The following is a 41,732-nucleotide window of genomic DNA, read 5'->3' as shown; positions in this document are numbered from 1 at the left end:
CCGGGACGGCATGACAGCTGAGATGGAGTCATGACGGACTGCACCGAGCGAAGCGAGGGCCGGGACGGCATGACAGCTGAGATGGAGTCATGACGGACTGCACCGAGCGAAGCGAGGGCCGGGACGGCATGACAGCAGAGTTGGAGTCACCCCGACGACCCTAGCGGAGAGGAAATCACTTTCGCCCGGGTAGCCGCGACCGTACCGTCGGTGCAGACGCGTCGACCAGATCCCGCGAAGGAGGTGGGGAGCGTGCTGTTCGTCCTGGCGTCCCTTCACCCGGAGGCCTTGGGCTGACCCACGGTCAGGCCGCCTCCCGTCCCGAAACGGGTTCATCCATGTCGCACGATCTGTCCCAGCTCGGCTGGGACGAGTTCCTCGTATCCGCATACCGTCCCTACGACCGCTCCGACGCCACCGCGGGCCGTGTGCTGCGCGCCGACCGGGGCGTCTGCACCGTCCTCGGCCAGGACGGCGTCGCCCGGGCCAGCCTCGGCGGCAGTGTGCTGCTCACAGCGGCGAAAGACCCGGCGCTGCTGCCCTGCGCCGGCGATTGGGTGGTGCTGCGGCACTGGCCCGACCGGCGGACCACGATCGAGGCTGTCCTGCCCCGGCGCACCTGCCTGGTGCGCCGCACCTCCGACAAGGACAGCACCGGTCAGGTTCTCGCCGCGAACATGGACACCGTGGCCGTGGTCGAGCCGATCCACCCGGAACCGGACGACGCGCGCATCGAGCGCCTGCTCGCCCTGGCCTGGGAATCCGGCGCCCGGCCGCTACTGGTGCTCACCAAGGCCGACATGTCGGCCGACCCCGAGGCGATCAGCCGGCAGATCGCCGGGATCGCGCCGGGTGTGCCGGTGCTCGCGGTCAGCGCGCGGCTCTCGCTCGGGGTCGAGCAACTTCGCGCGTACGCCGGGAAGGGGCGCACCCTGGCGTTGCTGGGGCGCTCCGGCGCGGGCAAGTCGACGCTGGTCAACGCGCTGGCGGGCACGCCCGTCATGCCCGTGCAGCAGATCCGTGACGCCGACGGCAAGGGGCGGCACACCACCGCGTACCGCAACCTGGTTCTGCTGCCGGGCGGCGGGGCCGTGCTGGACACGCCGGGCATCCGGGGGGTCGGCCTGCTCGACACCGCCGAGGGCCTGGCCCGGGCGTTCGCCGACATCACCGGGGTGGCCGCGCAGTGCCGCTTCGACGACTGCCGGCACGAGACCGAGCCCGCCTGCGCGGTGGCCCGGGCGGTCGCCGACGGCACGCTGGCCCCGCGGCGGCTGGCCAGCTGGCGCAAGCTGCGGCACGAGATCGAGGTCGAGTCGGCGCGGCAGTCGGCCCGTCTGGCCGGGGCGGCCGGACACCGCCGCAGGCGTTCCTGACGTATCCCTCTGTCACAATGCACCGGTGCGTGCGGTGGAGGAAGTCGTCGAGGGCAAGGCCGGACCCCGGCCCGAGCCGCCGGCGCCGCGGCGGTCCTGGGCCGACCTCCGGGCCGGGCTGAGCTATCTGTCGCTCGCCGTGCTGGTGATGATCCAGCTCTGGCGCGACCCGAGCGGCCGGGTGCTGGCCAGCAACGACGACGACCACGGGGTCTTCCAGTTCTTCCTGGCCCACGGCGAGCGGGTGCTGTTCCACGGCGACAACCCGCTGTTCACCGAGCGCATCAACGTGCCCGACGGCGTCAACATGATGGCCAACACCTCGGTGCTCGGGTTGAGCCTGCCGTTCGCGCCGGTCACGCACCTCTTCGGGCCGGCCGTCGCAGTCGTGCTGCTGCTCACGCTCGGCCTGGCCGGCACGGCCTTCGCCTGGTACTGGGTGCTCTCGCGCCACCTGGTGACCAGCCGGGTCGCGGCCTGGATCGGCGGCCTGTGGTGCGGCTTCGCGCCGACGATGATCTCGCACGCCAACGGCCACGTGAACTTCGTCAGCCAGTGGGTGCTGCCGTTCATCGTCTGGCAGGTATTGCGCCTGCGCGAGCCCGGCCGGCAGTGGCGTGGCGGCGTCGTCCTCGGCCTGCTGATCGTGCTGCAGGTCTTCATCAACGAAGAGAGCCTGCTCTTCGCCGCGATGGCCCTGGGCGTGTTCGTCATCGCGTACGCCCTGATGGCACCGGCCCGGGCCCGGCAGGACGCGCGGCACCTGCTCGCCGGCCTCGGGGTCGCGGCCGTGGTGGCCGGCGCGCTGCTGGCCTATCCGCTGTGGTTCCAGTTCTTCGGCCCGGGCAACTACAGCGGCCAGCCGTTCGCCCCCGACAAGTACGCGACCGACCTCGCCTCGCTGGTCGGGTTCGCCCGGCAGTCACTGGCCGGCAACGCCGAGCTGACCCGGCAGATGAGCGTCAGCGGCACGGAGGACAACGTGTTCTTCGGCCCGGTCGGCTTCGTGATGATCGTGGCGTCGGTGGTGGTGCTGTGGCGTTCGGTGGCCGCCCGGGCCACCGCGATCGCCGCCCTCGTGCTGCTGATCGCCTCGATGGGCCCCACCCTCGTCGTCTTCGGTCACCGCACGTCCGTCCCGCTGCCGTTCGGCCTGGTCAGCCACGTGCCGATCATCGACCTGGTCAGCGTGACCCGGTTCGCCATGGTGCCCGCGACCATCGCCGGCGTGCTGCTCGCGCTGGCCACCGACCGCGTGCGCGCCTTCACGCCGCGCGGGCGCCGGCTGTGGCAGGTGGGCCTGGTGCTGGCGCTGGTGCCCTTGTTCCCCAAGCCGCTGCCGGTCGTCGAGGCCGACCCGCTGCCGCCGTTCATCGCCGAGGGCGCCTGGCGGCAGTACGTGACCGACGACCGCAGCCTGGTCACGGTGCCGCTGCCCGAGGTCACCACGGGCCGGGCGGGCGTGCGCTGGTCGGCGCAGACCCTGCTCGACTACCGGTCGCCGCGCGGCTACTTCATGGGCCCGGTCGACCCGCCGCTCGACCGCACCGGATCGTGGAACGCGCCGCGCCGGTTCACCTCCGACCTGCTGTGGCGGGTGCGCGAGTACGGCGTACGCCCCCCGCTGACCGCGGGCGACAAGGCCCGGATCACCGAAGACCTGATCTTCTGGCGGGCCGCCGTGGTGGTTCTGGTGCCCGGCAGCCGTAACGAGGGACCGCTGCTCGACACGCTCACGGCCGCGCTCGGCCCGCCTCAGCAGGTGGGCGGCGTACGCCTGTGGGACGTACGCTCGTTGCCTGTTCCCTCGAACGAGTGAGCTAACTGCACGTGATTCGCGGGAATTAGCGCGATGTGACAAGCGCTGCATCTACTCGGCGTTGTCGGCGGCAAAACTTGTCGTACCCCATGGCTAGAGTGGCCGCGGCTCTGCTCTTTTCAAACACCTGTACGGAGAGGCTGGCTGGTGGCCGACCGTTTGACTATTAGAGGCGCGCGCGAGCACAACCTGCGCGACGTCAGCTTGGACCTGCCCCGCGACGCCCTGATCGTGTTCACGGGTCTGTCCGGCTCCGGCAAGTCCAGCCTCGCGTTCGACACGATCTTCGCCGAGGGGCAGCGTCGCTACGTCGAGTCCCTGTCGTCGTACGCGAGGCAGTTCCTCGGGCAGATGGACAAGCCCGACGTCGACTTCATCGAGGGCCTGTCCCCGGCGGTGTCGATCGACCAGAAGTCGACCTCGCGCAACCCGCGCTCGACGGTCGGCACCATCACCGAGGTCTACGACTACCTGCGCCTGCTGTACGCGCGTACGGGCATCCCGCACTGCCCGGTCTGCGGCGAGCGGATCAGCAAGCAGACCCCGCAGCAGATCGTCGACCGGGTCCTCGAGATGGACGAGGGCACCCGTTTCATGGTCCTCGCCCCGGTCATCCGCGGCCGCAAGGGCGAATACATCGACCTGTTCGCCGACCTGCAGGCCAAGGGCTACGCCCGGGCCCGGGTCGACGGCGTGGTCCACCCGCTGACCGAGCCGCCGAAGCTGAAGAAGCAGGAGAAGCACACCATCGAGGTGGTGGTCGACCGGCTCAGCGTCAAGGCGGCCAGCAAGCAGCGGCTCACCGACTCGATCGAGTCCGCGCTCGGCCTGGCCGGCGGCATCGTGCTGCTCGACTTCGTCGACCTGCCGGAGGACGACCCGCAGCGCGAGCGCCGCTTCTCCGAGCACCTGGCCTGCCCCAACGACCACCCGCTGGCCATCGAGGACCTCGAGCCCCGGGTGTTCTCGTTCAACGCCCCGTACGGCGCGTGTCCCGAGTGCACCGGCCTGGGCACCAAGAAAGAGGTCGACCCCGAGCTGCTCATCCCGGACGAGGAGCGCAGCATCCGCGAGGGCGCCATCCAGCCCTGGTCCGGCGGCCAGACCCAGGAATACTTCCTGCGCCTGCTCGAGGCGCTGGCCAAGGCCGAGAAGTTCAGCGTCGACACCCCGTGGCGGCAGCTGCCCAGCCGGGCGCAGAAGATGATCCTGCACGGCTCGGAAGACCAGGTGCACGTGCGCTACCGGAACAAGTACGGCCGCGAGCGGTCCTACTACACCGGCTTCGAGGGCGTGGTGCAGTGGATCGAGCGGCGGCACAACGACACCGAGAGCGACTGGTCGCGCGACAAGTACGAGGGCTACATGCGCGACGTGCCCTGCCCGGTCTGCGGCGGCTCCCGGCTCAAGCCCGAGGTGCTGGCCGTGACGATCGCCGGCAAGAGCATCGCCGAGGTCTGCAACCTGTCGATCGGCGACTGCGCCGACCTGCTGGCGAGCATCGCGCTCGACGACCGGCAGAAGATGATCGCCGAGCGGGTCCTCAAAGAGATCAACGCCCGGCTGCGGTTCCTGGTCGACGTGGGCCTGGAATACCTGTCGCTCGACCGTGGCGCGGGCACGCTCTCGGGCGGCGAGGCGCAGCGCATCCGGCTCGCCACCCAGATCGGGTCCGGCCTGGTGGGCGTGCTCTACGTGCTCGACGAGCCGTCGATCGGCCTGCACCAGCGCGACAACCACCGGCTCATCGAGACCCTGGTGCGGCTGCGCGACCTGGGCAACACGCTGATCGTGGTCGAGCACGACGAGGACACGATCCGCACCGCCGACTGGATCGTCGACATCGGCCCCGGGGCCGGCGAGCACGGCGGTCACATCGTGCACAGCGGCTCGGTCGAGGGCCTGCTGAAGAACCGGAAGTCGCCCACCGGCGCCTACCTGTCGGGCCGCAAGTCGATCCCGACGCCGGCCGGTCGCCGCCCGCAGATCCCGGGCCGCGAACTGGTCGTGCAGGGCGCCCGCGAGCACAACCTGCGCGGCCTGACCGTCGGCTTCCCGCTCGGGCAGTTCATCGCGGTCACCGGTGTCAGCGGCTCGGGCAAGTCGACCCTGGTCAACGACATCCTCTACACGGTGCTGGCCAACCAGATCAACGGCGCCCGCATGGTGCCGGGCCGGCACACCCGCATCACCGGCCTCGAGAATGTCGACAAGGTCGTCGGCGTCGACCAGTCGCCGATCGGCCGCACGCCGCGGTCCAACCCCGCGACGTACACGGGTGTCTTCGACAACATCCGCAAGCTGTTCGCCGAGACGACCGAGGCCAAGGTGCGCGGCTACGGCCCGGGCCGGTTCTCGTTCAACGTCAAGGGCGGCCGCTGCGAGAACTGCGCGGGCGACGGCACGATCAAGATCGAGATGAACTTCCTGCCCGACGTCTACGTCCCGTGCGAGGTGTGCAAGGGCGCCCGCTACAACCGCGAGACGCTCGAGGTGCACTACAAGGGCAAGACGATCTCCGAGGTGCTCGAGATGCCGATCGAAGAGGCGGCGACCTTCTTCGAGCCGATCACGTCGATCCACCGCCACCTCAAGACGCTGGTCGACGTGGGCCTGGGCTATGTGCGTCTCGGCCAGCCGGCGCCGACGCTGTCCGGCGGTGAGGCGCAGCGCGTCAAGCTGGCGTCCGAGCTGCAGAAGCGGTCGACCGGCAAGACGGTCTACGTGCTCGACGAGCCGACCACCGGTCTGCACTTCGAGGACATCCGCAAGCTGCTGCTCGTGCTCAACGGCCTGGTCGACAAGGGCAACACGGTGATCACCATCGAGCACAACCTCGATGTGATCAAGAACGCCGACTGGCTGATCGACATGGGCCCCGAGGGTGGCAGCAAGGGCGGTCTGGTGCTGGCCACCGGCACGCCGGAAGAGCTGGCCGAGGTGCCCGAGAGCCACACCGGTCAGTTCCTGCGGCACATGCTGGGCCTCGAGGGCGAGGGCCAAGGCGCTCCGGACGCCACAGCACGGGCGGCCAAGGCCAACGGCAGCCCGGCCAAGGCCGCACCCCGGGCCCGGACAACGCGGTCACGGGCCAAGGCGGCTGTCTGACCTTCAGCAACATCACAGGTGACTCAAAGCTACGAAGCCCGGTCGAGGACATAGCCTCGACCGGGCAATGCTTCGTGCAGGGCAAAAGCCGATGAACCCCACCAGAAGTCCGCACCCGGCACCGGATAATTTCGCGGTACGCCTGAACTCGGCGAGCCGCGCCAGCGTATGTAGAGGCGACGCCGTGTGACCACTCACGCGGACCAGGCACTGGAGGACAACCGATGACAGACGTGCAGACCACGACCGACGCCGAGCTCCACGAGGAGGAGCCCGGACGTCCGCGTTCGGCCAAGACGCGCCGTGTGGTCCTGCTCGGCGCCGGTGCGGCGGGCGCTACGGCCGTCCTGGCGGCCTGCGGCACGGGCACCTCGTCCACCAACAGCAACGGCACCGACTTCAGCGACAACCCCGGCCCGGCCGGCAGCAACGGCCCCGGTGCCGGCAGCAACGGCGGCTCGGGCAACAACGGCGGTTCCGGCGGCGCGGCCCTCGCGGCCGTGGGCGACGTGCCCGAGGGCGGCGGCATCATCGCCGGCGACTTCGTGATCACGCAGCCGGTGGCCGGCACCTTCAAGGCGTTCAGCAAGGTGTGCACGCACGCCGGCTGCGACGTCAACAAGATCGACGGTGGCCAGATCTCGTGCCCCTGCCACAACAGCAAGTTCTCGATCGAGACGGGGGAGCCGACCTCGGGGCCGGCCACCAAGGCGCTGCCCGCGACCGAGGTCAAGGTGGACGGCGACAACATCGTCGCGGCCTAGATCTCCGACGATTCCCGGGCCGGAGGTCCGCGCCGTGGCGGCGGCGACGGACCTCCGGTCGGGTAATCATGTCAGTCCCCCGCACTACTGTTGAGCCTGTGCCAGACCCCTCCAGCTACCGCCCCGCGCCGGGCACCATTCCCGAGTCGCCGGGTGTCTACCGCTTCCGCGACCCGGGCGGCCGTGTCATCTACGTGGGCAAGGCCAAGAATCTGCGGAACCGGCTGAATTCGTACTTCGCCGACACCTGGTCGCTGCACGCCCGTACGCAGCAGATGGTCACCACCGCCTCCAGTGTGGACTGGGTGACCGTCGGCACCGAGGTCGAGGCGCTGCAGCTCGAGTTCTCCTGGATCAAAGAGTTCGACCCGCGCTTCAACGTGAAATACCGGGACGACAAGTCCTATCCCTTCCTCGCGGTGACGCTCAACGAGGAATTCCCGCGGCTCCAGGTGATGCGCGGCGCCAAGCGCAAGGGTGTGCGCTACTTCGGCCCCTACTCCCACGCCTGGGCCATCCGCGAGACGCTCGACCTGCTGCTCCGCGTCTTCCCGGCGCGCACCTGCTCGAGTGGTGTCTTCAAGCGCGCCGGCCAGATCGGCCGCCCCTGCCTGCTCGGCTACATCGGCAAGTGCTCGGCCCCGTGCGTCGGCACGGTCACCGCCGAGCAGCATCGCGCCATCGTCGACGACTTCTGCGACTTCATGGCCGGGCGCACCGACACCTTCGTCAAGCGGCTCGAGCGCGACATGATGCAGGCCTCCGAAGAGCTCGAGTTCGAGCGGGCGGCCCGCCTGCGCGACGACATCGCCGCCCTGCGCCGCGCGATGGAGAAGCAGACCGTCGTGCTCGGTGACGGCACCGACGCCGACGTGGTCGCCTTCGCCGAAGATCCGCTCGAGGCGGCCGTCCAGGTCTTCCACGTGCGCGACGGGCGGGTGCGGGGCCAGCGCGGCTGGGTCGTCGAGAAGGTGGAAGACCTGACCACCGGCGACCTGGTCCACCACTTCTGCAGCCAGGTCTACGGCGGCGAAGAGGGCGAGGGCGACGTGCCGCGCGAGGTGCTCGTGCCCGCGCTGCCCGACGACGCCGGCGCCCTGGCCGACTGGCTCTCCGAGCACCGCGGCAGCCGGGTCTCGCTGCGCGTGCCCCAGCGGGGCGACAAGCGGTCGCTGATGGAAACGGTGTCCCGCAACGCGGGCGAGGTGCTGCAACGCCACAAGCTGCGCCGGGCCGGCGATCTGACCACCCGCAGCAAGGCCCTCGACGAGATCGCCGAGGCGCTCGGGCTCGACTCGGCGCCGCTGCGCATCGAGTGTTTCGACGTATCGCAGATCCAGGGCACCGACGTGGTGGCCTCGATGGTCGTCTTCGAGGACGGCCTGGCCCGCAAGAGCGAATACCGGCGCTTCGCCATCCGCGGCAACCCCGACGGCAGCGGCACCGACGACCTGGCGGCGATGAGCGAGGTGATGCGGCGGCGGTTCGCCCGCTTCCGCGCCCAGCCGGGCGCCGATGCCCCGCGCGACCACCCCGACCTCTCCGACGCGTCCGACCTCTCTGACCCCGCTGCCCCCTCTGGCGAGCTCGGCGTTTCGGGTCTGGACGCCGTCGGTGCTGCCGGTGTCGTCTGGGCCGATGCCGCCGCGGCCGCGGAAGCGGCAGCCGAAGACGCGACCGCCGGCGAACTGGTCCCGGAGGGCGACGAGGTCGCCACCGCCGACCTGCCCGGCATCGACCCACTGACCGGACGCCCCCGCCGCTTCGCCTACCCGCCGCAACTGGTCGTCGTCGACGGCGGCCAACCGCAGGTCAACGCGGTGGCCGCCGTCCTCTCCGACCTGGGCATCACCGACGTGGCGCTGTGCGGCCTGGCCAAGCGGCTGGAAGAGGTGTGGCTGCCCGGCGACGACTTCCCGGTGATCCTGCCGCGCACCTCCGAGGCGCTCTACCTGTTGCAGCGCGTCCGCGACGAGGCCCACCGCTTCGCCATCACGTTCCACCGCCAGCGCCGCTCGAAGCGGATGACCGCCTCGGCGCTCGACAACGTGCCCGGCCTCGGCGAAACCCGGCGCAAGGCACTGCTGCGCCACTTCGGTTCCCTCAAGCGGGTGGCCGCCGCGACCCCCGAAGAGATCACCGAGATCCCGGGCATCGGCCGCCGCACAGCCGAGGTGCTGCTGGCCGCGCTCAACCCCGAGCCCGCCCAGCCGGCCGACGCCGGAAACGCGGAACCCGGCGCGGTGCCGGCCGGGGGCGCAGGTCGCACAAAGGCCGGCGCCAACCGGTCGAAGGCCCCCCGGCCCGAGGCCCCATCACACCAATAGCTCCTGTTTCGGAATGGGGGTCGAGTCGCGGTGCGGCCCGGCGGCGCCTGAGCCTCAGCGCGGCCGGCTGCCATTCCGAAACAGGAGCCAGTCACCGACGTCCGGTGACCGCCACCACCGAGCGGTGACCGGGCCTGCGCTCCCTGTGGACAGCGCCCGGCCCGTATCGCCGCGCCTGTGGACAACCCGAAGCCCGATCCTCCGAAAGAACGTAGGGTCGGCCCCGATCGGGAGGGAGGCTCATCAGACCCGTCACTGGAGCCCGGAGCGCGCTGGTCGGTTGCAGCCCGGTGGAGTCGGCGGCGTGGGTCAGCCAGTCGAGATCGCCGGTTGCGTCGGCGGCTACATGGAAAGCGACAGCCGCGGCCAGTTGCCGTCGAGGCGAGCCCACATGTCCTCGCGATCCATCGACGAATCAGCCTGCCGGGCCCGCGAGGCACTGATCCGGGCGACGCGGCTCACGGATGGCCGGGGCCCTCGCTGCAAGATCGAGACGGTGGGGTGGAACGCTGGACGCGATGTTGTTGTTGTGACGAGCGGAGCCGCGGCACCGATCGGATGGATGACAGGCGTCCGAGGGGATGCCGGCGCCGGCTTCGGCCTAGGATGTTGTGTCCGCCGGGGGCGCGGGCGAAGCGACGCTGGGAGGCGTGCGTGACGGAGTCGATGCCGGAGTTCGTGGCCGACGCGACCGATCCTGATGAGGTGGCCACCGACCTGGTGGTCGTGACCGGGGTCTCCGGCGGTGGGCGCAGCACAGTCGCCCGCGCGCTGGAGAACGTCGGTTTCTACGTGGTCGACAACCTGCCCCAGGCGCTCATGCTCGACATGGCCCAGCTCGCGTTCCAGGCCGGGGGCGCGGCCCGGCGTACGGCCATGGTGCTCGACGTCCGCAGCCGGGCGTTCTCGACCGACCTCGCCGGGGCCATCCACGCCCTGCACGAACGGGGCTTCTCGCCGCGGGTCGTCTTCGTCGACGCCGAGGACGACGTGCTGATCCGCCGCTTCGAGTCGGTGCGCCGCTCGCATCCCCTCCAGGGTGACGGCCGCCTCGCCGACGGCATCGCGGCCGAGCGCAAACTGCTGGCCGAGGCCCGGGAGCAGTCCGATGTGATCATCGACACCAGCCATCTCAACGTGAACCAGCTCCGCCGCCGCGTCGAGGAGCTGTTCGGCGGCGAGGACGTGCGCCGGCTGCGCATCACCGTGCTGTCCTTCGGCTTCAAGTACGGCCTGCCGCCCGACGCCGACTACGTGATGGACGCCCGGTTCCTGCCCAACCCGTTCTGGGTGCCCGATCTGCGCGACCACACCGGCCTGGAAGAGGCGGTGAGCACCTACGTCCTCGACCAGGAGGGCGCGGGTGACTTCGTGAAGACGTACGCCGGGCTGATCGCGGCCACCGCGTCCGGGTTCGAGCGCGAGGGCAAGCGCTACCTGACCGTCGCCGTCGGCTGCACCGGTGGCAAGCACCGCAGCGTCGCGATCACCGAAGAGCTGACCGCCCAGCTGCGCGACATGCGTCTCTCGGCCCATTCCTCCCATCGCGACCTGGGGCGGGAGTGACCATGCCCCCCGTACGGGTGGTGGCCTTCGGCGGCGGCCACGGGCTCAGCGCGTCGTTGCGGGCCCTGCGCAGCAGCGCCGCCCAGCTCGAACTCGACATCACCGCCGTGGTCACCGTCGGCGACGACGGCGGTTCCAGCGGCCGGTTGCTGGCCGAGCGGGACGCGTTGCTGCCGCCCGGCGACCTGCGCCAGGCCCTGGCCGCGCTCGCCGATGACCAGCCGATCACCCAGCGCACCGCTCGGCTGCTGCAGTACCGCTTCGCCGAGATTCCGGCGGTCCGCGGCGAGGGCAACGATCCGCTGGTGGGGCACGCCGTGGGCAACTTGCTGCTGCTGGGCCTCATGGAGATGCTGGGCGACCCGGTGCAGGCGCTCGACCAGGCGGCCGCGATGGTGGGCGCTCGCGGGCGGGTGCTGCCGATGGCCCGGCACGCGATCGGCATAGAGGCCGACGTCCGCGGCGCCGACCCGCAGCGTCCCCACGAGGTCGTCACCGTCCGGGGCCAGCACGCCGTCGCGGTCGCGCACGGTCACGTCGAAGCCGTCCGCATCGACCCGGCCGACCCGCCGGTGTGCGCCCAGGCCATCGCCGCGATCGACGAGGCGGACTGGTTGATCTTCGGGCCGGGCAGCTGGTTCACCAGCGTGCTGCCGCACCTGATGGTGCCGGGCCTGGCCGAGGCGATCATGAAAAGCTCGGCCCGGCGGCTGGTGACGCTCAACCTGGCCACCGAGAACGAGACGCTCGGCCTCTCGGCCGCCGACCACCTGGCCGCCCTGCACTGGTACCTGCCCGGCCTGCGGGTCGACGCGGTGGTCGCCGACGCGCACTGGGTGGGGGAGACCGAACCCGTCCGGCGGGCCGCGGAAGCTCTGGGCGCCCGCCTGGTGTTGGCACCTGTGGCCGTTGCGGACGGCAGTCCCAGGCATGATCCTGAGTCGTTGGGGGTTGCCCTGGTGCCTGTCCTGGGCGCCGATCGTTAAAGCAAGGGCGTAATGCGGCACTTATTGTTCAAGATCCGGCGCATGAGGTGACAACACGATGGCTATGACGGCAGCGGTCAAGGATGAGCTGAGCCGGGTCGACGTGCCCAAGCCCTGCTGCCGGCGGGCCGAGATGGCGGCCCTTCTCCGGTTCGCGGGCGGCCTGCACATCGTCTCCGGACGGGTGGTGGTCGAGGCCGAACTCGACACCGGCGCGGTGGCCCGGCGGCTGCGGCGCGAGATCGCCGACGTCTACGGCTACCCCAGTGAGGTGCACGTGCTGGCCTCGGGCGGGCTGCGCAAGGGCAGCCACTACATCGTTCGCATCGTCAAGGACGGTGAGGCGCTGGCCCGGCAGACCGGCCTGCTCGACGTGCGCGGCCGTCCCGTCCGGGGCCTGCCGCCGCACGTGGTCTCGGCCAACGTCTGCTGCGCGGTCGCCGCGTGGCGGGGCGCGTTCATGGCCCACGGCTCGCTGACGGAGCCGGGCCGATCCAGCGCGCTCGAGATCACCTGCCCCGGTCCCGAGGCGGCGCTGGCGTTGCGCGGCGCGGCCCGGCGCATCGGCATCACCGCCAAGGACCGCGAGGTGCGCGGCGTCGACCGGGTGGTCATCAAGGACGGCGACGCGATCGCCGCGCTGCTCACCCGGATCGGGGCGCACTCCAGCGTGCTGGCCTGGGAGGAGCGGCGGGTACGCCGTGAGGTGCGCGCCACGGCCAACCGGCTGGCCAACTTCGACGACGCGAACCTGCGCCGCTCGGCCCGCGCCGCGGTGGCGGCGGCGGCCCGGGTCACCCGGGCCCTCGAGATCCTGGCCGACGAGGCTCCCAACCACCTCACCTCGGCCGGTCAGTTGCGGCTGGAGCACCGGCAGGCGTCGCTCGAGGAGCTGGGCGCGCTGGCCGACCCGCCGCTGACGAAGGATGCGATCGCCGGCCGTATAAGGCGTCTGCTCGCCCTCGCCGACAAGCGCGCCCGTGACCTGGGAATTCCCGACACCGAAGCCGCCGTGACCCCGGAGATGATGGCCTGCTGACCTAGCCCCCTGACAAGCTGACGTGTGCCAACATGTCGCTTGTTCAGTTAATGCTGATCCGGCCACGCGCAAACCTCTTACAGCAACGCTCGAAAACCCGGAAGACTCCCTCGCCATGAGCGGCATCAAGGAACTTGAAAGCGGATGACGGCGGTGGAGGGTGAGATGAAGGAGGTGCGGACGTTGGCGGCTGGTGCGAGTCAAGACGTGGCCGACTATCAAGCGGCGCTGCGCGGTCACAAGCTGGCGCTTGAAGCGCTGAACACGACGCAGGTCGAGCAGTTCGAGACCCTGCGACGCCGAGCTGAAGGTGGGCATGAAGGGCATCCTTCAGCTGCTGGAAGGGCGCCGCGGGGACGCAGGTAAGGCCGAATCCTGATCCTGGGTGGCTGAGCAACACCTCCGGCCCCGGCGGGTGACCACCGGGGCCGGGCCGGAAGCTGTTCCGTTGCGGTTGGTGACGGTCACGTTGCGTACGGGATAAGGGTTTTCGAGCGGAAGAAGCGCAGGTTAACGCGGGGGCTCGGTAACGCTCAGGTTGCGACCCCGCGCAAAACAAGCGTGGGCACTCGGATAGGGTCAGGTCGACGGCGACGGTGCCGGCAGCTCGGCCGGCCGCGCTGTGCGCCGCCGGTTCGCCGCGGCGCCTCCTCAGTTCAGGCGCGGCGGCCGGACGCCCCTTTGCCGGCCCTCGACGCGGTCGGCAACGCAGACCCCTCCGCCGGTCGCATAATCCGGCGGACCGAAACGAGGAGATCCACCTGTGACCATCCGGGTTGGCATCAACGGCTTCGGCCGTATCGGCCGCAACTTCTTCCGGGCGGTTCTCGCCTCGGGTGCGGACATCGAGATCGTCGGCGTGAACGACCTGACCGACAACGCCACGCTGGCTCACCTGCTCAAGTACGACTCGATCCTCGGCCGCCTGCCGCACGAGGTGAAGGCCACCGCCGACGAGATCACCGTCGCCGGGAAGACCTTCAAGGCGTACGCCGAGAAGGACCCGAACAACCTGCCCTGGGGCGACCTGGGCGCCGACGTCGTCATCGAGTCGACCGGCTTCTTCACCGACGCCTCGAAGGCGAAGGCGCACGTCGACCAGGGCGCCAAGAAGGTCATCATCTCGGCCCCGGCCAAGAACGAAGACATCACCATCGTCATGGGCGTCAACGACAACCTGTACGACGGCGCGAAGCACACGATCATCTCGAACGCTTCCTGCACCACCAACTGCCTTGCCCCGATGGCGAAGGTCCTGAACGACACGATCGGCATCGAGCGTGGCCTCATGACCACGATCCACGCCTACACCCAGGACCAGAACCTGCAGGACGGCCCGCACAAGGACCTGCGTCGCGCCCGCGCCGCGGCCCTCAACATCGTGCCGACCTCGACCGGCGCCGCCAAGGCTGTCAGCCTCGTGCTGCCGGAGCTCAAGGGCAAGCTCGACGGCTTCGCGCTGCGGGTGCCGATCCCCACCGGCTCGGCCACCGACCTCACCTTCACCGCCGGCAAGGACACCTCGGTCGAAGAGGTCAACGCCGCGATCAAGGCCGCCGCGGACGGCCCGCTCAAGGGCATCCTGGTCTACACCGAGGACGAGATCGTCTCCTCGGACATCGTCACCGACCCGGCATCCTGCATCTTCGACGCCGGTCTGACCAAGGTGATCGGCAACCAGGTCAAGGTCGTCGGCTGGTACGACAACGAGTGGGGCTACTCGAACCGCCTCGTCGACCTGGTCAAGCTCGTCGGAGCCTGATCTTGAAGACTCTCGACGACCTGCTCGGCGAGGGTGTGTCGGGTCGGCGCGTGCTCGTACGCGCCGACCTGAACGTCCCGTTCGACAAGAATGCCCCCCAGGGGGTAAATGCTGTCATCAGCGACGACGGCCGCGCCCGGGCGGTGCTGCCGACGCTGATCGCGCTGCGTGACGCGGGCGCCCGCGTCATCGTCATGTCGCACCTGGGCCGCCCCAAGGGCGCGCCCGACCCCAAGTACACGCTGGCTCCGGTGGCCACCCGCCTGGGTGAACTGCTCGGCTCGCCGGTGGTCTTCGCAGCCGACACGGTCGGCGAGGACGCCCGCGCCAAGGCCGGCGCGCTCGAGGACGGCCAGGTGCTGCTGCTCGAGAACCTGCGCTTCAACGAGGGCGAGACCGCCAAGGACGACGCGACCCGGGCTGCCTTCGCGGGCGAGCTGGCCGCGCTGGCCGACTTCTACGTGGACGACGCTTTCGGCGCTGTGCACCGCAAGCACGCTTCGGTGTACGACGTGCCGGTCGTGCTGCCGCACTACGCCGGCGGTCTCGTCCTGCGCGAGGTCGACGTGCTCAAGAAGGTCACCGAGAATCCCGAGCAGCCGTACGTCGTGGTGCTCGGCGGCTCGAAGGTGTCCGACAAGCTGGCGGTGATCAAGGCGCTGCTGCCCAAGGTCGACAAGCTCCTGGTCGGCGGCGGCATGTGCTTCACCTTCCTCAAGGCCCAGGGCCACGAGGTCGGCAAGTCGCTGCTCGAGGACGACATGGTCGGCACCTGCCGTGACCTGCTGTCCGAGGCGCAGGGCCGGATCGTGCTGCCGGTCGACGTCGTCGCCGCGACCGAGTTCTCGGCCGACGCCGACTCGGTGACCGTGCCGGCGTCCGAGATCCCGGCCGACCGGCTCGGCCTGGACATCGGCCCCGAGTCGGTGGCCCTGTTCGCCGAGGCCATCGGCCCCGCCAAGACGGTGTTCTGGAACGGCCCGATGGGCGTGTTCGAGCTGGCGCCGTTCGCGGCCGGCACCCGGGGCGTGGCCGAGGCGATCACCAAGATCGACGGCTTCTCCGTGGTCGGTGGCGGCGACTCGGCCGCGGCCGTGCGCACGCTCGGCCTCGACGAGAGCGCCTTCGGGCACATCTCGACCGGTGGCGGCGCCTCCCTGGAATACCTCGAGGGCAAGACCCTCCCCGGCATCGAAGCTCTGGAGAAGTAATGGCGGACGCACGCCGGCCCCTGATGGCAGGCAACTGGAAGATGAACCTCAACCATTTCGAGGCGAACCTTCTGGTGCAGAAGCTGGCCGCGAGCCTGAGCGAGCAGCAGCTGACCGACGTCGAGGTGGCTGTCCTGCCGCCGTTCACCGACCTGCGCACCGTGCAGACCGCGGTCGACGGCGACAAGCTGCAGATCGTGTACGGGGCTCAGGACATCTCGGTCCACAAGTCCGGCGCGTATACCGGGGAGATCGCCGGCTTCATGCTGGAGAAGCTGGGCTGCACCTTCGTGCTGGCCGGCCACTCCGAGCGGCGTGAGTACCACAACGAGGACGACGCCACGGTCAACGCCAAGGTGAAGGCGGCCTTCGCGAACAACCTGACGCCGATCCTGTGCGTGGGCGAGGGCCTGTCCGTTCGCGAGGAGAGCGGGCACGTGCCGCACTGCAAGTCGCAGGTCGACGCGGGTCTCGCCGGGCTGAAGGCCGAGCAGGTCAAGCAGATCGTCATCGCGTACGAGCCGGTCTGGGCGATCGGCACCGGCAAGACGGCGACTCCCGAGGACGCCCAGGAGGTGTGCGGCGAGATCCGGGCGCGGCTCACCGAGGTGTACGGGGCCGAGGTCGGCGACGCCGTGCGGGTGCTCTACGGCGGCTCGGTCAAGGCGGCCAACATCGCCTCGATCATGGCCAAGCCCGATGTGGACGGCGCCCTGATCGGCGGCGCGAGCCTGGACGCCGAGGAGTTCGCCTCGATCGTCCGGTTTCGTGAGCACGTAGCACGCTGAGTCCGAACGTGTGCCCGGGCGTAACGATCGCCCGGGCACACGCTATTGTTGGACCGCTTGCAGTGCCCTTCGAGAGGAATCGTCCGACCATGCCGATGTGGTTCGCGTACACGTTGATCGCGTTGCTGGTCCTCACCAGCGTCCTGCTGACTCTGCTGATCCTGCTGCACCGCGGCAAGGGTGGCGGCATGTCGAGCATGTTCGGTGGCGGCGTCACCTCCAGCCTGGCCGGCTCGTCGGTCGCCGAGAAGAACCTCGACCGCTACACCGTCCTGGTGGGCATCGTCTGGTTCGCCTGCATCGTGGGTCTCGGGCTCTGGATGCGGCTCGCCGTCCCGAGCACCTGATTTCCTTACGCCCCGTGCTTCCTGACGGAGCGTGATAGTCGTAGAATGTGCCGCGCGTCCGGTTCTGCCGGGCGCGCGGCTATTTTATGGCCTTGTTTCGGCCTGATTTCCGGTCGGCAAACCCGCCCTCGAGACAGGAGCGACATCCGTGTCCAGTGGCAGTGCGATCCGTGGCAGCAGGGTCGGCTCCTCCCCGGTCCGCCCCGACGAACGCAGCGAGCCCGCCCCGCGCCGTGAGGTGACCTACTTCTGCGCGGCGGGTCACGCCAGCCAGATCTGGTTCTCCGCCGAAGCGCCGTCACCCGACGCGTGGGACTGCCCGCGCTGCGGTCAGCCCGCCGGCCTCGACCGGCAGAATCCGCCGGGGCGGTCGCGAGCCGAGCCGTACAAGTCGCATCTGGCGTACGTCAAGGAGCGGCGCACCGACGAGGACGGCGCGAAGATCCTCGAAGAGGCGCTGGCCAAGCTACGTCAGCGGCGCGGGCGCGGGGAGTAACGGCCCTCAGGCGGCTGTGTCGCGGCCCAGGTAGGTGACACCGGGCTCGGACGGCACAGCGATCTGTTCGAAGCCCAGCCGGTCGTAGAACGCGCGCGCGGCGGTGTTCGCCGGGGCCATGCCCAGGTGCACCCGCTGCGCGCCGGCCGCGTGCAGCCCGGCCAGGAACGACCACATCAGCCCGCGCCCCAGGCCGCGGCCCTGCCACTCCGGCAGCAGGTCGATGTGCAGGTGCGCGGGATAGCCGGCCAGTTCCGGCACGAGCATGCGCTCGGGGTTGTTGTGCAGCTCGAGCCAGAACTCGTCGCGGGGGTCGTCGCCGTACCGGCCGGCGGTGGCAGGCAGCCATTCCTGCCGGTAGCGCCGGACGAACTCGGCCGTGTCGGTGGTGCCGACGACATAGCCGACGGCGTTGCCCGTCCCGTCGTCGAGGATCCGGGCCACGGCCGGCTCGAGGATGACGTAGGGGGCGGCGAAGATGTCACCGACGAGGCGGTCCGAGCTGTTCTGACCGCGCGCGTCCCCTCCGGAGTCGGCGGTACGCACGCAGATGTCGTAGACGGCGTCGAGGTCGGTGGGCCGGTAGGCGCGGATCTCTGGCTGCACGGACGCATTCTAGGTTCCGCGTACGGTGTGGCCGTGGTCACCGTCCGATGAAACCATGTTCCGATGCGGAGCTCACCGATGCAGTGGACCCTCGAAGTTGTCGTCGTCCCCGTCGCCGACGTGGACCGCGCCAAGGAGTTCTACGCCGACCGTCTGGGCTTCGTCGTCGACCACGACACGAAGATCAACGACGATGTGCGGATCGTGCAGCTCACCCCGCCCGGCAGCGGGTGCTCGATCGTCATCGGCAAGGGCGCGGTGCCGAACATGCCGCCCGGCTCCCTCCGGGGCCTGCAGCTGGTGGTGCCCGACATCGAACAGGCACATGCCGAACTGGTCGAGCGGGGAGTGGCCGTGAGCGACGTCCAGGCGGTGGGCGAGAACCCGCGGCCCACGCCGCACCCCCTGGACAATGTCGGCTTCGTCTTCTTCGACGACCCGGACGGCAACAGCTGGGCCGTCCAGCAGATCTCGTCGCGGGCCTAGCGCTGGCCCACCTTGGCCGCCGCGGCCTTGTCGAGCAGCCAGTAGGTCTTCGTCCGTCCGGTCGCGTGTGCCGCCGGCAGCAGCTTGTCGCCGTCCAGAGCCCGGCTCACCGAGTCGGTCTTGTCCGGGCCGGCCGCGATGAGCCACACCTCGTCGGCCGACTGGATGGTCGGCATGGTCAGGGTGATCCGGTTCGGCGGCGGCTTCGGGCTGTTGTGGACGGCGGCGGTGGTGCTGCCGGTCTCGTTGAGCACCGGGTGCTCGGGGAAGAGCGAGGCCACGTGACCGTCCTCGCCGACGCCCAGCATCAGCACGTCGAACGGCGGCAGATCGGCCCCGCCGAGGCGCAGCTCCGCGGCGTACCGGGCGGCAGCCGCCTCGGTGTCGTCGCCGTCGGCGCCGTCCGAGGCGGGCATGGCGTGCACCCGGGCCGGGTCGAGCGGCAGCGCGTCGAGCAGGGCTTCGCGGGCCTGGGTCTCGTTGCGCTCCGGGTCGCCGGCGGGCAGGAAGCGCTCGTCGCCCCACCACAGGTCGAGCTGGGCCCAGTCGATCGCCTTGGCCTCGGGCAGCTCCTTGAGGGCGGCCAGCACCCGCTTGGCGATCCGGCCGCCGGTCAGCACTACGCCGGCCGAGCCGCGTTCCGCCTGCGCGTCCACGATCTTGGCGATCAGCCGGGACGCCACGGTCGCGGCCAGGGTGTCGGCGTCCGGAACGACCACCACCAGGGTCTTGCTCACAGTTGCTTCTCCTGTCGGTGTTGTCGGTGTCAAAGGGCTGAGGCCGCCCACCGATGACGGTGGACGGCCCCTTGCGTTTTCGTTTCCTACGCGGCTGTGCCGCCGGGACCGGCCATCGCGGACTCGTCGCCGGCCTGCGCGGCCAGCGCGGGATCCTTCCAGACGTGGACGCGCATCGGCGGCTTGTGGTCGAGGCCGGACACGCCGGCCATCGAGCCGAGGGCGTCGGCGTAGATCTGGTCGGCGTCCAGGCGGCGCAGTTCCTCGGCCAGCTCGTCGCCGACCGGCCGCTTGGGCAGCGGCATGTAGCGGTCCTCCTGGCCGGTGCGGCTGAACAGCGCCGTGTTCTCTTCCCGGGTCACGGTGACCGTGTCGCCGTTCTCGCACTGGAGCATCACCGCGTGCATGCGCGGGGCGCGGTCGCTCGCCTGCAGTTCGGGCACGATGCCGAGCCGGGACTGGAGCCAGCCCTTCATCAGCCAGGCCGTCGGGTCCTTGGGCGGGGCCACGATGGTCGCGCCGGTCACCCGGGCCTCGGTGGTGTCGAACGCGCCGGCCACCAGGGTGCGCCACAGGGTGATGCGGGTCCAGGTGAGGTCGGTGTCGCCGGGCGCGTAGTCGACCGCCCGCTGGCGCAGCGCGGCCACCGGGTCGTGGGCCTGCGCGCAGTCGGTGATGCGCCGGTCGGCCACCACGCCGAGGAAGTCGTTCGCGATCATGTCCGGCGGCTCCTGGTGCCACCAGGTGACGACCGGGACGTCGGGGGCCAGCAGAGGCATGACCACCGACTCGGCGTGCAGCGCGAGACGGCCGTACATGCGCATGACGACCGCCTCGGCCGGCCCCAGCCGGCCGCCGACGACGATCTCGGCGTCCAGCCGGCTGCGACCCTCCAGATCGGAGCGCACCACGATGAGCAGCCGGCACGGGTGCGCGGCGGCGGCGATCGTGGCTGCCGCCTCGGCCTCGCGGACCTTCTTCTCCTCGACCACGGCGACCAGCGTCAGGGCGAGGCCGGAGGCCACACCGCCGGCGCTGCGCCGCTCGGCGGCGAGCGCCTTGACCACCTCGTTGCCGGTGGTGTCCCACAAGCCGATCACTTCGTTCCCCTATCCATCAGGCACGCCGCCAGGCCCGGCCCTCGCGGGCCAGCATCTCGTCCGAAGCGCGCGGGCCCCACTCGCCGGCCCGGTAGGGCTCGGGTTTGGTGCCCGCCCACGCGGCCTCCAGCGGGTCGATGACCTGCCAGCTCTGCTCGATCTCGGCCGCGTCCGGGAACAGGGTCCGGTCGCCGACCAGCACGTCCAGCACGAGACGCTCGTACGCCTCGGGGCTGGACTCGGTGAACGCCTCGCCGTACTGGAAGTCCATCGCGATGTCGCGGACCTCCATCGTGGTGCCCGGCACCTTGGAGCCGTACTTCAGCACCACGCCCTCGTCGGGCTGCACGCGGATGACCAGCTGGTTGTGACCCAGCATCTCGACGTCGGCCGGGTCGAACGGCAGGTGCGGAGCCTTCTTGAAGAGGATCGCGATCTCGGTCACCCGGCGTGGCATGCGCTTGCCCACGCGTACGTAGAAGGGAACCTCGGCCCAGCGGCGGTTCTGGATGCCGAGCCGTACGGCTGCGTAGGTCTCCGTCGTGGAGTCCGCCGGGATGTTCTTCTCTTCGAGATAGCCGACCGCGCGCTCGCCGGCCACCCAGCCCGGAAGATACTGACCGCGGACGGAGCCCTTGGAGATGTCCTTCGGGATGGCGATGGCCTTGAGGACCTTCAGCTTCTCGGCCCGCACGTCGTCGGGGTCGAAGCTCGTCGGCTCCTCCATCGCCACCAGGGCCAGCAGCTGGAGCAGGTGGTTCTGGAGCACGTCGCGGGCGGCGCCGGACGCGTCGTAGAACGCGGCCCGGGTGCCGATGCCCACGTCCTCGGCCATCGTGATCTGCACCGAGTCGACGTACTTGGAGTTCCACACCGGCTCGAACAGGCTGTTGGCGAAGCGCAGGGCCAGAATGTTCTGAACCGTCTCCTTGCCCAGGTAGTGGTCGATGCGGTAGACGTCGCCGGGCGTGAAGACCTCGTCGACCAGCTGGTTCAGCGAGATGGCGGTCTGCAGGTCGTTGCCGAACGGCTTCTCGACCACCACGCGGCGCCAGCCACCGGACTTGGCGTTGTCGGCCATGCCGGTGCGGGCCAGCTGGTTGAGCACCAGCGGGAAAGCGGCCGGCGGGATCGAGAAGTAGAAGGCGGCGTTGCCCGGGATGCCGTTGCGCTCCCGCAGGTCGTCGAGGGTCTCGGCCAGATGGTCGAACGCGGGGTCGTCGTCGAACGAGCCGGGCACGAACTGGAACTGGCTGGCGAGCCGCTGCCAGACGTCCTCGCGCCACGGGGTCCGGGCGCCCTTCTTCGCCGCTTCGTACGCCAGCGACTCGAAGTCACCGTCACCCCAGTCGCGGCGGGCGAAGCCCAGAACCACGAAACCGGGCGGCAGGAGACCGCGGTTGGCCAGGTCGTAGACGGCCGGGATGAGCTTCTTTCGGGACAGGTCACCGGTGACTCCGAAGATCACCAGAGCGCAAGGCTCGGGGATCCGGGGAAGCCTGCGGTCCTGTGCGCTACGCAGCGGATTGCCCACGTGGTCCATCCTGCCAGTTTTCGGTGTCGAGCAAGTGTCTAAGCAGGGACAGAGGAGGGGACCCGCATCACGCGAGCCCCCTCACCGTTTGTGTCAGGCCGCGTCGCTCGGGTTGCTCGAGCCCTTGGCCGCTGCCTTGAGCGACTTGTCGACGCCCTCGAGCAGCTCCTTCCAGCTGGCCTCGAACTTGTCGACGCCCTCGTCCTCGAGCACCTTGAAGACGTCGGGGAGGTCGACGCCGACCGTGCCGAGGTCGGCGAAGACCTGCTTGGCGACGGCGTACGAGCCGGTCACGGCGTCGGCGCGGGTCTCGCCGTGGTCGGCGAACGCGTGGATCACGGACTCGGGCATGGTGTTGACCGTGCCCGGTGCCACCAGTTCCTCGACGTAGATGGTGTCCTTGTACTCCGGGTTCTTGGTGGAGGTGGACGCCCACAGCGGGCGCTGCGGCTGAGCGCCGGCCGACTCCAGGGCCTTCCAGCGGTCGGTCGAGAAGACCTCCTGGTACGCCTCGTACGCGAGCTGCGCGTTGGCGATGGCCGCCTTGCCCTTGAGCGCCTTGGCCTCGTCGCTGCCGATCTTGTCGAGGCGCTTGTCGATCTCGGAGTCCACGCGGGAGACGAAGAACGACGCCACCGAGCCGATCTTGGACAGGTCGTGCCCGTTGGCCTTGGCCTGCTCGATGCCGTCGAGGAACGCGTCCATGACCTGGCGGTAACGCTCGTTCGAGAAGATCAGTGTCACGTTGACGCTGATGCCGGCGGCCAGCACCTGGGTGATCGCCGGCAGGCCGGCCAGGGTGGCCGGGATCTTGATGTACAGGTTCTCGCGGTCGACGAGCCACCAGAGCGTCTTGGCCTCGGCCACGGTGCTCTCGGTCTCGTGCGCCTTGCGCGGGTCGACCTCGATGGACACGCGGCCGTCGAGACCGTTGGAGGCGTCGTAGGCCGGACGCTCGACGTCACAGGCGTCACGCACGTCACGGCCGGTCATCAGCCGGACCGCTTCCTCGACCGTGACGCCCTGGGCGGCCAGGTCCTTGAGCTGCTCGTCGTACGCGTCCGCGTCGGACAGCGCCTTCTGGAAGATGCTCGGGTTGGTGGTCACGCCGACCACGTGCTGCTCGTCGAGCAGCTTCTTGAGCGAACCGGTCGTGAGCCGAGGACGGGAGAGGTCGTCGAGCCAGACCGCTACACCAGCGGCCGAAAGCTCAGCAAGCCTGTCGGTCATTGTTGCTTCCCCTCAGTTACCGGTCGTGTGACCGGTGATCTCGCTGACCTTGGCCAGGGCAGCGTTGGCCTTTGCCACCACGTTGTCGGGGGTGAACCCGAACTGCTCGAAGAGGATCTTGGCAGGGGCGCTGGCGCCGTAGTGCTCGATGCTCACCGGCTCGCCCACCTCGCCGAGGATCCGGTCCCAGCTCTGTCGAATGCCGGCTTCGACGGTGACCCGGGCCTTGACGCCGCGGGGCAGCACCTGCTGCTGGTACGCGGTGTCCTGCTCGTAGAACCATTCGAGGCACGGCATCGATACCACGCGGGTCGGGGTGCCCTCGGCCTCGAGGCGCTCCTGGGCGGCCAGGCAGATCGACACCTCGGAACCGGTGCCGATGAGGATCACCTTGGGCTCGACGCCGGACGCCTCGGACAGGATGTAGCCGCCCTTGAGCGTGCCCTCGGCCGACGCGTACTTGCTGCGATCGATCGTCGGCAGGTTCTGCCGGGACAGCGCCAGGCCGGTCGGGCGGTCGCCGTGCTCGAGCGCACCACGCCAGGCCCAAGCGGTCTCGTTGGCGTCGGCCGGGCGCACGACGTCGAGGCCGACGATGGCGCGCAGCGCGGACAGCGTCTCGATCGGCTGGTGGGTCGGTCCGTCCTCGCCCAGGCCGATCGAGTCGTGCGTCCAGACGTAGACGACCGGCAGCTTCATCAGCGCGGACAGGCGGACGGCGCCGCGCATGTAGTCGCTGAAGACCAGGAACGTGCCGCCGTAGGGCCGGGTGCGGCCGTGGGCGGTGATGCCGTTGAGGACGGAGCCCATGCCGTGCTCACGAATGCCGAAGTGCAGCGTACGGCCGTACTCGTTGCCGGGGAACGCCTTGGTGGCGTACTCCGACGGGATGAAGGACGGCTCACCCTTCATCGTGGTGTTGTTGCTCTCGGCGAGGTCGGCCGAGCCGCCCCACAGCTCGGGCAGCACCGGGGCCAGCGCCTCCAGGATCTTGCCGGAGGCGGCCCGCGTGGCCAGGCCCTTCTCGTCGGCGGGGAACTCGGGGAGCGACTTCTCCCAGCCCTCGGGCAGCTTGTGGGCGGACAGCCGGTCGAACAGCGCCTTGCGCTCCGGGTTGGCCTTGGCCCATGCCTCGAACTTGACGTCCCACTCGGCGTGCGCCGCCTTGCCGCGCTCGACCACCTCGCGGGTGTGTGCCAGGACGTCGTCGGCGACCGCGAACGTCTCGTTCCGGTCGAAGCCCAGGATCTCCTTGGTCGCGGCGACCTCGTCGGCGCCCAGCGCGGAGCCGTGGATCTTGCCGGTGTTCTGCTTGTTCGGCGCCGGCCAGCCGATGATCGTGCGCAGCACGATGAACGTCGGCTTGTCGGTGACCTTCTTGCCCGCCTCGATCGCGGCGTAGAGCGCCTCGACGTCCTCGTGGTACTCGCTGCCCTGGGACGGGTCGCCCTTGCGCCAGTCCACGTGCCGGACGTCCCAGCCGTACGCGGCGTAGCGCGCGCCGACGTCCTCGTTCTTGGCGATGCGGGTGTCGTCCTCGATGGAGATCTCGTTGTCGTCGTAGATCACCGTGAGGTTGCCGAGCTTCTGGACGCCGGCGATGGCGCTCGACTCGTGGCTGACGCCCTCTTCGATGTCGCCGTCCGAACACAGCACGTACACGTGGTGGTCGAACAGAGAGTCACCGGTTTTGGGATCCGGGTCGAACAGGCCACGCTCGCGGCGGGCGGCCATCGCCATGCCCACCGCGTTGCCGACGCCCTGACCGAGCGGGCCGGTGGTGACCTCGACGCCGGGGGTGTGCCCGTACTCGGGGTGACCCGGGGTCAGCGAGTCCCACTGCCGCAGTGAGGCCAGGTCGTCCAGGGCCAGGCCGAAGCCGTTCAGGTAGAGCTGAATGTAGAGGGTGAGGCTGGAGTGCCCACAGGAGAGCACGAAGCGGTCCCGCCCGGCCCAGAGCGGGTCGGTCGGGTCATGCCGCATGACCCGGTTGAACAGCAGGTAGGCCGCGGGGGCGAGGCTCATCGCGGTGCCGGGATGGCCGTTGCCGGATTTCTCGACGGCATCCATCGCCAGGACCCGGACAGTGTCCACTGCCTTGCGGTCTAGGTCGGACCAATTGAGAGCAGGATCTGTGGCAGCCACGTCGGTTGTGCTCCTCGGGGCATGATTTTGGAAAACCCTTTTGAGCTTGACCCTATCCACTTGCCTTAAACCCCCGCCCGGGGAACGCCCGAGGCCCATACGCTGAGAGCGGACACGCGACGTGTGACGCCGTGCACCCGATGTGGGTCGCCGGAGCAGCGCAGATGGCTGAGCGTAGGCTGTCCCAGCGTGCCGCCGGCTGGCGCCGGCAACGGTCGTGAGTTGGCTAATGCCGAAGCCGGAAGGTGGCAGTCCGTGAGCATGATCACCGAGCGTCCCGTCCCTGGACGGGCGGTCGGCGTGGCGGAGGGCACCGCGGACGCGGTTCGCCCCGGAGCGCGTCTCGATCTCGTAGCCCTGCTGCGCGCGTACCTGTCGCTGTGCAAGCCGCAGATCGTCGAACTGCTCCTGGTGACCACCGTCCCGACCATGATGGTCGCGGCCGGCGGGTGGCCTGACCTGCGCACTCTTACCGTGGTGCTGATCGGCGGGGCGATGGCGGGCGGCGCCGCGAGCGCGCTCAACTGCTACATCGACCGCGACATCGACCAGGTCATGCGCCGGACGAAGCGGCGGCCGCTGCCGGCCAACGCCGTGACTCCGCGGGCCGTGCTCATCTTCGGTCTGACCCTCGCCGTGATTTCCGTCGCGCTGATGGCCGTCTTCACCAACTGGCTGGCCACGGCGCTGACCGCCGGGGCGATCTTCTACTACGACGTGGTCTACACGCTGTGGCTGAAGCGGCGGACTCCGGCCAACACGTTCTGGGGCGGCATCTGCGGCTCGGCGCCGGTGATCATCGGCTGGGCCGCCGTGACGGGCACCGTGTCGGCGCTGGGGTGGGCGCTTTTTGCGGTTGTCTTCTTTTGGCAGATGCCGCACTTCTATGCGCTCGCCATCAAGTACAAGGACGACTACGCCCGCGCCGGCATCCCGATGCTGCCGGTCGTGCGCTCGGCCCGGCGGGTCAACGGCGAGATCGTGCTCTACACCGTGCTCACCGTGGTGGCTTCGCTCGCTGTCTGGCCGCTGGGGTCGGGGCTGGGCCTGGGCCTGATCTACGGAATCACGGCCATCGCCACCGGGGCCGCCTTCCTGGGCGAGGCGCTGCTGCTGGTCAAGCGGTCCCGCGCCGGCGAGCCGCTCAAGCCGATGCGGCTGTTCCACTGGTCCATCACCTACCTGACGATCCTGTTCATCGCCGTGGCGGTGGATGCGCTCGTCTGAGCCTCCCGCTGACGCGCCGCGCGCCCTCCCGCTGCCTGCGGGACGGGCGCGCTGCCGTATCCGGGCCGGACGCTTCCCGGTGGCCGTTCGTTGAGTCGCGGCGTGTGCCACTTTTCGGAGTGGCGCGCAAGGCCGCAGGCGCGTATCAGTGGCGTTCCGTCGCGCGGCTCCGCCGGTCGATCGTCGGCCGAGGGTCACCGGCGTCGCACAACGTGACCGAATTCGCCGTATTTTTGGTTACGCAAGGTCACTCAATAGATGGAAACCTGTGGATGCGACCATATCGGGCAAAATAGTGTTTTAGCTACATGGCCAAAGGTTAAACCCGCAGGTAATTCGCCTCACAAAAGGCAGGCGGAGGTACTTGCCTCGGCCCGCGAGGTGCTTACTCTTCCGTTCATGGCTCAAGGTTCCGATACGACACTGACCGCGGGGATCAAGTCCTTCGCCGCCGGCCACGGTGGTGCCAAGGCGGTCATCGAGTACGTCGGCAAGCGTGGTGCCCGCATTGTCCTCGTCGGCGAGGACGGGGAGTGGTCCGACCAGTTCGCCGACGACACCAATCAGGCCCGCAAGGCTTGTGAGAACGCCGGCGTCGAGGTGGAGAACGAGTGGGAGCGCGAGCTCATGGAGCAGATGCGCCCCAGCAACGACCTGTGGCGCTCGATGTCCCGCCGGAGCATGGCCCGCTGAATTGACCGCGACTTCCGACCCTGCGACCCGGGAGCAATCCCGGGTCGCTCTCGTCACCTGCGACCTCTTCCCGGACCTCTGGGAGGACGACCTGCCGCTGCGCGATCTCCTGCTCTCCCGCGGCGCTGAGGTGGACGTCCTCGGGTGGGACGACACGGAGGCCGACTGGGCGGCGTACGACGTGGCGGTGATCCGCTCGCCCTGGGACTACGTCGCCCGCCGCGACAGCTTCGTCGCCTGGGCGCACAGCGTTCCTCACCTGCTCAACCCGGCCGACGTGCTCGAATGGAACACCGACAAGCGCTACCTGGCCGAACTGGCGAACGCCGGCCTCCCGGTCACGCCCACGGACTTCGTGGCCCCGGGCGACTCGTGGACCCCGCCGTCTGACGGCGAGTGGGTTGTCAAGCCCACGGTCAGCGCCGGCAGCCAGGACACGGGCCGCTACCTGTTGCCCGCCCAACAGGCCCTGGCCGAGGCCCACGTGGCCCGCCTGGCCGCCGCCGGCCGCACGGCGATGATCCAGCCCTACCTGTCCGCGGTCGACGAGCAGGGCGAGACAGCGCTCATCTTCCTGCCCGACACCGGCGGCGTCCTCTCGTTCAGCCACGCGATCCGTAAGGGCGCGATGCTCACCGGCCCCGACGAGGGCGCCATCGATCCCGGCAGCGAGCGCATCGACCCCCGCAGCCCGACCGAGGCCGAGCGCGAGACCGCCGAGCGCGTGCTCGAGGCCGTCCCCGGCGGCGCCGGGCGCCTGCTCTACGCCCGCGTCGACCTGATCCCCGGCCCCGACGGTGCCCCGCTGCTGGTCGAGCTCGAACTGACCGAGCCTTCCCTCTTTCTGAAAGAGGGCGGAGACGCCGCCACCCGCCGCCTGGTCGAGGCGATCCTCGCGCGTATTTGAGAGAGGGCGGAGACGCCGTCACGCGCCGCCTGGCCGGGGCGATTCTCGCGCGTATTTGTAGAGAGGGCGGAGACGCCGCCACCCGCCGCCTGGTCGAGGCGATTCTCGCGCGTATTTGAGAGAGGGCGGAGACGCCGCCGCCGTGGCTCGAGGCGATCCCGCGCGCGTCTGAGCGATAGCGGAGACGCCGCAACCGTCGCTTGAGACGAATCCCCCCGATCTGGGCGAGGGCTGAGACGCCACGGGCGCTTGGCCGGTATCGTCCTTCCGCCCATCTGACCGGCGGTTCTCCGCGAACAGGACTGGGGCCCGCGTCAGTTCGTGGCCGGCGAGAATGCAACCACGCAAATGGGTGGCTTGGCAGCCTGCTCTCGCCACCACCGCAGACGACCGCGCCGACCAGCGGGGTCCGCCGCCTGGAGGCGCCGCTATCCGGCGCCTGGCCGGGTTTGATCGTGGCAGCCTTCGTTGTGAGGCCGCCGCACGCGTCGGGTGATGGCCGGAGAGAGAAGACCATCACCCGCGCGCAGGTGGGTTGGTGCGGCGGTCGCGCAGAGACACCGGGAACGGCCGCCACACCGGCGCGTGCTGTCGTATAGAACCACCCTCTTTCTTCGGGAGGCGCTCGACCGGATGCCCTGCGGCGCGGCGCGCGGCGGGTACGCGCGGCCGGACGGCACGGTCGGGGCGGATCCGGCATCGCACGACGCGATGCCGTTGTTCGGGGACGGCACGGGGTGATGGCTGTTGGTGGGTGGCGTCCGGAGAGCCGTCCTCGGCGGGGATACCGGTGCCGGCGGCCTGCGGCGGACGCCACCCCTTCGGCAGGGTTTCGCGGGAGCCGCTCCGCCTGACGGGGAACGAAGCGGCAACCCTGCCGGGTCCAGATGGCCGGGCTGTGCGGGGTCAGCCTGGCCGCGGCTTGGCTGAGGTCGGTCGTCGCAGCATTGGGAGGGTCGGCCGGTGTGGAGTGAGGCTGATGGGTGCCATGGGGACAGCGTGCCGAAGCGGGCCGATCAAAGTCCGGCCGATGTTTTTTCTGTGGATGACACGCGGGTTATCCACAGGGTCCGATCGCCGCGGCGCAGGTCAGCGCGTTTCGTAGGTGGCGCGACTGCTGCAAGTCGGCCCTTTGGGCGAGGCGGGCGAGGCGGGCGAGGCGGCCAGGTGGGCGAGGCGGCCAGGTGGGCGAGGCGGCCAGATGGGCCAGGCGGCGAGGCGGGCCACGCGGCGAGGTGGGCGAGGTGGCGAGGTGGGCGAGGTGGCCAGGCGGGCCAGTCGGTCAGGCGGGCCAGTCGGCCAGGTGGCGCCTAGAGGTCCCAAGAGCAAGCGATGGCTTGAGCCCGGCGAAGGGCTGGCCGGCGCGTTGAGTTCGCCCGACGGCCGAAGCGGAAGTCTGAGAATTCGCGAGGCTTGCCGAAGCGGTGGCTCAAGCGCGACAAGGGCTCGCTGAGGCGGTCTGAGAGCGCGAGGGGTCAAGCGGTCCGACGGAGGCGGGCGACGCTGTGGTCGGGGAGCCCGACGAGTCCGAAGCGGACTTGTGAGAGTGAGGGCTGGCTGAAGAGGCCTGAGCGCGAGCGTGCGAGGCCGGCGGGCGCCCGGGCGGACCGATCCGGTGCCGGGTGTGCCGGCCGAGACCGGGGGTCAGCGCGAGGAGGGGACCGGTTCGTCGTCCGCCACTGGGGTGGGGGAGAGCTCGGTGGGGGACGCGGGCACGTCGGGGCGGGCCCGCAATGACCAGATGACGGCCAGGGTGGAGGTCCAGACCAGGGCCGCGCCGAGCATGTGGGCGCCGACGAGCAGGACCGGGAGGTGGGTGAAGTACTGCACGAAGCCGATCAGGCCCTGGGCCAGCTCGACCACCAGCAGCACCACCGCGGCGCGGACGGTGGCGGCGGGGGCCTTCACGGCGCGCAGCGCGAACACCAGGGCCACGGTGAGGCCGATGAGCAGGAACACCACGTCGGCGTGGGCCTGCGAGACCGTGGCCGGGTCGAGGCCGTTGCGCTTCGCGTCCTCGTCGCCGGCGTGGGGGCCGCTGCCGGTCACGACCACGCCCAGGGCGATGACCGCGGCGCTCACCGCGGAGAGGATCCACACGAGGTGGTTGATCGGGCGCGGCACCAGTGGCACCGGCTGTCCGTCGCCCTCGGCGGCGCGGCGCCACAGGGCGTACGCGAAAGCGATGATCACGATGGAGATGAGGAAGTGGATGCCGACGACCCACGGGTTGAGGTCGGTGAGCACCGTGATGCCGCCCACGACGGCCTGGAGCGGGATGTAGAACAGCACGGCGACGGACAGCAGCACCCGGGAGCGGCGGCGGGGCTTTTCCAGCAGAGCGGCGATCACGCAGGCGACCGCGATGATGCCGAGCGCGAACGTGAGCATCCGGTTGCCGAATTCGATCACGCCGTGCACGCCCATCTCGGCGGTCGTCGTGTAGGAGCTGTCGGTGCACCGGGGCCAGGTGGGGCAGCCGAGGCCGGACCCGGTGAGACGGACCGCCGCACCGGTGACGACCAGCGCGACGTTGGCGACGAGGGACGCCAAGGCCAGGGGGCGCAGCGGTAGGAATCTCACCTCTGGCATCGTACGCAGGGAATTGATCTTGAATTGAGGGCCCCGTGAGCCTCGGTGGCATGGATCACCGGGGGGTCGGTTTGCGGGTGTCCGCGGAAATACGTAACGTTGGCGTAGTGAAATACGAGGTGCAGATCCGGAGCGGAGTGGTGGCGTCAGCCAGCGCTTCGGACGGTCGCACCCGTGACCGGGTTGCCCAGCTGCTGCTCGAGCGTGGTTCCGCCACCGCGGCCGAGCTCGGCGCCGAGCTGAGCCTCAGCCCGGCGGCCATCCGCAAGCACCTCGACGCGATGCTCGCCGACCAGCTGGTCGAGACCCGCGAGGTCCGCAACACCGGCCCGCGCGGCCGGGGGCGTCCCGCCAAGGCGTTCGCGCTGACGGCGGCCGCCCGGGAAGATCTGAACCCGCACTTCTACGACGGTATCGCGACGGCCGCGCTGCGCTGGATCCAGCAGCACCACGGTCCCGAGGCCGTCACCGCCTTCGCGTCGGCTCAGGTCGGCGCGCTCGAGGAACGCTGCCGGGCCGCACTGCGCGAGGCCGGCGACGACCCCATCGCGCGGGCGGAGGCGCTCGCCGAGGCGCTCACCGCCGAGGGCTACGCTGCCAACGCGACCGTGATCGCGTCCGGCGGCCAGCTGTGCCAGCACTCCTGCCCGGTGGCGCACGTGGCCGCCGAGTTCCCTCAGCTGTGCGACGCCGAGACCGAGGTCATCTCCCGGCTCATCGGCACCCACGTGCAGCGTCTAGCCACCATCGCGCACGGTGACAGGGTGTGCACAACGCACATTCCGGCGCCAACACGTGTAACGCCAGCAACCACGGTTAGGACAGATACATGACCGACCAAATCGTCAGCCAGGAAGAGCACCTCGCCGCCCTGGGCAAGTACGAATACGGGTGGGCCGACGCCGACGTCGCGGGTTCGACCGCGCAGCGCGGTCTGTCCGAGGCCGTGGTGCGCAACATCTCCGCGTTGAAGAACGAGCCCGAGTGGATGCTCAACCTGCGTCTCAAGGGCCTCCGTCTCTTCGACCGCAAGCCCATGCCGAACTGGGGCGCCGACCTCACCGGCATCGACTTCCAGAACATCAAGTACTTCGTGCGCTCCACCGAGAAGCAGGCCGCCACCTGGGATGACCTGCCCGCGGACATCAAGAGCACGTACGACAAGCTGGGCATCCCCGAGGCCGAGAAGCAGCGCCTCGTCTCCGGTGTCGCCGCGCAGTACGAGTCCGAGGTCGTCTACCACGCGATCCGTGAGGACCTCGAGGAGCAGGGCGTCCTGTTCCTCGACACCGACACGGCGCTCAAGGAGCACCCGGAGATCTTCCAGGAGTACTTCGGCACGGTCATCCCGGTCGGCGACAACAAGTTCGCCGCGCTCAACACCAGCGTGTGGTCGGGTGGCTCGTTCATCTACGTGCCCAAGAACGTCAAGGTCGACATCCCGCTGCAGGCCTACTTCCGGATCAACACCGAGAACATGGGCCAGTTCGAGCGGACGCTGATCATCGCCGACGAGGGCAGCTACGTGCACTACGTCGAGGGCTGCACCGCGCCGATCTACTCGTCCGACTCGCTGCACTCCGCGGTCGTCGAGATCGTCGTCAAGAAGAACGCCCGGGTGCGTTACACGACCATCCAGAACTGGTCGAACAACGTCTACAACCTGGTCACCAAGCGCGCCACCTGCGAAGAGGGCGCGACCATGGAGTGGATCGACGGCAACATCGGCTCCAAGGTGACCATGAAGTACCCGGCGGTCTACATGACCGGCCCGCACGCCAAGGGCGAGGTGCTCTCGATCGCCATGGCCGGCGAGGGTCAGCACCAGGACTCGGGCGCCAAGATGGTGCACGCCGCGCCGCACACCTCCTCGACGATCGTCTCGAAGTCGATCGCCCGGGGCGGCGGCCGCACCTCTTACCGCGGCCTCGTGCAGGTGCTGGAGGGCTCGTCGTCCTCCAAGAGCACGGTCAAGTGCGACGCACTCCTGGTCGACACCATCTCGCGCTCGGACACCTACCCTTACGTCGACATCCGCGAGGACGACGTGTCGATGGGGCACGAGGCGACCGTCTCCAAGGTCTCCGAAGACCAGCTCTTCTACCTGATGAGCCGCGGTCTGACCGAGGACGAGGCGATGGCGATGATCGTGCGTGGCTTCATCGAGCCGATCGCCAAGGAACTGCCGATGGAGTACGCCCTCGAACTGAACCGTCTCATTGAGCTCCAGATGGAAGGCGCGGTCGGCTAACCGATGACCACCGAAGCAACGATTGCTCCGCCCAGCACCAAGTCGCAGGTGCTGCGCTCGTTCGACGTCGCCGAGTTCCCGGCCCTCAACGGGCTCGAGGAGGAGTGGCGTTTCACCCCGCTCAAGCGCCTGCGCGAGCTGGTCAGGGCCACCGCCCTGACCGGCACCGCGCCCCAGGTCGAGCACGGTGACCTGCCCGCCGGCGTGAGCGTGCGGAGCGTCGAGAAGGTCGACCCGGTGCTCACGCCGTTCGACCGGGTCAGCGCCCTGGCGTTCGGCTCGGCGGCCGGCGTGACCCTGATCGAGGTCGCGCCCGAGGCCGAGCCCGAGCAGGCCGTGGTGATCCGCCTGGTCGGCAAGGGCGGCGAGGCCGCGGCCGGCCGCACCTTCGTCAAGGTCGGCGCGTTCGCCAAGGTCACGCTGGTGCTCGAACAGACCGGCACGACCACGCTGGCCGACAACATCGAGGTCGTGGTGGGCGACAGCGCCCAGCTCACCTTCGTGACGGTCGCCGACTGGGACGCCGACGCGGTGCAGGCCCAGCACGTGAAGCTCCGGATCGGCAAGGACGCCCGGGCTGTCCACGTGCAGGTGGCGCTCGGCGGCGACCTGGTCCGCCAGTTCACCAGCGTCGAATACACCGGCCGCGGCGGTGACGCCGAGCTGTGGGGCCTCTACTTCGCCGACGCCGGCCAGCACTTCGAGCACCGCCAGCTGGTCGACCACTCGGTGCCGGACTGTCGCAGCTACGTCGGCTACCGGGGCGCTCTGCAGGGCGTGTCCGCGCAGACCGTCTGGGTCGGCGACGTGCTCATCCGCGCCGCGGCCACGGGCACCGACACGTACGAGATCAACCGCAACCTCATCCTGACCGACGGCGCCGTGGCCCACTCGGTGCCCAACCTCGAGATCGAGACCGGTGAGATCGTGGGCGCCGGCCACGCCAGCGCGACCGGCCGCTTCGACGAGGAGCAGCTGTTCTACCTGATGGCGCGGGGCATTCCCGAGGGCGAGGCGCGCAAGCTCGTGGTCCGGGGCTTCTTCGCCGAGCTGCTCAACAAGATCCCGGTCGAGGAACTGCGCGAGCGCCTGGGCGACGCGATCGAGGCTCGTCTGGCGGAGACAGGCGCGTGAGTTTTGAGTTGGTCGGTCCTGTCGCCGACGTCGCGAAGGGCGCCGCGATCTCGGTGGAGCTCGACGGCGTCGACATCGCGGTGGTGCACGCCGACGACGACAACTTCTATGCCGTACGCGACGAGTGCTCGCACGCCGCGGTCCCCCTCTCCGAAGGTGAGGTCGAGGGCTGCATGATCGAGTGCTGGCTGCACGGCTCCCGGTTCGATCTGCGCTCCGGTGAGCCGAGCGGCCCGCCCGCGTTCTCCCCCGTGGCGACCTACCCCGTCGAGATCCGCGACGGCGACATCTATGTATCGACGACCCCGAGTAATGGAGTAAACCCGTGAGCACCCTGGAGATCCGCGACCTGCAGGTGTCGGTCAAGCTGCCCGAGGGCGACCTGAAGCCGATCCTGGCCGGGGTCGACCTCACCGTGAAGTCGGGCGAGACCCACGCCATCATGGGTCCGAACGGCTCGGGCAAGTCGACGCTGGCGTACTCCATCGCGGGCCACCCCAAGTACGAGATCACCGGCGGCACCGTCACGCTGGACGGCGACAACGTCCTCGACATGACCGTCGACGAGCGGGCCCGCGCCGGCCTCTTCCTGGCCATGCAGTACCCGGTCGAGGTGCCCGGCGTTTCCGTGGCCAACTTCCTGCGTACGGCGAAGACCGCGATCGACGGCGAGGCGCCGAAGCTCCGCACCTGGGCCGGCGACCTGCGCAAGGCCATGGAGAAGCTCCAGATGGACCCGGCGTTCGCCCAGCGCAACGTGAACGAGGGCTTCTCCGGCGGCGAGAAGAAGCGTCACGAGATCATGCAGCTCGAGCTGCTCAAGCCGAAGATGGCGATCCTCGACGAGACCGACTCGGGCCTCGACATCGACGCGCTGCGCGTCGTCAGCGAGGGCGTCAACCGGGTCCGCGAGACCGGCGACACCGGCCTGCTGCTGATCACCCACTACACCCGCATCCTGCGCTACATCAAGCCGGACTTCGTGCACGTCTTCGTGGCCGGCAAGATCGTTCAGGAGGGCGGCCCGGAGCTTGCCGAGCAGCTCGAGGCCGAGGGCTACGAGCGCTACGTCGGCGCGCGGGTCTGAGCCGGCCTTTCTCGCTAGGAGAAGAACGATGACGTTCGACGTGGTCCGGGTCCGAGCCGACTTCCCGATCCTGACGCGGGAGGTCAACGGCCACCCGCTGGTGTATCTGGACAGTGCGAACACCTCGCAGAAACCGGCGCAGGTGATCAAGGCGATGCGCATGCACAACGAGCGGCACAACGGCAACGTGTCCCGCTCCGTGCACACGCTCGGCACCGAGGCCACGTCGGCGTACGAGGACGCCCGCGGCAAGGTCGCGGCGTTCGTCGGCGCGAGCACCCCCGACGAGATCGTCTTCACCAAGAACTCGACCGAGGCGATCAACCTGGTCGCGTACTCGCTCGGGCAGCACCTGGCGCTGAAGCCGGGCGACGAGATCGTGATCTCCGAGATGGAGCATCACTCGAACATCGTCCCGTGGCAGCTGCTGTGTGAGCGCACCGGCGCCACACTGCGTTGGTTCGGGGTGACCGACGAGGGCCGGCTGGCTCCCGACGACGATCTGATCAACGAGCGCACGAAGATCGTCTCCATCGTGCACATGTCGAACGTGCTCGGCACGATCAACGACGTGTCCGGGATCGTGGCGCGGGCGCACGAGGTCGGCGCGCTGGTGCTGCTCGACTGCTCGCAGTCGGTGCCGCACCTGCCGGTCGACGTCCAGGCGCTCGAGGCCGACTTCATCGCGTTCACCGGCCACAAGATGCTCGGCCCGACCGGCATCGGCGTCCTCTGGGGCCGGTATTCGCTGCTCGCCGAGATGCCGCCGTTCCTGGCCGGCGGTTCGATGATCGAGACGGTGACGATGGGCGGCACCACCTTCGCCGCGCCGCCGGCCCGCTTCGAGGCCGGCACGCCGCCGATCGCCGAGGCGGTCGGTCTCGGGGCTGCCGTCGACTACCTGACCGCGCTGGGCATGGAGGCGGTGCACCAGCACGAGCAGGACATCACCGCGTACGCGCTGAAGACCCTGACCGACGTGCCGGGGGTCGAGATTTTCGGCCCGGCCACCCCCGAGGGACGTGGCGGCACGCTGTCCTTCGGCGTCGACGGGGTTCACCCGCACGACGTGGGCCAGGTCCTCGACGCGCTCGGTGTCGAGGTGCGGGTCGGGCACCACTGCGCGAAGCCGACCTGCGCCCGGTTCGGGGTGCCGGCGATGACCCGCGCGTCGTTCTACCTCTACACCACCACGGACGAGATCGACGCCCTCGCCCGCGGCCTCGACCAGGTCAAGAAGGTGTTCGGCTGATGATGCTCGACGGGCTGTACCAAGAGATCATCTTGGACCACTACAAGCACCCGCACGGCCGTGGCCTGCGCGACCCGTTCAACGGCGAGGCGCACCACGTGAACCCGACCTGCGGTGACGAGATCACGGTTCGGGTCAGCTCCGCCGCCGGGGAATTCTCCGACATTTCGTACGACGGTCTGGGCTGCTCCATCAGCCAGGCCTCCGCCTCGGTGCTGTACGAACTGCTGCGTGGACGTTCGCCGGAGGACGCGGCGGGAATCCACGAGGCGTTCGTGGCGCTGATGCAGGGACGTGGCCAGGTCGAGCCCGACGAGGACGTGCTCGGCGACGGCATCGCGTTCGCCGGGGTCGCCAAGTTCCCGGCCCGGGTCAAGTGCGCGCTGCTGCCATGGATGGCGTTCAAGGATGCTGCCGCACGCGCAGGAATCGACGTTTCCTCAGAGGCTTCAGAGGTGAAGGCATGACTGACACTCCCGTTACCGCTCCCGCTTCCGACGAGGGCGCCACCGCGGTCGTTCCTTCGGAGGTCTCCAAGGCCACCGTCGCGGACGTCGAAGAGGCGATGAAGGACGTCGTCGACCCCGAACTCGGGATCAACGTGGTCGACCTCGGCCTGGTCTACGACGCCTACGTCGACGACGACAACATCGCCACCCTCGACATGACGCTCACCTCGGCGGCCTGCCCGCTGACCGACGTCATCGAGGACCAGACGCGCACGGCGCTGACCACCGGTCCCGGCGGCGGCCTGGTCAAGGACTTCCGAATCAACTGGGTGTGGCTGCCGCCGTGGGGCCCCGACAAGATCACCGACGACGGTCGCGAGCAGTTGCGGGCGCTCGGCTTCAACGTCTGATCTCCGCCCTTCTGTCGTACCCCACTGCTAGAAAAAGGGCATGGACTACCCGGCCCTCCTCACCCTGATCGACGAGCGGTCGGCGGCGCTGCGTGACGCAGTCGCCGCCGCTGCTGTCTCCGACGCCCGCGTGCCCGGCTGCCCCGAATGGGATCTCGGCGATCTCGTGGCGCACGTCGGCGCGGTCCAGCGCTTCTGGGCCGTGGTCGTCGGCGCCCACGATCCGACCGGCCCGCCCTCGCGCGCGGCGCTGGTTGACCGGGAACCCCACGGCGAGCTGCTGGAATGGTCGGCCGCGTCGACCGATCTGTTGCTGTCGGCCCTTCGCGGTTCGTCGGCCGAGGCGCCGGCGTGGGCCTGGTGGGGCAAGTCGTCCGCGCCGCTCGCCGTCGGGGCGATCGCCCGCCACCAGGTGCAAGAGGCGGCGGTCCACGCGTACGACGCGCAAGAGACCGTGGGAAAGGCCGAGCCCCTGCCGGCCTTTGTCGCGGTCGACGGGCTGGCCGAGTTTCTGCAGGTCGGGGTGGGGTCGCTCGGGGCTTGGCCGCATCGTCCGGCCCGGGTCGCCTTCGTCGCGGTCGACGGGCCGGGGCACATCCTCGATCTGTCGCCCTCGGGCGGCGTTCTCGACCCGGCGGCCGCGGGCGATCCGGTGGTCACCGTGCGCGGGTCGGCCAGTGATCTGGTGCTGGCGCTCTACGGGCGGGTGCCGTTCGAGCGCCTCGCTATCGATGGGGATCACGAGGTGCTGTCCCAGTTGCGGGCCTGGTCCAATCCCGACTGATTGGTTGCGTCGTCCGGCCGCCGTCCGCTACTCGGCCGGGATCGGTGGCCGGATCCTTGGTGCCACCAGCGCCGGAGATTCGGCAGTCACGGGCCATCCCGCAGTCGCGTCGTCTGCCGCGTTGCGGTGGGCGGCCGGTGGTACCGCGGGTTCGTGGGACGCTGGCTGGGCGTCGGCTTCTCGCGGCGTTGGCCGGGACGCCGGTTCTCGTGGTGTTGCTTCGGCTTCGGCTTCTTTCGGTGTCGGCTGGGTTTCCGCTTCTCGTGGTGTCGGCTGGGCTTCGGGCTCACGCGGTGTCGGTTCGGTTTCGGGGTCTCGCGGTGTCGGTTCGGTTACGCGTCCTCGCGGTGCCGGTTCTGTTTTGGGGTCTCGCGGTGTCGGTTCGGCCGGGACGAGCAGCAGGGCGTTGAGGTCGATGGCGATGTGCAGCAGGATCGCGGGGAGCAGGCTGCCCGAGAGCAGCGTCAGGAAGGTGAAAACGGCGCCGAGGACGGCCGAGTTCACCATGCCGAGACGGCCTTGATAGGCGTGGATGCCGACGAAGAGCAGCAGGCTCAGCACGACCGCGGCGACGGCCGGCAGGTGGAACACCTTGATGCCCAGCGCGATCAGGGCGTACCGGAAGACGACCTCCTCGGTTACGCCCGCCGTGACTGACAGGGCGGCGGCGAACCGGCGTTCGCGGTCGGTGCGCGGCACCAGGACGGCGATCTGGGCGCGACCCGGCGGCTGATGCCCGGCACGCATGCGTTTCCGCAGGCGGAAGCCGCCGATCACCATGGTCAGTGTGACCCACGCGGCCAGCAGCCAGGCGATGAGGGCGCCGGCGGGCATCCCCAGGGTGGGCAGTCCGGGCAGGTCCCAGCCCGGCGTCTCCGGCCCGGTGAAGGAGGCCGTCACCACCACCAGCATCGCCACAGCAGCCCGAGCCCAACCGCTGAGGATGGCGGCCCGATAGAACCGGACCCGGCTGGCGGGATCGGCCCGCACCTGGGCCAGGATGCGTTTTGTCCGCGCGGTGCCGACGAAGACGTCCGTCAGAAGCATGAGGACGAGCAACGCCGACAGGATGAGGGGAACCACGACCGGAGATCATGACGATCGATCACCGGTGCGGCAACCCCATCCGCCCACCCCGGCCCCAGTCGTAGTTCCGCCGTCCGGCACGAGCGGCGGAGCTGACTTCATGCGGGCGGCAGGTGGTCGACCGAGTTGTAGTAGGCCAGTTTCAGGCGGCCGTCGACCTCGACGAAGCGGCTCAGTGAGGCATTCCGGACGCTGCCCGCGGACCGTTCCGCCTCGAGCACCTCGTCCCAGCTGAGCTGTTCGATGACGGCGCGCATCATCAGCACGACCGCGTCGTGGGCAACGACGACGACCCGTTGGCCGGCGTGGTCGCGGTGCAGGTCGTCGAGGAACGAGCCGAGCCGCACCTCGATGTCGGCGAACGACTCGCCGCCCGGTGGCGTGTAGCGGTACTCGCCGGCTTCGGCACGCCGCTGAGCCTCGTCGGGGAAGCGCTGCGTCACGGCCGCACGCGTGAGCATCTCGAGGTCGCCGAGCAGCCGGTCGACCAGCCGGTCGTCGGTCGTCGGCTCGGGCAGGGCGACGCCCGACTTCTCGGCCGCTATCCGCCACGTCTCGCGCGCCCGCAGGTAGGGCGAGGTGATCACCACCTGGGGCAGCTCGTCCTCGGGCCGGTCGCCGATCCACTCACCGAGCGCGGCGGCCTGCGCCCGGCCGTACTCGGTCAGCGGCACTTCGGCGTCCCGGCCGCTGACTTCGGCCTCGAGCAGCCCGTCCTTGTCGGCCGCGGGAAACGCGACGTTGGCCAGGCTCTGCCCGTGCCGGACAAGAAGAAGTTCGGCAACCACACCCATGATTGGACCCTATCCAGCCGGCGGGCCGGCCGCGAACGTCGCCCGGTAAGTCTGCGGCGGAACGCCCACTATGCGGCGGAAATGGGGGCGCAGGGCCACACCGTCGGCGAAGCCGCAGGTGCGGGCGACGGTGTCGATCGGCAGGGACGTGGTGGCGCATGGCATCGGTGACGGTGTCGGCGCTGTCCAGCGGTGCCGTCACACTGCCCGGCGGCGATACGACCGTCACGGTGACCGGCGTGCCCGCCCAGCACGGCCCGGCCGAGCTCGAGCACATCACCGGCCCAGTGACTGGTTTTGTCCTCGAGGGCAAAGGCCTTCCCACCGTGTACGTCAGTGGCGACAACGCCTCGCTCGACGTGGTCCGCGAAATCGCTGTCCGATTCCCCGCTGTCGACGTAGCGGTCCTCTTCGGCGGAGCCGCCCGGACACCCCTGGTCGGCGCGGTTGACCTGACCCTCTCCGCCACCGCGATGGCCGAGGCCACCCGCATCCTCGGCGCCTCGACGGTCGTTCCGGCCCATGTGGACAGCTGGGCCCACTTCACCGAAGGCGTCGCCGAGGTCCGGGCCGCCTTCTCCGCCGCCGGCCTGGCCGACCGCCTGCGGGAGGTATCGCCGGCAGCGCAGTAAGCGCCCCTCGAAGGCGGATGTCCGAGCAGCGTGCCGACTCGGGGGATGAGTTGATGGTGCGCCCACGACCCGTCACGAGTGGACGAGAACGGGCGGCCAGCGGGTCGCCGCGGTGTGGCGCGCGATAAATCGGTCGCCGTGGCGGGAGGGGATCGGCAGCATGAGTGCGTGACCAAGCCGATGCTGTTTCCCGCTGTCCCTGTTGCTGTGGCCGAACGGGCCACGCGACAGCAGCGGGCCGGTCTGCCGGGAATGGCGGTCCGTCAGCAGCGGTCATGAGCGCGGCGTTTCTGGCCGGCGTTGTTGCCGGCTACGGGGTCGCGCTGCCCATGGGCGCTATCGGGGTGCTCATCGCCGGGCTCAGCGCCCGCACCTCGTTGCGGGTCGGCGCGGCGGCCGGTCTGGGCGCGGCGACCGCCGACGGAATCTTCGCTGCCCTGGCCGTGGCCGGGGGAGCAGCCATCGCCGGCGTGATCGTTCCCATCGCCGTGCCTCTGCGCTGGGCCGCGGCCGTGGTGCTGCTGATCATCGCCGCGATGACCGCACGCGCCGCTTTCCGCAAGCCCGGCACTGCCGCAGTCGACCGCCGCCCGACGACGCCGTGGCGCGCCTACGCCGGAGTGCTCGGCCTGACCCTGCTCAACCCGGCCACAGTCATCTACTTCGCCGCGCTGGTGCTCGGCCGGGGCGGCGAAGGCGGCGGCGTCCTGTTCGTCGCCGGTGTCGTGCTGGCCTCAGCCAGCTGGCAGCTGGTAATCGCCGGCGGCGGTTCCCTCATCGGCCGCTGGCTGACCGGGCCTCGCGGCCGGGCCCTCACCGCGCTCGTCTCCAGCCTGGTGATAGCCGCCCTGGCCGTCCGCCTCCTGCTCCCAGCCTGAGCAGCCATCCATCTCCGACTCCCCGCTTGAGCAGCCACCGACCCCGGCTCGCCGCTTAAGTAGCCACCGATCCCAGGTTCGCTGTTTGAGCGGCTGCGCGCCTTCGGTTGGTTGTTTGAGCGTTCGCCG

39 protein-coding genes are annotated in these 41,732 nt (G+C 69.8%); 29 read left to right on the top strand and 10 right to left on the bottom strand.

Going from position 1 to position 41,732, the window contains the following annotated elements; genetic code table 11:
• Positions 1 to 338: 338 nt before the first annotated feature.
• The 14 genes from rsgA to KXC43_RS41765 all read left to right on the top strand — a co-directional run bounded on the left by rsgA (position 339) and on the right by KXC43_RS41765 (position 17,589).
• Entirely contained in the window at positions 339 to 1,376 is a 1,038-nt protein-coding gene (gene rsgA, locus KXC43_RS41830) for a ribosome small subunit-dependent GTPase A (RefSeq protein WP_221381821.1), read from the top strand.
• 25 nt (positions 1,377 to 1,401) lie between these two features.
• The gene (locus KXC43_RS41825) at positions 1,402 to 3,195 is read left to right on the top strand and encodes a DUF6311 domain-containing protein (RefSeq protein ID WP_221381820.1); all 1,794 of its coding nucleotides are present in this window, start codon (positions 1,402 to 1,404) and stop codon (positions 3,193 to 3,195) included.
• Positions 3,196 to 3,342: 147 nt separating this feature from the next.
• The gene (uvrA, locus tag KXC43_RS41820) at positions 3,343 to 6,303 is read left to right on the top strand and encodes an excinuclease ABC subunit UvrA (protein ID WP_221381819.1); all 2,961 of its coding nucleotides are present in this window, start codon (positions 3,343 to 3,345) and stop codon (positions 6,301 to 6,303) included.
• 224 nt (positions 6,304 to 6,527) lie between these two features.
• Positions 6,528 to 7,067 (top strand): Rieske (2Fe-2S) protein, encoded by a 540-nt coding sequence (locus KXC43_RS41815; RefSeq protein ID WP_221381818.1) that lies wholly within the window; start codon positions 6,528 to 6,530, stop codon positions 7,065 to 7,067.
• A 98-nt stretch (positions 7,068 to 7,165) separates the two neighbouring features.
• Positions 7,166 to 9,394, top strand: coding sequence for an excinuclease ABC subunit UvrC (gene uvrC / locus KXC43_RS41810; RefSeq protein ID WP_221381817.1), 2,229 nt, complete (start codon positions 7,166 to 7,168; stop codon positions 9,392 to 9,394).
• Between the two features lie 666 nt (positions 9,395 to 10,060).
• The gene (rapZ, locus tag KXC43_RS41805) at positions 10,061 to 10,960 is read left to right on the top strand and encodes an RNase adapter RapZ (protein WP_251801250.1); all 900 of its coding nucleotides are present in this window, start codon (positions 10,061 to 10,063) and stop codon (positions 10,958 to 10,960) included.
• Between the two features lie 2 nt (positions 10,961 to 10,962).
• Positions 10,963 to 11,946 (top strand): gluconeogenesis factor YvcK family protein, encoded by a 984-nt coding sequence (locus KXC43_RS41800; protein ID WP_221381815.1) that lies wholly within the window; start codon positions 10,963 to 10,965, stop codon positions 11,944 to 11,946.
• Positions 11,947 to 12,004: 58 nt separating this feature from the next.
• Positions 12,005 to 12,985: a DNA-binding protein WhiA gene (gene whiA, locus KXC43_RS41795; RefSeq protein ID WP_221381814.1), complete on the top strand. Its 981-nt coding sequence runs from the start codon at positions 12,005 to 12,007 to the stop codon at positions 12,983 to 12,985.
• 144 nt (positions 12,986 to 13,129) lie between these two features.
• Entirely contained in the window at positions 13,130 to 13,351 is a 222-nt protein-coding gene (locus KXC43_RS41790; protein ID WP_221381813.1) for a hypothetical protein, read from the top strand.
• 397 nt (positions 13,352 to 13,748) lie between these two features.
• Complete coding sequence (gene gap / locus KXC43_RS41785; RefSeq protein WP_221381812.1) at positions 13,749 to 14,747, top strand: type I glyceraldehyde-3-phosphate dehydrogenase; 999 nt, start codon at positions 13,749 to 13,751, stop codon at positions 14,745 to 14,747.
• On the top strand, positions 14,744 to 15,958 hold the full coding sequence (locus KXC43_RS41780) for a phosphoglycerate kinase (RefSeq protein ID WP_221381824.1): 1,215 nt from the start codon (positions 14,744 to 14,746) through the stop codon (positions 15,956 to 15,958). The genes gap and KXC43_RS41780 overlap by 4 nt, the downstream gene beginning before the upstream one ends.
• Positions 15,958 to 16,746 carry a triose-phosphate isomerase gene (gene tpiA / locus KXC43_RS41775; RefSeq protein ID WP_221381811.1) on the top strand — a complete coding sequence of 263 codons (789 nt, stop codon included), beginning with the start codon at positions 15,958 to 15,960 and terminating at the stop codon, positions 16,744 to 16,746. The genes KXC43_RS41780 and tpiA overlap by 1 nt, the downstream gene beginning before the upstream one ends.
• Positions 16,747 to 16,835: 89 nt before the next feature.
• Positions 16,836 to 17,093, top strand: a complete 258-nt coding sequence (gene secG / locus KXC43_RS41770; RefSeq protein WP_221381810.1) for a preprotein translocase subunit SecG — start codon at positions 16,836 to 16,838, stop codon at positions 17,091 to 17,093.
• A 148-nt stretch (positions 17,094 to 17,241) separates the two neighbouring features.
• Positions 17,242 to 17,589, top strand: a complete 348-nt coding sequence (locus tag KXC43_RS41765; protein ID WP_221381809.1) for an RNA polymerase-binding protein RbpA — start codon at positions 17,242 to 17,244, stop codon at positions 17,587 to 17,589.
• Positions 17,590 to 17,595: 6 nt separating this feature from the next.
• On the opposite strand, the gene KXC43_RS41760 is transcribed toward KXC43_RS41765, so the two are convergent.
• Entirely contained in the window at positions 17,596 to 18,195 is a 600-nt protein-coding gene (locus tag KXC43_RS41760; RefSeq protein WP_221381808.1) for a GNAT family N-acetyltransferase, read from the bottom strand.
• 78 nt (positions 18,196 to 18,273) lie between these two features.
• Here KXC43_RS41760 and KXC43_RS41755 point away from each other — a divergent pair, with 78 nt between their 5' ends.
• Entirely contained in the window at positions 18,274 to 18,681 is a 408-nt protein-coding gene (locus tag KXC43_RS41755; RefSeq protein WP_221381823.1) for a VOC family protein, read from the top strand.
• Here the strand turns inward: KXC43_RS41755 and pgl are convergent.
• The 5 genes from pgl to tkt form a co-directional block, all read right to left on the bottom strand.
• Positions 18,678 to 19,418: a 6-phosphogluconolactonase gene (gene pgl / locus KXC43_RS41750; RefSeq protein WP_221381807.1), complete on the bottom strand. Its 741-nt coding sequence runs from the start codon at positions 19,416 to 19,418 to the stop codon at positions 18,678 to 18,680. The two genes, KXC43_RS41755 and pgl, sit on opposite strands and share 4 nt — an antisense overlap.
• Before the next feature lie 86 nt (positions 19,419 to 19,504).
• Positions 19,505 to 20,518, bottom strand: coding sequence for a glucose-6-phosphate dehydrogenase assembly protein OpcA (locus tag KXC43_RS41745; protein ID WP_221381806.1), 1,014 nt, complete (start codon positions 20,516 to 20,518; stop codon positions 19,505 to 19,507).
• A 16-nt stretch (positions 20,519 to 20,534) separates the two neighbouring features.
• Positions 20,535 to 22,052 carry a glucose-6-phosphate dehydrogenase gene (gene zwf / locus KXC43_RS41740; protein ID WP_221381822.1) on the bottom strand — a complete coding sequence of 506 codons (1,518 nt, stop codon included), beginning with the start codon at positions 22,050 to 22,052 and terminating at the stop codon, positions 20,535 to 20,537.
• A 93-nt stretch (positions 22,053 to 22,145) separates the two neighbouring features.
• On the bottom strand, positions 22,146 to 23,282 hold the full coding sequence (gene tal / locus KXC43_RS41735) for a transaldolase (protein WP_221381805.1): 1,137 nt from the start codon (positions 23,280 to 23,282) through the stop codon (positions 22,146 to 22,148).
• A 12-nt stretch (positions 23,283 to 23,294) separates the two neighbouring features.
• Complete coding sequence (gene tkt, locus KXC43_RS41730) at positions 23,295 to 25,526, bottom strand: transketolase (RefSeq protein ID WP_221381804.1); 2,232 nt, start codon at positions 25,524 to 25,526, stop codon at positions 23,295 to 23,297.
• A 156-nt stretch (positions 25,527 to 25,682) separates the two neighbouring features.
• On the opposite strand from tkt, the gene KXC43_RS41725 reads away from it, so the two are divergent.
• The 3 genes from KXC43_RS41725 to KXC43_RS41715 all read left to right on the top strand — a co-directional run bounded on the left by KXC43_RS41725 (position 25,683) and on the right by KXC43_RS41715 (position 28,254).
• Entirely contained in the window at positions 25,683 to 26,654 is a 972-nt protein-coding gene (locus tag KXC43_RS41725) for a heme o synthase (RefSeq protein WP_221381803.1), read from the top strand.
• 399 nt (positions 26,655 to 27,053) lie between these two features.
• Entirely contained in the window at positions 27,054 to 27,347 is a 294-nt protein-coding gene (locus KXC43_RS41720; protein ID WP_221381802.1) for a hypothetical protein, read from the top strand.
• Between the two features lies 1 nt (position 27,348).
• Positions 27,349 to 28,254 carry an ATP-grasp domain-containing protein gene (locus KXC43_RS41715; RefSeq protein WP_221381801.1) on the top strand — a complete coding sequence of 302 codons (906 nt, stop codon included), beginning with the start codon at positions 27,349 to 27,351 and terminating at the stop codon, positions 28,252 to 28,254.
• Positions 28,255 to 29,898: 1,644 nt separating this feature from the next.
• Here KXC43_RS41715 and KXC43_RS41710 read toward each other — a convergent pair.
• Positions 29,899 to 30,837 (bottom strand): COX15/CtaA family protein, encoded by a 939-nt coding sequence (locus KXC43_RS41710; protein WP_308129504.1) that lies wholly within the window; start codon positions 30,835 to 30,837, stop codon positions 29,899 to 29,901.
• 116 nt (positions 30,838 to 30,953) lie between these two features.
• On the opposite strand from KXC43_RS41710, the gene KXC43_RS41705 reads away from it, so the two are divergent.
• The 9 genes from KXC43_RS41705 to KXC43_RS41665 are packed head-to-tail and all read left to right on the top strand — an operon-like array spanning position 30,954 to position 38,213.
• On the top strand, positions 30,954 to 31,679 hold the full coding sequence (locus tag KXC43_RS41705; protein WP_308129503.1) for a helix-turn-helix transcriptional regulator: 726 nt from the start codon (positions 30,954 to 30,956) through the stop codon (positions 31,677 to 31,679).
• Complete coding sequence (gene sufB / locus KXC43_RS41700) at positions 31,676 to 33,097, top strand: Fe-S cluster assembly protein SufB (protein ID WP_221381798.1); 1,422 nt, start codon at positions 31,676 to 31,678, stop codon at positions 33,095 to 33,097. Before KXC43_RS41705 ends, sufB begins: the two co-directional genes overlap by 4 nt.
• Positions 33,098 to 33,100: 3 nt before the next feature.
• A complete protein-coding gene (gene sufD, locus KXC43_RS41695; protein ID WP_221381797.1) occupies positions 33,101 to 34,231 on the top strand; it encodes a Fe-S cluster assembly protein SufD in 1,131 nt (376 codons plus the stop codon).
• Positions 34,228 to 34,560: a non-heme iron oxygenase ferredoxin subunit gene (locus KXC43_RS41690; protein ID WP_221381796.1), complete on the top strand. Its 333-nt coding sequence runs from the start codon at positions 34,228 to 34,230 to the stop codon at positions 34,558 to 34,560. Before sufD ends, KXC43_RS41690 begins: the two co-directional genes overlap by 4 nt.
• The gene (gene sufC / locus KXC43_RS41685) at positions 34,557 to 35,318 is read left to right on the top strand and encodes a Fe-S cluster assembly ATPase SufC (protein WP_221381795.1); all 762 of its coding nucleotides are present in this window, start codon (positions 34,557 to 34,559) and stop codon (positions 35,316 to 35,318) included. The genes KXC43_RS41690 and sufC overlap by 4 nt, the downstream gene beginning before the upstream one ends.
• A 28-nt stretch (positions 35,319 to 35,346) precedes the next feature.
• Complete coding sequence (locus KXC43_RS41680) at positions 35,347 to 36,570, top strand: cysteine desulfurase (RefSeq protein WP_221381794.1); 1,224 nt, start codon at positions 35,347 to 35,349, stop codon at positions 36,568 to 36,570.
• Positions 36,570 to 37,037 (top strand): Fe-S cluster assembly sulfur transfer protein SufU, encoded by a 468-nt coding sequence (gene sufU, locus KXC43_RS41675; protein ID WP_221381793.1) that lies wholly within the window; start codon positions 36,570 to 36,572, stop codon positions 37,035 to 37,037. Before KXC43_RS41680 ends, sufU begins: the two co-directional genes overlap by 1 nt.
• Entirely contained in the window at positions 37,034 to 37,429 is a 396-nt protein-coding gene (locus KXC43_RS41670) for a metal-sulfur cluster assembly factor (protein WP_221381792.1), read from the top strand. The genes sufU and KXC43_RS41670 overlap by 4 nt, the downstream gene beginning before the upstream one ends.
• Positions 37,430 to 37,469: 40 nt before the next feature.
• Positions 37,470 to 38,213, top strand: a complete 744-nt coding sequence (locus tag KXC43_RS41665) for a maleylpyruvate isomerase family mycothiol-dependent enzyme (RefSeq protein ID WP_221381791.1) — start codon at positions 37,470 to 37,472, stop codon at positions 38,211 to 38,213.
• Positions 38,214 to 38,240: 27 nt separating this feature from the next.
• On the opposite strand, the gene KXC43_RS41660 is transcribed toward KXC43_RS41665, so the two are convergent.
• The 3 genes from KXC43_RS41660 to KXC43_RS41650 form a co-directional block, all read right to left on the bottom strand.
• A complete protein-coding gene (locus KXC43_RS41660) occupies positions 38,241 to 39,296 on the bottom strand; it encodes a CPBP family intramembrane glutamic endopeptidase (protein ID WP_221381790.1) in 1,056 nt (351 codons plus the stop codon).
• A gap of 101 nt (positions 39,297 to 39,397) precedes the next feature.
• On the bottom strand, positions 39,398 to 40,093 hold the full coding sequence (locus KXC43_RS41655; protein ID WP_221381789.1) for a histidine phosphatase family protein: 696 nt from the start codon (positions 40,091 to 40,093) through the stop codon (positions 39,398 to 39,400).
• A gap of 9 nt (positions 40,094 to 40,102) precedes the next feature.
• Positions 40,103 to 40,258 (bottom strand): hypothetical protein, encoded by a 156-nt coding sequence (locus KXC43_RS41650; protein ID WP_221381788.1) that lies wholly within the window; start codon positions 40,256 to 40,258, stop codon positions 40,103 to 40,105.
• Between KXC43_RS41650 and KXC43_RS41645 the strand changes: the two genes are divergently transcribed.
• Positions 40,252 to 40,725 carry an MBL fold metallo-hydrolase gene (locus KXC43_RS41645; RefSeq protein WP_221381787.1) on the top strand — a complete coding sequence of 158 codons (474 nt, stop codon included), beginning with the start codon at positions 40,252 to 40,254 and terminating at the stop codon, positions 40,723 to 40,725. The two genes, KXC43_RS41650 and KXC43_RS41645, sit on opposite strands and share 7 nt — an antisense overlap.
• A gap of 275 nt (positions 40,726 to 41,000) precedes the next feature.
• Positions 41,001 to 41,603 (top strand): LysE family transporter, encoded by a 603-nt coding sequence (locus tag KXC43_RS41640; RefSeq protein ID WP_221381786.1) that lies wholly within the window; start codon positions 41,001 to 41,003, stop codon positions 41,601 to 41,603.
• Positions 41,604 to 41,732 lie beyond the last annotated feature (129 nt).

The sequence above is a fragment of the Paractinoplanes polyasparticus genome, from assembly GCF_019710575.1.
Taxonomy (GTDB): domain Bacteria; phylum Actinomycetota; class Actinomycetes; order Mycobacteriales; family Micromonosporaceae; genus Actinoplanes; species Actinoplanes polyasparticus.
This window is presented reverse-complemented; position numbering and strand designations above follow the sequence as displayed.

What these genes read in the sequence shown, in the direction of transcription:
- rsgA (WP_221381821.1), top strand. Translation starts at nt 339, where the DNA reads ATGTCGCACGATCTGTCCCAGCTCGGCTGGGACGAGTTCCTCGTATCC.
- KXC43_RS41815 (WP_221381818.1), top strand. Translation starts at nt 6,528, where the DNA reads ATGACAGACGTGCAGACCACGACCGACGCCGAGCTCCACGAGGAGGAG.
- rapZ (WP_251801250.1), top strand. Translation starts at nt 10,061, where the DNA reads ATGCCGGAGTTCGTGGCCGACGCGACCGATCCTGATGAGGTGGCCACC.
- KXC43_RS41800 (WP_221381815.1), top strand. Translation starts at nt 10,963, where the DNA reads ATGCCCCCCGTACGGGTGGTGGCCTTCGGCGGCGGCCACGGGCTCAGC.
- whiA (WP_221381814.1), top strand. Translation starts at nt 12,005, where the DNA reads ATGGCTATGACGGCAGCGGTCAAGGATGAGCTGAGCCGGGTCGACGTG.
- KXC43_RS41790 (WP_221381813.1), top strand. Translation starts at nt 13,130, where the DNA reads ATGACGGCGGTGGAGGGTGAGATGAAGGAGGTGCGGACGTTGGCGGCT.
- tpiA (WP_221381811.1), top strand. Translation starts at nt 15,958, where the DNA reads ATGGCGGACGCACGCCGGCCCCTGATGGCAGGCAACTGGAAGATGAAC.
- secG (WP_221381810.1), top strand. Translation starts at nt 16,836, where the DNA reads ATGCCGATGTGGTTCGCGTACACGTTGATCGCGTTGCTGGTCCTCACC.
- KXC43_RS41755 (WP_221381823.1), top strand. Translation starts at nt 18,274, where the DNA reads ATGCAGTGGACCCTCGAAGTTGTCGTCGTCCCCGTCGCCGACGTGGAC.
- tal (WP_221381805.1), bottom strand. Translation starts at nt 23,282, where the DNA reads ATGACCGACAGGCTTGCTGAGCTTTCGGCCGCTGGTGTAGCGGTCTGG.
- tkt (WP_221381804.1), bottom strand. Translation starts at nt 25,526, where the DNA reads ATGGGCCTCGGGCGTTCCCCGGGCGGGGGTTTAAGGCAAGTGGATAGG.
- KXC43_RS41720 (WP_221381802.1), top strand. Translation starts at nt 27,054, where the DNA reads ATGGCTCAAGGTTCCGATACGACACTGACCGCGGGGATCAAGTCCTTC.
- sufB (WP_221381798.1), top strand. Translation starts at nt 31,676, where the DNA reads ATGACCGACCAAATCGTCAGCCAGGAAGAGCACCTCGCCGCCCTGGGC.
- sufD (WP_221381797.1), top strand. Translation starts at nt 33,101, where the DNA reads ATGACCACCGAAGCAACGATTGCTCCGCCCAGCACCAAGTCGCAGGTG.
- KXC43_RS41680 (WP_221381794.1), top strand. Translation starts at nt 35,347, where the DNA reads ATGACGTTCGACGTGGTCCGGGTCCGAGCCGACTTCCCGATCCTGACG.
- sufU (WP_221381793.1), top strand. Translation starts at nt 36,570, where the DNA reads ATGATGCTCGACGGGCTGTACCAAGAGATCATCTTGGACCACTACAAG.
- KXC43_RS41670 (WP_221381792.1), top strand. Translation starts at nt 37,034, where the DNA reads ATGACTGACACTCCCGTTACCGCTCCCGCTTCCGACGAGGGCGCCACC.
- KXC43_RS41665 (WP_221381791.1), top strand. Translation starts at nt 37,470, where the DNA reads ATGGACTACCCGGCCCTCCTCACCCTGATCGACGAGCGGTCGGCGGCG.
- KXC43_RS41655 (WP_221381789.1), bottom strand. Translation starts at nt 40,093, where the DNA reads ATGGGTGTGGTTGCCGAACTTCTTCTTGTCCGGCACGGGCAGAGCCTG.
- KXC43_RS41645 (WP_221381787.1), top strand. Translation starts at nt 40,252, where the DNA reads ATGGCATCGGTGACGGTGTCGGCGCTGTCCAGCGGTGCCGTCACACTG.
- KXC43_RS41650 (WP_221381788.1), bottom strand. Translation starts at nt 40,258, where the DNA reads ATGCCATGCGCCACCACGTCCCTGCCGATCGACACCGTCGCCCGCACC.
- KXC43_RS41640 (WP_221381786.1), top strand. Translation starts at nt 41,001, where the DNA reads ATGAGCGCGGCGTTTCTGGCCGGCGTTGTTGCCGGCTACGGGGTCGCG.